The sequence below is a fragment of the Curtobacterium sp. MCSS17_006 genome (genome assembly GCF_003234215.1).
Lineage (GTDB): Bacteria > Actinomycetota > Actinomycetes > Actinomycetales > Microbacteriaceae > Curtobacterium > Curtobacterium flaccumfaciens.
Map to the genome: position 1 here is coordinate 57,672 of NZ_QKSO01000004.1, position 56,945 is coordinate 114,616.

At 72.3% G+C, this 56,945-nt stretch carries 50 protein-coding genes (2 of these 50 cut by a window edge); 29 read left to right on the forward strand and 21 right to left on the reverse strand.

Annotation, left to right across the window (positions count from 1 at the left end):
- The 3 genes in view from DEJ21_RS05525 to DEJ21_RS05535 are tightly spaced (at most 35 nt apart) and all read left to right on the forward strand, a layout consistent with a single transcriptional unit that may run on beyond the window.
- Positions 1–455, forward strand: the 3' portion of a protein-coding gene (locus DEJ21_RS05525) for an ABC transporter ATP-binding protein (protein ID WP_111223964.1). Its footprint begins 358 nt before the window's first position; only the last 455 of its 813 coding nucleotides appear in the window; its start codon lies off the left edge, out of view; the stop codon is at positions 453–455.
- The gene (locus tag DEJ21_RS05530) at positions 452–1,288 is read left to right on the forward strand and encodes an ABC transporter ATP-binding protein (RefSeq protein ID WP_258374887.1); all 837 of its coding nucleotides are present in this window, start codon (positions 452–454) and stop codon (positions 1,286–1,288) included. Before DEJ21_RS05525 ends, DEJ21_RS05530 begins: the two co-directional genes overlap by 4 nt.
- Positions 1,289–1,323: 35 nt before the next feature.
- Positions 1,324–2,802, forward strand: a complete 1,479-nt coding sequence (locus DEJ21_RS05535; protein ID WP_111223965.1) for an aminotransferase class I/II-fold pyridoxal phosphate-dependent enzyme — start codon at positions 1,324–1,326, stop codon at positions 2,800–2,802.
- 16 nt (positions 2,803–2,818) lie between these two features.
- Here the strand turns inward: DEJ21_RS05535 and DEJ21_RS05540 are convergent, their stop codons facing one another.
- Both DEJ21_RS05540 and DEJ21_RS05545 read right to left on the reverse strand, forming a co-directional pair.
- Positions 2,819–4,612, reverse strand: coding sequence for an N-acetylglutaminylglutamine amidotransferase (locus DEJ21_RS05540; RefSeq protein ID WP_111223966.1), 1,794 nt, complete (start codon positions 4,610–4,612; stop codon positions 2,819–2,821).
- 114 nt (positions 4,613–4,726) lie between these two features.
- Positions 4,727–6,172: an amidase gene (locus DEJ21_RS05545; RefSeq protein WP_111223967.1), complete on the reverse strand. Its 1,446-nt coding sequence runs from the start codon at positions 6,170–6,172 to the stop codon at positions 4,727–4,729.
- 40 nt (positions 6,173–6,212) lie between these two features.
- Here DEJ21_RS05545 and DEJ21_RS05550 point away from each other — a divergent pair, with 40 nt between their 5' ends.
- Positions 6,213–6,512: a hypothetical protein gene (locus DEJ21_RS05550; RefSeq protein ID WP_111223968.1), complete on the forward strand. Its 300-nt coding sequence runs from the start codon at positions 6,213–6,215 to the stop codon at positions 6,510–6,512.
- Positions 6,513–6,548: 36 nt separating this feature from the next.
- Here the strand turns inward: DEJ21_RS05550 and DEJ21_RS05555 are convergent, their stop codons facing one another.
- Entirely contained in the window at positions 6,549–6,965 is a 417-nt protein-coding gene (locus tag DEJ21_RS05555) for an HIT family protein (RefSeq protein WP_111223969.1), read from the reverse strand.
- A gap of 52 nt (positions 6,966–7,017) precedes the next feature.
- On the opposite strand from DEJ21_RS05555, the gene DEJ21_RS05560 reads away from it, so the two are divergent.
- Together DEJ21_RS05560 and DEJ21_RS05565 are read left to right on the forward strand one after the other, a co-directional pair.
- Positions 7,018–8,691, forward strand: a complete 1,674-nt coding sequence (locus tag DEJ21_RS05560; protein ID WP_111223970.1) for an ABC-F family ATP-binding cassette domain-containing protein — start codon at positions 7,018–7,020, stop codon at positions 8,689–8,691.
- A 24-nt stretch (positions 8,692–8,715) separates the two neighbouring features.
- Complete coding sequence (locus DEJ21_RS05565) at positions 8,716–9,639, forward strand: L,D-transpeptidase (protein ID WP_111223971.1); 924 nt, start codon at positions 8,716–8,718, stop codon at positions 9,637–9,639.
- A 22-nt stretch (positions 9,640–9,661) separates the two neighbouring features.
- Here DEJ21_RS05565 and DEJ21_RS05570 read toward each other — a convergent pair whose 3' ends face one another.
- From DEJ21_RS05570 to DEJ21_RS05580, 3 genes are read right to left on the reverse strand one after another with little or no spacing between them, the layout of a single operon-like run.
- Positions 9,662–10,987 carry a cytochrome P450 gene (locus DEJ21_RS05570; protein ID WP_111223972.1) on the reverse strand — a complete coding sequence of 442 codons (1,326 nt, stop codon included), beginning with the start codon at positions 10,985–10,987 and terminating at the stop codon, positions 9,662–9,664.
- 27 nt (positions 10,988–11,014) lie between these two features.
- Entirely contained in the window at positions 11,015–11,587 is a 573-nt protein-coding gene (locus DEJ21_RS05575) for a gluconokinase (protein WP_111223973.1), read from the reverse strand.
- Positions 11,584–13,140, reverse strand: coding sequence for a GntP family permease (locus tag DEJ21_RS05580; RefSeq protein ID WP_220036557.1), 1,557 nt, complete (start codon positions 13,138–13,140; stop codon positions 11,584–11,586). The genes DEJ21_RS05575 and DEJ21_RS05580 overlap by 4 nt, the downstream gene beginning before the upstream one ends.
- 207 nt (positions 13,141–13,347) lie before the next feature.
- Between DEJ21_RS05580 and DEJ21_RS05585 the strand changes: the two genes are divergently transcribed.
- Positions 13,348–14,046: a FadR/GntR family transcriptional regulator gene (locus DEJ21_RS05585; protein ID WP_181435792.1), complete on the forward strand. Its 699-nt coding sequence runs from the start codon at positions 13,348–13,350 to the stop codon at positions 14,044–14,046.
- A 127-nt stretch (positions 14,047–14,173) separates the two neighbouring features.
- Here the strand turns inward: DEJ21_RS05585 and DEJ21_RS05590 are convergent, their stop codons facing one another.
- The 5 genes from DEJ21_RS05590 to DEJ21_RS05610 form a co-directional block, all read right to left on the reverse strand.
- Entirely contained in the window at positions 14,174–14,779 is a 606-nt protein-coding gene (locus DEJ21_RS05590) for a GNAT family N-acetyltransferase (RefSeq protein WP_111223975.1), read from the reverse strand.
- Between the two features lie 9 nt (positions 14,780–14,788).
- Positions 14,789–15,472: a uracil-DNA glycosylase gene (locus tag DEJ21_RS05595; protein ID WP_111223976.1), complete on the reverse strand. Its 684-nt coding sequence runs from the start codon at positions 15,470–15,472 to the stop codon at positions 14,789–14,791.
- Positions 15,473–15,477: 5 nt separating this feature from the next.
- Positions 15,478–16,197: a Type 1 glutamine amidotransferase-like domain-containing protein gene (locus tag DEJ21_RS05600; RefSeq protein ID WP_111024830.1), complete on the reverse strand. Its 720-nt coding sequence runs from the start codon at positions 16,195–16,197 to the stop codon at positions 15,478–15,480.
- Entirely contained in the window at positions 16,194–16,721 is a 528-nt protein-coding gene (locus DEJ21_RS05605; protein WP_051596753.1) for a phosphoribosyltransferase, read from the reverse strand. The genes DEJ21_RS05600 and DEJ21_RS05605 overlap by 4 nt, the downstream gene beginning before the upstream one ends.
- Before the next feature lie 127 nt (positions 16,722–16,848).
- Positions 16,849–17,622, reverse strand: a complete 774-nt coding sequence (locus tag DEJ21_RS05610; RefSeq protein ID WP_111223977.1) for an SDR family oxidoreductase — start codon at positions 17,620–17,622, stop codon at positions 16,849–16,851.
- A 122-nt stretch (positions 17,623–17,744) separates the two neighbouring features.
- Between DEJ21_RS05610 and DEJ21_RS05615 the strand changes: the two genes are divergently transcribed.
- From DEJ21_RS05615 to DEJ21_RS05640, 6 genes are all read left to right on the forward strand, one after another.
- Positions 17,745–18,833: an acyltransferase family protein gene (locus tag DEJ21_RS05615; protein WP_111223978.1), complete on the forward strand. Its 1,089-nt coding sequence runs from the start codon at positions 17,745–17,747 to the stop codon at positions 18,831–18,833.
- 288 nt (positions 18,834–19,121) lie between these two features.
- Positions 19,122–20,453 (forward strand): bifunctional o-acetylhomoserine/o-acetylserine sulfhydrylase, encoded by a 1,332-nt coding sequence (locus DEJ21_RS05620; protein ID WP_071404574.1) that lies wholly within the window; start codon positions 19,122–19,124, stop codon positions 20,451–20,453.
- A 274-nt stretch (positions 20,454–20,727) separates the two neighbouring features.
- Entirely contained in the window at positions 20,728–21,930 is a 1,203-nt protein-coding gene (locus DEJ21_RS05625; protein WP_111223979.1) for a homoserine O-acetyltransferase, read from the forward strand.
- Positions 21,931–22,063: 133 nt separating this feature from the next.
- Positions 22,064–23,221, forward strand: coding sequence for an ATP-binding protein (locus tag DEJ21_RS05630; RefSeq protein WP_111223980.1), 1,158 nt, complete (start codon positions 22,064–22,066; stop codon positions 23,219–23,221).
- Positions 23,218–24,540 carry a hypothetical protein gene (locus DEJ21_RS05635; RefSeq protein ID WP_111024825.1) on the forward strand — a complete coding sequence of 441 codons (1,323 nt, stop codon included), beginning with the start codon at positions 23,218–23,220 and terminating at the stop codon, positions 24,538–24,540. The genes DEJ21_RS05630 and DEJ21_RS05635 overlap by 4 nt, the downstream gene beginning before the upstream one ends.
- Positions 24,541–24,627: 87 nt before the next feature.
- Positions 24,628–25,299, forward strand: coding sequence for a response regulator transcription factor (locus DEJ21_RS05640; RefSeq protein ID WP_017888182.1), 672 nt, complete (start codon positions 24,628–24,630; stop codon positions 25,297–25,299).
- A gap of 168 nt (positions 25,300–25,467) precedes the next feature.
- Here the strand turns inward: DEJ21_RS05640 and DEJ21_RS05645 are convergent, their stop codons facing one another.
- Both DEJ21_RS05645 and DEJ21_RS05650 read right to left on the reverse strand, forming a co-directional pair.
- Positions 25,468–26,733, reverse strand: a complete 1,266-nt coding sequence (locus DEJ21_RS05645; protein WP_111223981.1) for an MFS transporter — start codon at positions 26,731–26,733, stop codon at positions 25,468–25,470.
- Positions 26,734–26,857: 124 nt separating this feature from the next.
- Positions 26,858–27,037, reverse strand: coding sequence for a hypothetical protein (locus DEJ21_RS05650; RefSeq protein ID WP_071404570.1), 180 nt, complete (start codon positions 27,035–27,037; stop codon positions 26,858–26,860).
- 124 nt (positions 27,038–27,161) lie between these two features.
- Between DEJ21_RS05650 and DEJ21_RS05655 the strand changes: the two genes are divergently transcribed.
- The gene (locus DEJ21_RS05655) at positions 27,162–27,350 is read left to right on the forward strand and encodes a hypothetical protein (protein ID WP_146247703.1); all 189 of its coding nucleotides are present in this window, start codon (positions 27,162–27,164) and stop codon (positions 27,348–27,350) included.
- A gap of 3 nt (positions 27,351–27,353) precedes the next feature.
- On the opposite strand, the gene DEJ21_RS05660 is transcribed toward DEJ21_RS05655, so the two are convergent.
- Together DEJ21_RS05660 and DEJ21_RS05665 are read right to left on the reverse strand one after the other, a co-directional pair.
- A complete protein-coding gene (locus DEJ21_RS05660; RefSeq protein ID WP_111223982.1) occupies positions 27,354–27,662 on the reverse strand; it encodes a thiamine-binding protein in 309 nt (102 codons plus the stop codon).
- Entirely contained in the window at positions 27,659–28,972 is a 1,314-nt protein-coding gene (locus DEJ21_RS05665) for a glycosyltransferase 87 family protein (RefSeq protein WP_111223983.1), read from the reverse strand. Before DEJ21_RS05665 ends, DEJ21_RS05660 begins: the two co-directional genes overlap by 4 nt.
- An 83-nt stretch (positions 28,973–29,055) precedes the next feature.
- On the opposite strand from DEJ21_RS05665, the gene DEJ21_RS05670 reads away from it, so the two are divergent.
- On the forward strand, positions 29,056–29,766 hold the full coding sequence (locus DEJ21_RS05670) for a YceI family protein (protein WP_111223984.1): 711 nt from the start codon (positions 29,056–29,058) through the stop codon (positions 29,764–29,766).
- Between the two features lie 264 nt (positions 29,767–30,030).
- Here the strand turns inward: DEJ21_RS05670 and DEJ21_RS05675 are convergent, their stop codons facing one another.
- Positions 30,031–30,891, reverse strand: a complete 861-nt coding sequence (locus DEJ21_RS05675; RefSeq protein ID WP_111223985.1) for an ADP/ATP-dependent (S)-NAD(P)H-hydrate dehydratase — start codon at positions 30,889–30,891, stop codon at positions 30,031–30,033.
- A gap of 24 nt (positions 30,892–30,915) precedes the next feature.
- On the opposite strand from DEJ21_RS05675, the gene DEJ21_RS05680 reads away from it, so the two are divergent.
- From DEJ21_RS05680 to DEJ21_RS05695, 4 genes are all read left to right on the forward strand, one after another.
- Positions 30,916–31,548 carry an HAD family phosphatase gene (locus DEJ21_RS05680; RefSeq protein WP_111223986.1) on the forward strand — a complete coding sequence of 211 codons (633 nt, stop codon included), beginning with the start codon at positions 30,916–30,918 and terminating at the stop codon, positions 31,546–31,548.
- A 9-nt stretch (positions 31,549–31,557) separates the two neighbouring features.
- Positions 31,558–32,640 (forward strand): NADH:flavin oxidoreductase/NADH oxidase, encoded by a 1,083-nt coding sequence (locus DEJ21_RS05685; protein WP_111223987.1) that lies wholly within the window; start codon positions 31,558–31,560, stop codon positions 32,638–32,640.
- A 156-nt stretch (positions 32,641–32,796) separates the two neighbouring features.
- Positions 32,797–34,179: a hemolysin family protein gene (locus DEJ21_RS05690; protein WP_027465831.1), complete on the forward strand. Its 1,383-nt coding sequence runs from the start codon at positions 32,797–32,799 to the stop codon at positions 34,177–34,179.
- A gap of 55 nt (positions 34,180–34,234) precedes the next feature.
- On the forward strand, positions 34,235–35,272 hold the full coding sequence (locus DEJ21_RS05695; RefSeq protein WP_111223988.1) for a hemolysin family protein: 1,038 nt from the start codon (positions 34,235–34,237) through the stop codon (positions 35,270–35,272).
- Positions 35,273–35,368: 96 nt separating this feature from the next.
- Here DEJ21_RS05695 and DEJ21_RS05700 read toward each other — a convergent pair whose 3' ends face one another.
- Positions 35,369–36,808, reverse strand: a complete 1,440-nt coding sequence (locus tag DEJ21_RS05700; protein ID WP_110864009.1) for a GuaB1 family IMP dehydrogenase-related protein — start codon at positions 36,806–36,808, stop codon at positions 35,369–35,371.
- Positions 36,809–36,985: 177 nt separating this feature from the next.
- Between DEJ21_RS05700 and DEJ21_RS05705 the strand changes: the two genes are divergently transcribed.
- Positions 36,986–40,744, forward strand: a complete 3,759-nt coding sequence (locus DEJ21_RS05705) for a multifunctional oxoglutarate decarboxylase/oxoglutarate dehydrogenase thiamine pyrophosphate-binding subunit/dihydrolipoyllysine-residue succinyltransferase subunit (protein WP_181435793.1) — start codon at positions 36,986–36,988, stop codon at positions 40,742–40,744.
- A 76-nt stretch (positions 40,745–40,820) separates the two neighbouring features.
- Here DEJ21_RS05705 and DEJ21_RS05710 read toward each other — a convergent pair whose 3' ends face one another.
- Positions 40,821–41,261 (reverse strand): GNAT family N-acetyltransferase, encoded by a 441-nt coding sequence (locus DEJ21_RS05710; protein WP_181435794.1) that lies wholly within the window; start codon positions 41,259–41,261, stop codon positions 40,821–40,823.
- A 114-nt stretch (positions 41,262–41,375) separates the two neighbouring features.
- Here DEJ21_RS05710 and DEJ21_RS05715 point away from each other — a divergent pair, with 114 nt between their 5' ends.
- Together DEJ21_RS05715 and DEJ21_RS05720 are read left to right on the forward strand one after the other, a co-directional pair.
- Positions 41,376–41,957, forward strand: a complete 582-nt coding sequence (locus DEJ21_RS05715; RefSeq protein WP_111223990.1) for a hypothetical protein — start codon at positions 41,376–41,378, stop codon at positions 41,955–41,957.
- Positions 41,958–42,028: 71 nt separating this feature from the next.
- Entirely contained in the window at positions 42,029–43,447 is a 1,419-nt protein-coding gene (locus DEJ21_RS05720) for a LamG-like jellyroll fold domain-containing protein (RefSeq protein ID WP_111223991.1), read from the forward strand.
- Positions 43,448–43,496: 49 nt separating this feature from the next.
- Here the strand turns inward: DEJ21_RS05720 and DEJ21_RS05725 are convergent, their stop codons facing one another.
- Positions 43,497–43,739, reverse strand: coding sequence for a zf-HC2 domain-containing protein (locus DEJ21_RS05725; RefSeq protein WP_027465838.1), 243 nt, complete (start codon positions 43,737–43,739; stop codon positions 43,497–43,499).
- Positions 43,736–44,587 (reverse strand): sigma-70 family RNA polymerase sigma factor, encoded by an 852-nt coding sequence (locus DEJ21_RS05730; protein WP_111024012.1) that lies wholly within the window; start codon positions 44,585–44,587, stop codon positions 43,736–43,738. The genes DEJ21_RS05725 and DEJ21_RS05730 overlap by 4 nt, the downstream gene beginning before the upstream one ends.
- 81 nt (positions 44,588–44,668) lie before the next feature.
- Here DEJ21_RS05730 and aroA point away from each other — a divergent pair, with 81 nt between their 5' ends.
- From aroA to DEJ21_RS05750, 4 genes are all read left to right on the forward strand, one after another.
- Positions 44,669–46,054: a 3-phosphoshikimate 1-carboxyvinyltransferase gene (gene aroA, locus DEJ21_RS05735; RefSeq protein ID WP_111223992.1), complete on the forward strand. Its 1,386-nt coding sequence runs from the start codon at positions 44,669–44,671 to the stop codon at positions 46,052–46,054.
- A gap of 3 nt (positions 46,055–46,057) precedes the next feature.
- The gene (gene rsgA, locus DEJ21_RS05740; protein WP_111223993.1) at positions 46,058–47,104 is read left to right on the forward strand and encodes a ribosome small subunit-dependent GTPase A; all 1,047 of its coding nucleotides are present in this window, start codon (positions 46,058–46,060) and stop codon (positions 47,102–47,104) included.
- 393 nt (positions 47,105–47,497) lie between these two features.
- Positions 47,498–48,670 carry a hypothetical protein gene (locus tag DEJ21_RS05745; RefSeq protein ID WP_146247704.1) on the forward strand — a complete coding sequence of 391 codons (1,173 nt, stop codon included), beginning with the start codon at positions 47,498–47,500 and terminating at the stop codon, positions 48,668–48,670.
- A gap of 19 nt (positions 48,671–48,689) precedes the next feature.
- Positions 48,690–49,478 carry an inositol monophosphatase family protein gene (locus DEJ21_RS05750; RefSeq protein WP_111223995.1) on the forward strand — a complete coding sequence of 263 codons (789 nt, stop codon included), beginning with the start codon at positions 48,690–48,692 and terminating at the stop codon, positions 49,476–49,478.
- An 18-nt stretch (positions 49,479–49,496) separates the two neighbouring features.
- On the opposite strand, the gene DEJ21_RS05755 is transcribed toward DEJ21_RS05750, so the two are convergent.
- Complete coding sequence (locus tag DEJ21_RS05755; RefSeq protein WP_111223996.1) at positions 49,497–51,056, reverse strand: MFS transporter; 1,560 nt, start codon at positions 51,054–51,056, stop codon at positions 49,497–49,499.
- Between the two features lie 525 nt (positions 51,057–51,581).
- Between DEJ21_RS05755 and DEJ21_RS05760 the strand changes: the two genes are divergently transcribed.
- The 3 genes from DEJ21_RS05760 to DEJ21_RS05770 form a co-directional block, all read left to right on the forward strand.
- On the forward strand, positions 51,582–54,281 hold the full coding sequence (locus DEJ21_RS05760) for a LuxR family transcriptional regulator (RefSeq protein ID WP_111223997.1): 2,700 nt from the start codon (positions 51,582–51,584) through the stop codon (positions 54,279–54,281).
- A 470-nt stretch (positions 54,282–54,751) separates the two neighbouring features.
- Entirely contained in the window at positions 54,752–56,566 is a 1,815-nt protein-coding gene (glmS, locus tag DEJ21_RS05765) for a glutamine--fructose-6-phosphate transaminase (isomerizing) (protein ID WP_111223998.1), read from the forward strand.
- A gap of 163 nt (positions 56,567–56,729) precedes the next feature.
- Positions 56,730–56,945, forward strand: partial view of a M50 family metallopeptidase gene (locus tag DEJ21_RS05770; protein ID WP_071406357.1) — the start only. 498 nt of this gene lie beyond the right edge of the window; only the first 216 of its 714 coding nucleotides appear in the window; the start codon lies at positions 56,730–56,732; its stop codon lies off the right edge, out of view.

The following is a 56,945-nucleotide window of genomic DNA, read 5'->3' on the forward strand; positions in this document are numbered from 1 at the left end:
TCGCGGAGCCGCTCCGGTTGCACCGCGGGCTCGACCGACGCGCGGCACGCGCCGCAGCCGTCGACCTGGCGGCGTCCGTGGGCCTGCCCGACCCGGAGTCGCTGCTGCGGCAGTACCCGCACCAGCTGTCCGGCGGGCAGCGGCAGCGGATCTGCATCGCGATGGCGATGGCGGGTGAGCCGTCGTACCTGGTGGCCGACGAGCCGACCACGGCGCTCGACGTCACCACCGAGGCCCGCATCCTCGACCTGTTCGAGCACCTGCCGGCGGGCATGGTGTTCGTCACCCACGACCTCGCCGTGCTGGCGCGCATCGCCGACACCGCCGTGGTGCTCGACGCCGGCCGGGTGGTCGAACAGGGTCGCGTCGCGGACCTGCTCGCCGCACCGCAGCACCCCGCAACGATCGCGCTCGTCGACGCCGCCCGCGCCACCGCCAGGAGGACCGCCCCGTGACCCTCCCCGTCCTCGAGGCCACCGGTCTCCACCGCACCTACCGACTCCCCCGCCGCGGCCCGTTCGAGCCCGGGCCGGTCCGCACCGCCGTCGACGGTGTCGACCTGACGGTCGCCCCCGGCGCACGGCTCGGCATCGTCGGCGAATCGGGATCCGGCAAGTCCACGCTGGTCCGGCTGCTCGCCGGCCTGGAGGCCCCTTCCGCCGGCACCGTCGCCGCCTCCGGCCGTCCGGTGGTCGCGTCCCGGTCCGCGCGTGCGTTGCGCTGGTTCCGTCGCGAGACCGGGGTGGTGTTCCAGGACCCGTACGCGTCCCTCGACCCGCGGATGCGCGTCGGCGCGATCGTCGCCGAGCCGCTGCGGGCCCTGCAGGTCCCGGGGTCGCACGACGACCTGGTCCGTGCCGTGCTGGAGCGCGTCGACCTGCCCGCCGACACGGTCGACCGGTACCCGCACGAGTTCTCCGGCGGGCAACGGCAGCGGATCGCGATCGCCCGCGCCGTGGTGCACTCGCCCCGCATCCTGTTCGGCGACGAGCCGATGAGTGCCCTCGACGTGGTGGTCCGCGCCCGGGTGATCGAGCTGTTCCGGTCGCTCGCCGACGACCTCGGGCTGACGCTCGTGCTGGTGTCACACGACATCGGGGTCGTGCAGCGGTTGTGCGACACGGTCGCGGTGATGTCCGACGGTCGGATCGTCGAGCACGGGCCGGTGTCGCTCCTGGACGCGCCGCAGCACCCGGTGACGCGGGCGTTGGTGGCGGCGGCGCCGGGTGCAGACGTGGAACGACACCGTCGCACCTGCCCGACGCACTCGACGCGCCCGACGGCCTGAGCCGGCGGTGAACGCGGGTCGGGTACACGGGAACCATGAGCGGAGAACTCGACCAGACCGATGCACCGTTCCTCGACGCACTCCGGGACTACCACGCCCGTGACCGCTACGGGTTCTCACCGCCCGGGCACCGGCAGGGCCGCGGGGTCGACGCCGACACCCTCGCGGTGCTCGGCAAGGACCCGTTCCGGGCCGACGTGCTGGCGAGTGGCGGGCTCGACGACCGGAAGTCCTCGAACGGGTACCTGGCCACCGCCGAGGCCCTGATGGCCGAGGCCGTCGGCGCCGACACGGTGTTCTTCTCGACGTGCGGCAGCTCCCTGTCGGTGAAGGCGGCGATGCTCGCGGTGGCCGGGGTGGAGGGCGGGATCCTGGTCAGCCGCGACGCCCACAAGTCAGTGACCGCCGGCCTGGTGTTCTCCGGGTTGCAGCCGTACTGGGTGGAGCCTCGGCTCGACCGTGACCAGGGGATCTCGCACCCGCCGTCCCCCGCCGACTACGTGCGGGTCTGGGACGAGCACCCGGACGCCGCCGCCGCCCTCGTGGTCAGCCCGACGCCGTACGGCACCTGCGCGGACATCGCCGGGATCGCCGAGGTCTGCCACGAGCGGGGCAAGCCCCTCATCGTCGACGAGGCCTGGGGCGCCCACCTGCCGTTCTCGGACCGGCTGCCGTCGTGGGCGATGGACGCCGGGGCCGACGTCTGCGTCACGAGCGTCCACAAGATGGGACTCGGGTTCGAACAGGGATCCGTGCTGCACCTCCGCGGGGACCGCGTCGACCACGACCACCTGTGGGCCTGCGCCGACATGCTCATGACGACGAGCCCGAACGTCCTCGTGTACGCGGGGATGGACGGCTGGCGTCGGCACATGATGCGCGACGGCGCCGCGCTCATCGACCGGACGATCGAGCTCGCCGACCGGACCCGCGACCGCATCGAGGCGATCGCGGGCATCCACGTCCTGCACGACGAACTGCTCGGGGCCGAGGCGTCGCACCAGCTCGACCCGATGCGGATGCTCCTCGATGTCGAACCGCTGGGCATCACCGGGTACCAGGCGCACGACTGGGTCCGAGAGCACCACCGGCTCGACCTCGGGCTCTCCGACCACCGGCACCTCGGCATCGACGTCTCCCTGGCGGACGACGACTTCACGACGAGCCGCCTGCTCGACGCACTGCGCTCGCTCGCCGCGGCAGCACCGGACCTCCCGCAGACGCCGCCCGTCCGGATCCCGGACCCGTCCGGCCTGCTGCTCGAGTCGGTGATGACGCCCCGCGAGGCGTTCTTCGGCGAGGTCGAACTCGTCCCGGCCGAGGACGCAGCGGGACGAATCGCGGCCGAGCAGGTCACGCCGTACCCGCCCGGGATCCCGGCCTTTGTGCCCGGAGAGCGCCTCACCGCCGAGATGATCGACTACCTGCGCAGCGGCCTCCAGGCGGGGATGGTGATGCCCGACCCGACCGACGGCAGCCTCGACACGATCCGGGTGGTGCGCGAGACCAGCTGACCCGCATGGGCCGGCGTCAGCGGATCCCCTGGCGCTGCAGCCAGAGCTCCAGGACCGCGAGCAACCAGAGCGTCGTCCCGCCGACCCTCGTCCGGTACCGCCGCGGATCCCGGAGCAGGGCAGCGGCGGCCTCGGGTCGGACCAGGCCCCGTGCCCGTGCCTCGGGTCCGAGGAGCGCGTCGCGCGCGACCGTGAACACCTCACCGTCCAGGTTCCGGACGGCCGGCACCGGGAAGTACCCCTTCGGGCGGTCCACCACCCCGGCCGGCAGCAGGCGCCGACCGATCGCCTTCAGCACCCCCTTGCCGCCGTCGGCCGCCTTCAGCTCCGGAGGGCACGCAGCGGCCAGGGCGACGAGGTCCTGGTCGAGGAACGGGACCCGTGCCTCCAGGCCGGACGCCATCGTCATGCTGTCCACGCGCTTCACCGGGTCGTCGACCATCAGCACGTGCGTGTCGAACCGGAGTACCGCGTCGAGCGCCGTCTCGGCGCCCGCCGCTCCCAACCGGTCCTGCAGGAGCACGTGGCTGACGTCGGTCGCGGGCAGGATGCCCGGCTCGAGCAGGGCGTGCGCCGTGGCGCTCGGGTCGACGAACGCGTGGGTGAACGCGGCGAGCGCACCGGGCCGGGTCGCCCTGGCAGCGGGCCGGTGGTACTCGTACCCGGCGAACACCTCGTCGGCACCCTGCCCGGACTGCACGACCTTCCGCGACTCGGACACGTGCTGTGCGAGCAGGTGGAACGCTGCGACGTCCTGGGTCGCCATCGGCTCGGTCATCGCGTCCACGGAGTCGAGGAGTGCTGCAGGCAGGGTCGATGCGGGCACGTGGATGCGGGTGTGGTCGGTGGCGAAGTGGTCGGCGACGGCGTCGGAGTACGCGAACTCGTCGCCGGACTCGCCGCCGGCCGCGTCGAACCCGATGCTGTAGGTCCCGGTGGTTCCGGCGCCCTCCTCGGCGAGCAGCGCGACCAGCAGGCTCGAGTCGAGTCCCCCGGACAGCAGGACCCCGACGGGGACGTCCGCGACGAGGCGGCGACGGACGGCGACGCGGAGGGCCTCCTCGACGGCGTCCTCCCAGTCGCGGGCGGTCCAGCCGGTCTGCTGGGGCAGACGTTCGTAGTCGGGTGACCAGTACGTGCGGTCGGTCGTGCGGGTCCGGCCGGTCGTGCCGTCGCGCTCGATCGTCCGCACGGTCGCGGCCGGCAGCTTCTGCACGCCGCGCAGCAGGGTGCGAGGTGCCGGGACGATCGAGTGCCAGCTGAGGTAGTGGTGCAGCGCGACCGGGTCGAGCGCGGTGTCGATGCCCCCGGCCGCGAGGAGCGCGGGCAACGTCGAGGCGATCCGGACGCCACCGTCGACGTCGGCGAGGTACAGCGGCTTGATGCCGAGGCGGTCCCGCGCGAGGACCACGCGCTCGCGGGCGCGGTCCACGAGGACGATCGCGAACATGCCGACGAGGTGGTCCACGAACGCGTCACCCCAGCGGGCGTAGGCGGCGAGGATCACCTCGCTGTCGCTGGTGGTCCGGAACGGGTAGTCGGTCGCGAGGTCACGCCGGAGCTCCTCGTGGTTGTACACGCATCCGTTGAAGACCATCGTGACGTCCTGCACGGCGGATCGCATCGGCTGTGCGGCCCGATCGGACAGGTCGATGACGCTGAGCCGCCGGTGTCCGAGGACGGCCCAGCCGCCGTCCCAGACCTGGCCGCCGTCGGGGCCGCGGTCCTCCATGCACGCCGCCATCCGGTGGACGGCGTCGGCGTCCGCCCGTCCCCCGTCGAACCGCACGTCCGCGGCCAGTCCACACATCCGGTGCCTCCCGTTCCGTGCCGACGGAACTCCGCCCCGCCCTGGCGCTGGTCCAGTCCACACGAGGGCTTGCGCAGAGCGGACGGCGACCCCCGGCGCGGTGCGGGCCCGGCGTCAGGCGGTCCAGGCGGCCGGGTGCCGCCGCTGCCAGCGCAACCGGCGCTCGAGCTGCGCGCCGATCGCGAGCAGGACGCGCTCGCCGCCGGGGCGTCCGATCAGCTGCACGCCCATCGGCAGCCCGCCACCGTCGGGGTGGTCGTCGTCGGTCACGCCGACCGGCAGGGTGATCGCGGGGAGCCCGGACACGTTCGCCATCGACGTCCACGGCGAGTACGCGCACTGTCGGCGGAAGTCCTCGTCCGGGTCGTCGCCGTACCAGCCGAGGGGCCGCGGCGTCATCGCGAGGGTCGGCGTGAGCACCGCGTCGAACCGGTCGAACGCGCCGATGAGCGTCGTCGAGAAGGTGTCGAGCGTCGACATCGCGTCGAGGACCTGTGTGCCGGACAGCGCCTGTCCGCGCGCGACGAGCCACCCCACGAGCGGGGTCAGCGCCGACAGGTCGATGCCGGGCACCTGCGGCAGGCGGGCAGCGGAGCTCTCCCACGCCACCCGGAACGCGTCGGCGTACGGCACCCGGGGCATCCGGACGTCCTCGACGCCGTGCCCGACCTCGCCGAGCACCCGCACGGCGGTCTCCACGGCGGCCCGGGCTGCGGGGTCGACGACCACGTCGACGGTGTCGTCCCATGGTGAACCGTCGAGCACCCCGACGACGAACCGGCCCTCGCCGCGGACGGCGGCCGCGGTGAACGGCCCCTCGCCGACGTCGGGGGTGACGAGGGCGTACGGCGACGGTTCCGGCAGCCCGGTCGGCGCGACCAGCGCGTCGAGCAGCATGCCCGCGTCGGCGACGGAACGGGTGAGCGGCCCGGCCACGGACAGGCCGCCGACGCCGGAGCGGCCGGGCATCGACGGCACGCGGCCGCGGCTCGGCTTCAGGCCGACGAGTCCGGTCGCCGCGGCGGGGATCCGCACCGATCCGCCGCCGTCCGAACCGACCGCGGCGGGCACGAGTCCGGCGGCGACGGCGACGGCCGCACCGCTCGACGACCCGCCCGGCGCGCGCGTGGTGTCGTAGGGGTTCCGCGTCACGCCGAGCCGGGTCTCGGACGACGAGGACATGCCGAACTCCGGTGAGGCGGTCTTGCCGAGGCTGACGGTGCCGGCCGCGTCGAGCGCGGCGACGAGCGGGTGGTCGGCCGACGCGGGCCGCTCCGGCAGGCTCGCGGTGCCGTTCCGCGTGGGGACCCCGGCGCGGTCGTACAGGTCCTTGTCGGCGGACGGGAGGCCCCACAACGGTCTCGACGTCGGTACCAGGTGGCCGAGGCGATCGGCTCGGGCCCGGGCCGCGTCCGCGGTGACCGTCACGAAGGCGCCGAGTCCGGCGTCCAGGCGTTCCACGCGGGCCAGGTAGTGCTCGGTGACCTCGAGGGCGGTCGCCTCGCCCCGGCGGATCCAGTCCCAGAGTTCCTGTGCGGAGAGGTGGTGGAGTTCGAACACGGCTCCGAGCCTAGGCGGCGGTGGCCCGTATCCTTCGACGGTGGACACCACTCTCCCCTCCGGCACGACGAAGCGCCGGATCGAACTCCGGCTCGTCCGGCCCCTGTTCGCCTGGTTCGCCCGGCCGACCGTCACCGTCGACGGGGTGGGGCACCCGGCCCAGTGGGGCACCGGCACGTGGGCGGTGCGGGACGACGGCGACACGGTGATCGGTGTGTACCTGTTCAACCGCGCGTGGCGGTTCGGGGCGGCATCGGTGTCGGTCGGCGGCGCGACGGCGCTCGAGTACCGGGGTGGGCTGCTGCCGGTGGGTGCGGGTCGGTTGGTGCAGCGGGGCTGAGGGTCGCGTCGGGCCGGGCGGGGTCTGCTCGGGCGGCTACTCGAACATCTCGGCGAGGAGCGCGTGCGGGTCACCGTCGACCACGTGCGCCGATCGTCGCTCCGGCCAGTGCGTCGTGGCGTCGTCCGGCCAGCAGGGCACGACGTGGAGGTGCAGGTGCGGCACGCTCTGACCGGCGTCCGCGCCCGATGCCTGCAGCACGACGGTCCCGGTCGCACCGAGCGCCCCCTTCATCGCACGGGCGACGCGCTGCGCCAGGGCCGTGGTGGCGGTGAGTGCCGTGGGCCCGGCGGTGAGCAGGTCAGCGGTGTGCTCGACCGGCACGACCACGGTGTGGCCGGGAGCGAGTGCCGAGTCGGGCAGGGGTGCGAAGGCGACGGCGTGCTCCTCGCGTTCGACCCACGTCGCGGGTTCGTCACCGGCGATCACGGCACAGAAGACGCAGGAGTCCATCGACCCAGTCTGCTGCACCGGGGGTACCCGCTCCGCGTGGGACGATGGGCGCATGACCGCCACGCTCGTCGCCAAGGGCCTGTCCGGCGGGTACGCCGCTCGCACGCTGTTCGACTCCCTCGACCTGACGGTGGCGCCCGGCGACGTGATCGGGGTCGTCGGCGTGAACGGGGCCGGCAAGTCCACGCTGCTCCGGCTGCTGGCCGGGGTCGACGAGCCGCTGGCCGGCACGGTGTCCCTGGCGCCGACGGACGCGTTCGTGGGGTGGCTCCCCCAGGAGCACGAGCGCATCGTCGGCGAGACCGTCGCGGCGTACCTCGGGCGGCGGACCGGCTGCACCGAGGCGACCGTGACGATGGACGCAGCCGCGGCGGCGCTCGGGGACCCCGACGCCGGCGACGCAGCGGCCGACCGGTACTCGGCGGCGCTCGACCGCTGGCTCGCCGCGGGGGCCGCGGATCTGGAGGACCGGATCCCGGCGGTGCTCGCCGACCTCGGCCTGGAGCCCGGCACCGGCGACTCCCGAGCGGACGGCGTCGGCCCGGACTCCCTGATGACCGCGCTCTCCGGCGGGCAGGTCGCCCGCGTCGGGCTCGCCGCGCTGCTGCTGTCGCGGTTCGACATCGTCCTGCTCGACGAGCCGACCAACGACCTCGACCTGGACGGCCTCGACCGGCTCGAGGCGTTCGTGCGCGGACTGCGCGGCGGAGTGGTGCTCGTCAGCCACGACCGTGAGTTCCTGGCGCGCTCGGTGACCTCGGTGCTCGAGCTCGACCTGGCGCAGTCGTCGAACCGGCTGTTCGGCGGCGGGTACGACTCGTTCCTCGAGGAGCGCGAGATCGCCCGGCAGCACAAGCGTGACGCGTACGACGAGTTCGCGTCGACGAAGGCCGACCTGGTCTCGCGGGCACGGACGCAGCGCGAGTGGTCGAGCCAGGGTGTGCGGAACGCCATGAAGAAGAGCCCGGACAACGACAAGATCCGCCGTCGTGCCGCCTCGGAGTCGAGCGAGAAGCAGGCGCAGAAGGTCCGGCAGATGGAGTCCCGCATCGCCCGGCTCGACGAGGTCGAGGAGCCGCGCAAGGAGTGGCAGCTCGAGTTCACGATCGGCAGCGCACCCCGGTCGTCGGCCGTCGTCGCGACGTTGTCGAACGCCACGTTCACCCAGGGCGACTTCACCCTCGGCCCGGTCTCGCTGCAGGTCGACGGCGGTGACCGGATCGGCATCACCGGCCCGAACGGCGCCGGCAAGTCCACCCTGCTGCGGGCGCTGCTCGGCAAGCAGGCGCCGACGACGGGCACGGCCTCGCTCGGGTCCAGCGTCGCGGTCGGCGAGGTCGACCAGGCGCGTGCGGCGTTCACCGGTGACCAGCCCCTGGCAGCGGCGTTCGAGGCGATCGTCCCCGAGTACACGACCGCCGACGTCCGGACGCTGCTCGCGAAGTTCGGGCTGAAGGCGGACCACGTCGGCCGACCTGCCTCGGCGCTCTCCCCCGGCGAGCGCACCCGGGCCGGACTCGCGCTGCTGCAGGCCCGCGGGGTGAACGTGCTCGTCCTCGACGAACCGACCAACCACCTCGACCTCACCGCGATCGAGCAGCTCGAGCAGGCGCTGGAGTCCTACGACGGGACCCTGCTGCTCGTCACACACGACCGGCGCATGCTGGAGACCGTCCGACTCGACCGGCAGTGGCGGGTCGAGGGCGGCACCGTCACCGAACGCTGACGGGTCTACCGAGGGGGAAGCACCATGCGACGCAACACCTGGATCGCGACGACCGCCGGGGTGGTGGTGCTCGCCGTCGCCGCCGTCGTGGTGGGCGTGACCCTCGGGGCGCCGGCACCGGAGCCGACCCGTGCGGCCCGGGCCACGACGACACCGACCCCGAGCGCCACACCGACCGCGTCCCCGAAGCCGACGCTCGCGGCCGTCCCCGCTGCACCGTCCGACGCGACCCTGGCCGCGCTGCCGTTGGCGTTCCACGACGCCGTCGTGCCGCAGTTGCTCGACGGCGGGGACGTGGAGCCCGAGGACACGTGGCAGATCGCGACCCCGCGCACGCAGCTCGTCGCCCTGTACGCGAGCCCGTCGAGCCGCGCCCGGCCGGTGGCGACCCTGTCCCACCTGGTGTCGACGATCAACCGACCCGCGGCGACCGCGGTGTGGGGTCGTTCCCCCGGCCGGGACGGCGGGATGCTCCTGGTGTCGACGCCGTCCCGCAACCGCACCCCCGGAGACGGCGGCGACCCGGACGCGCCGAGCGCGACGTTCGCCTGGGCCCGGGCCGCCGACTTCACCGTGACGCGCACCGACCGGATGATCACGGTCGACGTCGCCGCCAGCACGGTGTCCGTCGTCACCCGGAAGGGCAAGATCACCGCCACCGAGACCGCGCGGCTCGGGACGCCGGAGGACCCCACACCGACCGACACCGCCACCTACGTCGAGGCGGCGTACGTCGACACCCGCGTCGCGTACACGCAGGGCAACCCGATCATCCTGACCGGGGCGCACTCGTCCCGGATCCCGTCGTACGGCGGCAACGCGGCGCTGACCGCGTTGCACTACTACCCGGACCCGACCGGCAGCTCGCACGGCTGCGTCCGGATCTCGGCGGAGATGACGAAGACGCTCGCGGCGCTGCCCGTCGGCACCCCGATCCGGTTCAGCTGAGCCCGGGTCCGCTGAGACTGGGTCAGTGGAACGGGCAGCGGCCCCGGACCTCGCCACCCGAGGCCGGCTTCGTCGGCAGCCGGCGACGGTCGACCTGCAGCCCGTCGTCGAGGATCGTCAGCCGCGGGTCGCTCAGCACCGAGACCGCGGCCGCGAGTGCGGCGACGGCGACCTTCTCGCCGGGGCACCGGTGTCCCGTGGCGACGTCGGCGCCGCCGTGCGGGACGAACGTCGTGATGGACTCGTAGTCGTCCGCGCCGAGGAACCGCGACGGGTCGAACTCGCCGGCGCGGTCCCACGAGCGCTCGTCGGTGTCGGTCCCGGTGATGTCGAGCACCACGCGCCCGCCGGCGGGCAGGTGTTCGCCGTCGAGCTCGACGTCCGTGGTGGCCCAGGCGGGCAGCATCGGCACGAACGGCGCCGTCCGGCGAATCTCCTGCGCGAAGGCGACGGAGAGCGGGCCGTCGACGCGCGGACCGACGGCGAGCGGACCGTCGACGCGCGGGCCGTCGACGCGCGGCCCGTCAGCGATGTCGGCCGCCGCGCTCTCGGCGGCGATCCGTTCCCGCCACTCCGGCCGGTCGTGCAACTCCTTCGCCGCGAACGCCACGAACCGGGCCACCGCGATGGCCGGCCGGATGCTGTTCTGCAGTTCGATGCCGGCCAGCCGCGCCGGCAGCAGCGCCCCGGAGGGGTCCCGGTGCCACGCCCACTCGTGCAGGGCGGTGTGCGGCTCGGGGGTCAACCGGCCACCGCGCACGGCCTCGACCAGCCGCCGGGCATGCCGGTCCGACCAGTGCCGGTTCAGGACGGCCTGCAGGTACTCCGGTGAGTACGGCACCCCGAAGCCGTCGACGACCTGGGCGAGCCGCGCCGCCCAGCGGGTCTTCGCCGCCGGCGTCCCCGGCAGCCCGGCCCACCGCATGACGGCGCGGCCGATCGCACCGACGGCCGCGTCGTACGCCGACCGGGTGCCACCGGTCAGCCACGCGTCGCGTTCGGTCGCCCAGTCGTGGGTCAGCAGGGGTGCGAGGCGCCGGACCTGCTCGTCCTCGTACGCGACGTCGACGAACGTCGCCTTGCGGTGGTGGTGCTCCGCCCCGTCGAGACTGTGCACCGAGCCGACGCCGAAGAGCGTCCGCTGCACGATCGCCGGCATCGCGCCGTGGCGTGCCGTGCGGTCGCCGTCGTAGAACAGCCCGACGCCCTCGGCACCACGCACGAGCAGCGCCGGACGTCCGAGCAGTCGGAAGCCCACCGCCCGCGCCCCCGGACGGGTCCGGCGCCACAGGTGGGCGCCGAACCCGTAGCCGCGGGTCAGGAGCGAGAGGGAGTCGTCGATCGCCATGCGGCCATGCTGCCGAGCGCCGCCCGATCAGGCTCTCGGGATCCGGACCAGCCCGAGCCGCGCCACGACCTCGGCGCTCTCCTCTTCCGGGGTGCGGTCGGCAGCGATCGTCAGGTGGGCCTCGTCGGACTGCGGCGGCTCGAGCGTGGCGAGCTGCGACTGCAGCAGCGACGTCGGCATGAAGTGCCCGGAACGCTGCGACATCCGCTCCTCGATGAGGGCACCGTCACCGGCCACGTGCACGAACACCACCCCGGGGGCCCGCAGCACGTCGCGGTACGAGCGCTTCAGGGCCGAGCAGGTCACGACGCCGTTCGTGCCGGCGTCCAGGTGTCCGCGGATCCAGCCGGTGACGACGTCGAGCCACGGCCAGCGGTCCTCGTCGGTGAGCGGGGTGCCGGCGTGCATCTTGTCGACGTTCGCCGGCGGGTGCATCGCGTCGCCCTCGGCGAACTCCCACCCGACCTGCTCCGCCACCATGGCGGCGACGGTCGACTTGCCGGACCCGGAGACCCCCATCACCACGAGGACGCGGGCGTCCAGCCCGGCGTCGGCCGCCCCGGCAGCTGCGGCCGCACCGAGGTCTGCTGCGCCGCTCATCGGATGAACACCCCGGCCAGCAGGACCCCGAGCAGACCGAACACCGAGATGAGGCACTCGAGCACCGTCCACGTCTTGAACGTCTGCCCCACCGTGGTGCCGAGGTACCCCTTCACCAGCCAGAACCCGGCGTCGTTCACGTGCGACAGGAACACCGACCCGGCTCCGATCGCGAGCACGAGCAGCGACGTCATCGGCGTCGACAGGTCGGCGGCGATCGGCGCCATGATGCCGGCGGCGGTCACGGTGGCGACCGTGGCCGACCCGGTCGCCACGCGGACCAGTGCCGAGACGACCCAGGCGACGAGCAGCACCGAGACGCCGGAGTCCTTGACGGCGTCGGCGATCACGCCGCCGATGCCGGTGTCGATGAGCACCTGCTTGAAGCCACCGCCGGCACCGACGATGAGCAGCACCCCGGCGATCGGGGGCAGCGCGCTCTCGAGCGACTTCGACACCGCCGATCGGTCCATGCCACCGCCGATCGCGAAGAAGACCATCGCGTAGACGGCCGCGATGCCGATGGCGATCATCGGCGAACCGAGGAAGTCGAGCAGGCTCACCCACGAGCCGGCGGCGTCGGGGGCGGTGGCCTCTCGAATCGCCTGGGCGAGCATGAGCACGACCGGCAGCAGGATGCCGATCAGGGCGACGGTGAACGACGGGCTGCGCGGCTCGCTGATGACGCGCGTGAAGTCGCTCTTGCCGTTGGGCAGGGATGCGGTGTCCTGCGTGGCGGGGCCGCGCCGGGCCTCCCGACCGGGGTGCGCCGGGTCGTCGGCGAAGGCGGCGGACCCGGAACCCGACCCCGAGGCGGGGCCGGCGGTGGCGACCGCGCCACGCGACCCGAACATGTCGGGGACGGGGATGTCGACCCAGCGGGCCGCGAACCGGGCGAAGAGCGGCCCGGCCAGGACGATCACCGGGATCGCCAACACGATGCCGAAGGCGAGCGTGGTGCCGAGATTCGCACCGACGGTGGAGATCGCGACGAGCGGGCCGGGGTGGGGCGGGACGAACGCGTGCATCGTCGACAGGCCGACCAGGGCGGGGACGGCGATCTTCATGATCGGCACCTCGCTCCGCTTGGCGACCAGCACGATGATCGGGATGAGCAGGACGAGCCCGACCTCGAAGAACATCGGCAGCCCGATGAGCGCCCCGATCAGGGCCATCGTCCACGGCAGGGCAGCCTTCGACGACCTCCGCACCAGGGTGTCCACCACGCGGTCCGCCGCGCCGGAGTCGACGAGCATCTTGCCGAACATCGCCCCGAGCCCGACCAGGATGCCGACGCTCGTCATGGTCGCGCCGAAGCCGTCGCCGAAGCTCGTGACCGCCTTGTCGGGCGCCAGGCCCGCGCCGATGCCGACGCCGAGCGCGCCGATCGTGAGCGCGATGAAGGGGTGCACCTTGAGCCAGGTGATGAGCGCGATGATCACCACGATGCCGGCGAGCGCCGCGATGATCAGCTGCGGGATCGAACCGGACGGGTCGACCGTCTCGGTGGTGCCACCCGCGGCGAACAGGTGGTCCGGGAGAGCGTGAGGCATCAGCGCCCCTTCCTGGAGTCGCTGCTGCGCGGCTCCGTCGCCTTCGTGTCGAGGGTGGACTGGCGCGAAGAACGCCGACCCTCAATAATCTGATTAATCAGACTATACGACGTCGCCCCGCGCGCCAACCGCCCGTCCCCGGAGTCTGCCGCTTCGATGGGACCGGCGTCACGACGACCGCGTGACCCGTACTGCACGGAGGAAACGATGCCCACCGCACGCGGACTGCACGCCCACGTGCTCGACACCCTGGGCCAGCGGATCGTCGACGGCGACCTGCCCACGGGTTCCGTCGTGCGACCCGAGCTGGTCGCCGACGAGTTCGGGGTGTCCCGCTCGGTCGTCCGCGAGGCCCTGCGCGTCCTGCAGTCCCTCGGCCTGGTCGAGCCCCGGCAGCGGGTCGGCACGCTCGTCCGCGACATCACCGCGTGGGAGCTGCTCGCCCCCACCGTGATCCGGTGGCGCGGTACCTCACCGGCGTACTTCGTGCAGCAGCGCGAGCTCGTCGAGCTCCGACTCGGCGTCGAACCGGTCGCGGCGTCCCTGACCGCCGGCTCCGATGGTGCTGACGCCGTGCTCGCCGCCGCCGAGGACATGCTCGACGCCTGCGGACGCGAGGACAGTCGCGCCTACCTGGAGGCCGACGTCCGCTTCCACCGCGCCCTGCTCACCGGGTCGGGGAACGCCGTGTTCGCACACTTCGCCGGCACGGTCGAGGCGCTGCTCCGCACCCGCACGTCGGAGTCGCGCGACCCCATCACGCGCTGGACGCGCGAGGCGGCGCTCCGGCACCAGGCGGTCGGGCGCGCAGCGGTCGAGGGTGACGCGGACGCCGCCGCTGCGGCGGCCACCGCGCTGCTCCGTGTGACGCGCGACGAGTTCATCACCGAGGCGCCGGCAGGCTGACGCGACCGGGCGACGGCCTGGAGGCGCGTGCCGGGGCCGCCACGGGCCTCCCGTCCGCCCCGCGGCCGCGTCTCGAGCGTGAGGGACGTCCGTCAGGTCCGGCGCGTCGGTATCGGTGCAGGCTCCGTCAGCGTCGTCGCGCGAACAGCCGCGGGCCGCGCAGGCGGAGCCGCATCGTGACGGTGCCGAGCCAGCGGTCGTACTTGTAGCCGACCTTGCCCATCCGGCCCACTTCCTCGAAGCCGAGCCGCTCGTGCAGCCGGATCGACGCCTCGGCCTGGCGGTCCGCGATGACGGCGACGACCTCGCGCACGCCGGCCGACCGGCACTCGTCGAGCAGCGCCTCCATCAGCGCGCGGCCGAGCCCCTTGCCACCGGACGCGGCGCCGAGGTAGATCGAGTCCTCGACGACGTGGTTCGAGCGGTCCCGCGGGTTCCACGCGTCGACCAGGGCGTACCCGAGGATCTGCCCGGCGGGGTTCTCCGCCACCAGGAACGGCAGGCGGCGCTTCCGGATGTCGTCGTAGCGCTTCTTCCACGCGGCGTACGTGAACGCCGCCGGGTCGAAGGTCACCGACGAGTTGCGGACGTAGTGCGTGTGGATCTCGCGCACGTGGGGCAGGTCCCCCACCTCGGCCGCACGGATGCGGTACTCGAAGGCCGTCTCGGCCGCCGCCGGGGCACGCAGGTGTCGCGGCAGGACCCGCCGTCGCTGGTATTCCTCCTCGAGCACGTGCCGAGCCTACTGAGCGGGCAGCGTCCAGTCGACGGGCGGTGCGCCCTGCGACTCGAGCAGCGCGTTCACCTGCGAGAACGGGCGGCTGCCGAAGAACCCGCGCGACGCGCTGAGCGGGCTCGGGTGGGCCGACGCGACGACCGGGGTGTCGCCGAGGAGCGGTCGCATCGAACCGGCCTGGGCGCCCCAGAGCACGGCGACGAGCGGGGTGCCACGGGCGACCAGGGCGCGGACGGCCTGGTCCGTCACCGATTCCCAGCCCTTGCCGCGGTGGCTGCCGGCCTCGCCCGCCTGCACGGTGAGCACCCGGTTGAGCAGCAGGACGCCCTGGTCGGACCACGCCCGCAGGTCACCGTGTTGCGGGGGCGTCACCCCGAGGTCGTCGGCGAGCTCGCGGTAGATGTTCGCCAGGCTCCGCGGCACCGGACGGACGGCCGGGTCGACGGCGAAGGACAGCCCGATCGGGTGGCCCGGCGTCGGGTACGGGTCCTGCCCGACGACCAGCACCTTGACGGCGTCGAACGGGCTCGTGAACGCGCGGAGCACGTCGCCGCCGGCGGGCAGGTAGTGGCGACCGGCTGCGGTCTCGTCGCGGAGCCACTCGCCGATCCGGTGCACGTCGGGCTCGACCGGCGCGAGGGCATCCGCCCAGCCGGGGTCGACCAGGTCGGCCAGTGGCCGTGGTTCCACGTCGGCTAGGCGCCCATGGTGGCGACGGCCACCGACTCCTCGCCGGCCATCACACGCCAGACGCTGCCGGTCCCGCGGACCTCGAGCGCGCCCTCGCCGACGACGAGCGTGGTGTCCTCGTCGATCGCGAGTCCGGCGGTGACGAACTCGGCCTCGGCGCTGGCGATGAGCCGCGCGAGCGTGCCGGCCTGCACCGCGTGCACGTCGATGGTCAGGTCGACCAGGCCGAGACCCTCGCGGAGCTCGACCTCGTCCAGCCCCTCGGACGCCGCCTCGGGGCAGATCTCGACGCCGCCGATGCGCCAGCCGCCCACCAGGGCGCGGTCGGCGGCGATCATCGCACCGGCCGAGTAGCCGAGGTAGGGCAGCCCGTCGGAGACGAGCAGCCGGAGCTGGTCGACGAGCGGGGCGATCGCCGCCAGGTAGTCGGGGGTGACACCGCCGCCGATCACCAGGGCGTCGACGTCGCTCAGGACGGTGGTGTCGAAGACCTGACCGGCCGCGACCTCGGTGACGAGCACCTCGGCTGTGCGCGGGCCGCCGAGGACCTCGGCGATGTCGGCGGTCGACGACGGGCTGCCGCCGTCCGGGCCCGCCACGGAGAGCAGGGCGATGCGCGGGACGCTCCGGCCCACCGCTGCCGAACGGGCGGTGGCCTCGGCGAGGAACGGTGCTGCGGCGTCCGAGGCGGCGAAGAGACCGCCCCCGACCAGGTGGATGCTCACGACTCGGCCGTCACGGGGGCGAGGGCGCTCCACGGGAACGTGATCCAGCCGTCGACCCGGCGCCACACGTGGTCGGGCTCGAGGACCGTGCCGGGCTTCGAGTACAGGCAGGCGCTCCGGACGTCGGCACCGGCGTTCCGGATGATGTCGACCACCAGGCGCAGGGTGCGGCCGGAGTCCGACACGTCGTCGACGACGAGGACCCGCTTGCCGGCCAGGCTCGGGGCGTCGAGGGCGGGGGCGAGCACGACCGGCTCCTCCAGCCGCTGCTCGACGTCGGTGTAGAACTCGACGTTGATCGAGCCGCACTCCTTGGTGCCGAGGGCGTACGCGACGGCGCCGGCGATGATCAGTCCGCCGCGGGCGACGGCGACGACGACCTCGGGCTCGAAGCCGCTGGACAGGACGTCCTTGGCGAGCAGGCGTGCGGCGTCACCGAACTCGAGCCAGCCGAGTACCTCGGGCCCGCTCGTCACGGTCACGGTGGACGGAGCCGCGGGCTCGGGTTCGCTGCTGATCGGCATCCGACCACGGTACCGGCAGGGAGCCCGCGCCCGCGACCCGCGCCCGCCGCCCGGGCGCTGCGCGGGTCCGGCGCGGGGGCAGTACGGGGGCGGTGCGGGGTCGGGCGCGAGTCCGGCGCGAGTCGGCTCAGCGGGGCGTCAGCGGGCCGCGCGCCAGCTTGTGCTGCGCCGACTGCGCCACCGGACGGATCGTCACGAGGTCGAGGTTCACGTGTGCCGGCAGCTCCACCGCGTGCACGATCGCCTCGGCGACGTCGTCGGCCACGAGCGGCTCCGGCACGTCGTCGTACACCGCGGCGGCCTTCTGCTCGTCGCCACGGAACCGGGTGAGTGCGAACTCGTCGGTCTTCACCATGCCCGGCGCGATCTCGACGACCCGGATCGGCTCGCCGTTCAGCTCGAGCCGGAGCGCGCCGACCAGGGCGTGCTCGGCGAACTTCGCGGCGTTGTAGCCGCCACCGTTCTCGTACGCGACGAACCCGGCGGTGCTGGTCACCGTGACGATGTCGGCGCTCCCGGACTCCCGAGCCCGGTCGCGCAGGTGCGGCAGCAGCGCGGAGACGACCCGCTTCGTGCCGATCACGTTGACCTCGAACATGGCGCGCCAGTCGTCGACGTCGGACTCCTCGACGCTCGCCGAACCGAACGCCCCACCCGCGTTGTTCACGAGCACGTCGGCACCGCCGAGGTGCGCGACCCGCGCGGCGAGCGCCGCGACGTCGTCGGCGTCCGTGATGTCGGCGACCAGGGTGTCGGCCCCGGTCTCCGCGGCGAGCGCCTCCAGCTTCGCGGCGCGGCGGGCCACGGCGAGCACGTCCCAGCCCCGCGACCGGAACAGCCGGACGGTGGCCGCCCCGATGCCCGAGCTCGCTCCGGTGACGACTGCGCGCCGTGCTGCCATGTGATCTGCCTCCTGCGTCGGTGACCGGGCGTGTGGTTGCCCGGTCCGCCCACCGTACCGAGCGGGACGGTTCCGGCACCGCACCGGGCCGTCCAGATCACGATCCGGTAACGTGACCGACGATGACGACGGATGCCGCCCCTCCCGCCCCCTCGGCCCCGGCGACGCAGCTCGAGCCCGGCCGAGCCCCGCGCCGGATCCCGATGTGGGACACCGCGCGGTTCGTCGCGGTCACGCTCGTGGTCATCGGGCACGCGATCCAGCGGCAGACGCCGGCGAGCGAGCACGCCCTGGCGCTCTACACGTTCATCTACGCGTTCCACATGCCGGCGTTCGGTGTGATCAGCGGCTACTTCTCGTCGGCGGACACCCCGACGGCGAAGCGGATGCGGCGGACGATCACGGACATCGTCGTGCCGTACATCATCATGCAGACGATCTGGACCGTGGTGCAGGGCATCGTCGAGGGCGGCAAGGACTTCAACCCGACGAAGCCGACGTGGACCCTGTGGTTCCTGCTGGCCCTGGGCATCTTCAAGCTGATCCTGCCGTACCTGGCGCAGCTGCGGTGGCCGCTGTTCTGGGCGGTCGTGTTCAGCATCGGCGTCGGCTACTTCGACAACGTCGACTCCACGCTCTCGCTGTCCCGCGCGATCAGCCTGCTGCCGTTCTTCCTGCTCGGGTGGCAGGTCAAGCAGTGGGGCGTCTTCGACCGCTGGTACGAGGCGACCCGTCGCGCGGTCGTCCGGGTGCGGATCGCCGCCGTCGTGGTGTTCGCCGCGTGGGCGGTGTCGTGCGCGGTCTGGATCCCGCAGTTCAAGGAGTTCGACCTGCACCACTGGTTCTTCTACGACGACTCCTACTCGGGGCTCGGCGAGGACGCCTGGTGGGCGGGTGCGGTGCGCTTCGGCCTGATGCTGCTCGCGACCCTGCTGACGGCGTCGTTCCTGGTGCTCATCCCCCGTCGGAACGTCTGGATCACCCGGTTCGGCGCGGCGACGATGTACGTCTACCTGCTCCACACGTTCGTGCTCTACCCGATCCGGGAGTCCGGCGTCCTGGCCGGCGAGCACTCGGCATGGCCGTTCGTGCTCCTCATGGTCGTCATCGCGTGCGCCGTCAGCCTCTTCCTGGCGCAGCCCTTCGTGCGGCGCGGGATGCGGTGGCTGCTCGAGCCGAAGGTCGACTGGCTGTTCCGCCGCGACGGGTGAGGGCCGTCCACGAACGGTGCGAGGTTCCGTCCGTGGTGCAGGGGGCGCAGGCTCGCACCGAGTCCGCAACCTCGCACCACAGGTGACCTCGCACGGTGCGACCCGGCGTCGCGCTCCGCGGACGGGAGGCCCGGGGCGCGTCGGGCGCGCGCGTTACGTCCCGAGGCGGGTGCGGTGGTGCGGGCCCGGCCACCTGCGTACCGTGACACCCGACGCACAGCCGCGCCGCGCCTCCAGGCCGAGCGCAGGGCGACCCGACGACCAGCCGCACCGGACAGGAGCACCAAGATGACCGAGCACGACGCCGCGCAGTGGCAGTTCGAGACCACCCAGGTCCACGCCGGCGCGCAGCCGGACCCGACCACCGGGGCCCGAGCGACGCCGATCTACAAGACGACCTCGTACGTCTTCGCGAACTCGGACGAAGCGCGCGACCTGTTCGCGCTCGCCAAGCCGGGCAACATCTACTCCCGGATCATGAACCCGACGAACGACGTCGTCGAGCAGCGGATCGCCGCGCTCGAGGGCGGCTCCGGGGCCCTGCTCGTCGCGTCCGGCCAGGCTGCCGAGACCTACGCGGTGCTGAACATCGCCGGGGCGGGTGACCACATCGTCTCGTCGTCGTCGATCTACGGCGGCACGTACAACCTGTTCAAGTACACGCTGGCGAAGCTCGGCATCGAGACGACGTTCGTCGAGGACCAGGACGACCTCGAGGAGTGGCGCCGCGCCGTCCGCCCGAACACGAAGCTGTTCTTCGCCGAGACCATCGGCAACCCGAAGATCAACGTCCTCGACATCACGGGCGTCAGCGACGTCGCCCACGAGTCCGGCGTCCCGCTGATCGTCGACAACACGATCGCGACGCCGTACCTGATCCGTCCGTTCGAGCACGGCGCCGACATCGTGGTGCACTCGGCCACGAAGTTCCTCGGTGGCCACGGCACGGTCATCGGCGGGATCATCGTCGACGGTGGGAAGTTCGCCTGGTCGCAGCACGCCGACCGGTTCCCGGAGTTCAACACGCCCGACCCGTCGTACCACGGCGCGGTCTTCGCCGAGGCGGTCGGCAACGAGCTCGCCTACATCGTGAAGGCCCGGGTCCAGCTGCTCCGCGACCTCGGTGCGTCGAACTCGGCGGACACGGCGTTCGCGCTGCTGCAGGGCATCGAGACCCTGTCGCTCCGCATCGAGCGGCACGTGTCCAACGCGCAGGAGATCGCGGAGTGGCTCGACCAGCACCCGGACGTCGCCACGGTCGCCTACGCCGGGCTGCCGACGTCGCCCTGGTACGCGGCCGCGAACCGGTACGCGCCGAAGGGCGTCGGCGCCGTGCTGTCGTTCGAGCTCAAGGGCGGGGTCACCGCGGGCAAGGCGTTCGTCGACAACCTGCAGCTGTTCTCGCACCTGGCGAACATCGGCGACGTCCGCTCGCTCGTCATCCACCCGGCGTCGACCACGCACTCGCAGCTCACCCCCGAGCAGCAGCTCACCACCGGGGTGACGCCCGGCCTGGTGCGCCTGTCGGTCGGCATCGAGAACATCGCCGACCTGAAGGCCGACCTCGAGGCCGGGCTCGCCGCGGCCCGGGCGATCGCGCAGGAGAGCCAGCGCGCGTAGGGCCCGCGCGGCCTGCCTGCCTGCCCGCGTGCGTGCCTGCCGATGCGCGTGCATGTTGCGACGTCCCACGTGTCGACCGACGCGTGGGACGTCGTTCGTTGCACACGCATCCGGTACGTGCGCATGGTGCGACGATCCACGAGTCGAACAACGCGCACGATGTCGGAACATGCGCGCGCACGGAACGGCGAGCACGGCCGGAAGGCCGGCCACGCGCCGGGCGTGACGTAACACGGCGGCGGCGACCCGCGCCTCCCGGCAGACTGGACGCACGATGGACTGGCAGACGACCCCCGAGGACTCCGTGCCGTCCACCCTGGTGCCCGGCACCGAACTCGGCACCCTCGGCAAGCCGCCCGTGACCGGTGCCTGGCGTCCCGGTGACCACCCGGGTGCACGCCACTTCGAGTCGCTCGGCGAGCAGTGGGTGCGCGGCGGTCGCCTGCCGTCCGTGCGCGTGGCGTACGAGACGTGGGGCACGCTCAACGCCGCCCGTGACAACGCGGTGCTCGTCCTGCACGCACTGACCGGGGACTCGCACGTGACGGGTGCCGCCGGCCCGGGCCACCGCACCGCCGGCTGGTGGGGCGACGTCGTCGGCCCCGGCCGGGCGATCGACACCGACCGGTGGTTCGTGATCGCGCCGAACATGCTCGGCGGCTGCCAGGGCACCACCGGGCCGTCGTCGGTGTCGCCGTCGGGCGCGGAGTGGGGCTCGCGGTTCCCGTTCGTCACGGTGCGCGACCAGGTCGAGGTGCAGGCGCAGCTCGCCGACCGGCTCGGCATCGAGACCTTCGCGGCCGTCGTCGGCGGGTCGATGGGCGGCATGCACGCCCTCGAGTTCGCGGTCTCGCACCCGGCGCGCGTGCAGCGGCTGGCGGTCCTCGCGTCGACGGCACAGACCACCGCCGACCAGATCGCGGCGAACTCGCTGCAGCGGGCGGCGATCCAGATGGACCCGGCGTTCGCGGGCGGCGACTACTACGAGGCCGACACCGGCGAGGGGCCGCACCGCGGACTGTCGTTGGCACGGCGGATGGCGCTCATGACTTACCGGGCCTCGGACGAGCTGAACAGCCGCTTTGCGCGGTCCTGGCAGAGCGACGTCTCACCGCTCGGCGACGACGGACGGTTCTCGGTGGAGAGCTACCTCGACTTCCACGGCAACAAGTTCACCCGGCGGTTCGACGCCTCGAGCTACGTGACGCTGACGTACGCGATGGACTCGCACGACGTCGGTGCCGGGCGCGGCGGGGTCTCCGCGGCACTCGGGCTGGTGACCGCGCGGACCCTGGTCGTGGGCATCTCGAGCGACCGGCTCTTCCCCGTCGAGGACCAGCACCGGATCGCCGCGTGCGTGCCGGACGCGCTCGACGGGGACTCCGCCGCGGTGATCGAGAGCGAGTTCGGACACGACGGGTTCCTCATCGAGCACGAGCAGGTCGGGGCGCACCTGCGGCGGTTGCTCGACTCCTGAGCGGGCCCGCCTGCCACCACGGCGCGCCGAAGACCCCCCAACGGGTGGCGCGCGTGGAATGATGGCGTGGAGCTCGGCACTGACCGACGCTCGGTTTCCCGCACCGCCCAGATCGTCACCAACCAGGACATCGATGGACTTCATCGCACAGGAACGCGACCGCTTGCTGCGGTCGGCGACCCGTGTCGTGGGCATCGTCTGCGCGCTCGTCAGCGTCGTGGGCATCCTCTCCGCCGCCGCCGTGCCCGCGCCGTCTCTCATCGGCGCACTCCTCTGCATCGCCGCGATGATCACCGCGCTCGTGTGCTTCGGCCGCGGCGGCGAAGTGTGGTGGACCGCCGCCATCGTCGTCGCCGGGCTCGCCACGATGGTGCTGCTCTTCTCCGGCGTCGACGACTCGGCCAGGCCCCTCGTCGCCAGCGCGGTCATGCCCCTGGCCGCCGGCGGGCTCTCGGCACCGCTGATGGCACAGCGCGGGCACCCGGTCGGTCTCGCCATCACCATCGCCGGGGGCGGCGCCGTGGTGGTGCTCATGGTGTGGGGATCGGGCTCGCTCCTGTCGACCCCGGTCAGCGGCGCACTGCTCGGGTGGATCCTGATGGCCGTCGTGGCGATCTGGATCTCGCGCAGCATCCCCCGCGTCGCCCGCCGCATCTACAGCATCGGCACCGCCCACCGCGCCGAACGGCAGGCCAGCGAGACCGAGGCGCAGCGCCGCCAGGGTGCCCGCCTGCTGCACGACACGGTGCTCGCGACCCTGACGCTGCTGGCGCACTCAGGCGTCGGCGTCTCCGAGCAGGCGATGCGTGAGCAGGCCGCCGAGGACGCCCGACTGCTCCGGCACCTGCGCCTCGGTGCGACCCCGCAGCCCTCGCAGTCCGGTGACTACTCGCTCACCCGCGAAGAGGAATCACCGCTCGGCCAGACGCTCGAGTCGGTCAAGCAGCGCTTCGGCCGGATGGGGCTCGAGGTCAGCTGGCACGGCACCGGGCAGGTCCTGCTGCCGTCGAACGTGCTCGACGCGTTCCTGCTCGCGCTCGGCGAGTGCCTCGAGAACGTCCGTCGGCACGCCGGCGTCGGCGAGGCGCACGTCACGATCGTCCACGACAACGAGGTCGTCCGTGCGATGGTCACCGACTCCGGCGTCGGCTTCGACCTCACCACCGTCAGTGCCGAGCGACTCGGCTTCAAGGAGAGCGTCGTGAACCGCCTGCGCGAGGTCGGCGGCGACGCGAAGCTCTTCTCCGCGCCGGGCTCCGGCACCACCGTCGTCCTGGAGGCACCGCGATGACCCGGGTCCCCGAGGACACCATCGGCCGCAGCCTGCCCGGCGAGACCGCTCCGCCAGCACCCCGCACCCGCCGCGAGGCGCGCGAGCGGTACCGCACGAGCGAACGGCGCCAGGCCCGAGGGCTCCCGTCGACGTCCACCGGTGCCCGGTCCCTGCGCCAGGCCGCCAAGCCCGGCGCGTCGCTCGGTGCCGGGTACCTCGGCCTCGGCGCCGCGGTCCTCACCGCGATCGAGGCCGTCGCCGGCATCGCGTTCTTCCTGGTGCGCTGGAACGAGTACTCCGACCCGTGGTTGCCCGCGGTCGCCTGGGGGCTCTACGTCGTCGCCGCCGTCGGGGTCGGACTCAGCGTCCTGACCTACGGCGAACGGCTGACGGGTCCGGCCTTCGCGTTGATCTGCGTCGTGCTGGCGTGCGTGGTCACGCTCGACTTCATCGGCATCTGGCCCGAGCACGACATCGCGCACACCGCGACCGCGTCGATGGCCGCCGGGTTCGCCCTGCTGCCGATCGCCACGCTCCGACCCGCCCGCGAGGTCGCAGCCGCCATCGGTGCGCTCGGCATCGCGTTCATCGTGATGGCCGTCGTGTCGACGCCGATCACGCACGACACCATGCCCGGCATCGTGTCCCTGCTGTCGCTCGTCGTGGTGCCGCCGTCGCTCGCGCTGTACGTCGTGCAGCGGTTCCGCCAGCTCGTGCAGCGCGAACTCGACCGGGTGCTCGTGCAGAGCAACGTGCAGGCGCCGCAGTTCGCCGTCGGCATGCTCGCCTCGGACGAGCTCGCCCGGCTCGACCTGGCCGCCGAGAAGCTGCTCGACGCCGTCGCCAACGGCACCGACCCGCTGCCGCTGTCCGACGCCTCGAGCTCCGTCGCCGCGTCGCTCGCCACCGAGCTCCGCCTGCACCTGATCGAGGGCCGTCGCGAGACCTGGCTCTACCACGCGATCACCGAGTCCGACCACCTCGGTCGCTCGGTGAGCGTCGCCGACCCGACCGCCCTGGCGGGGCACCTCTCCCCCACCCAGCGCGACGGGCTGCTGCAGGCGATCTGGCAGATGGTCGGCGACGGCCGCACCGCGCAGCCCGGCATGCCCGTCGTCTCCGTCACCCTCGGTCCGATCGGCTCCGACGGTCACCCGGTCAGCGACGACACGATGGACGTCCCCGTCGTCATCGAGTCCCGCGGGGTGCCCCGTCGCAGCCTCGGCCCGACGGCCTGGAGCGCCCTGCAGCGCATCGGCCCGTACACCGAGACCGTCCGCGACGGCGCGCTGCACATCGTCGCGCACTGCGTCGTGAACCGACATCCGTCGATGTAGCTGCCGGACACCCGCACGCCTGACCGACTTCCGGCCCGCATCCTCCTAGGATCGGCCGAGCAATCCGCACCGAGAAAGGACGCCAGCATGGCGACTCCAGAGGAACCGATCCGACTCGCACTGGTCGACGACCACAGGATGCTCCTCGGCGCGCTCACGGAGTGGATCCGGAACGCGGCCGACGACATCACCCTGGTCGCCGCCGTCACGACCTGGCCCGAGCTCCTGACGAGCCCGGCGTTCCCGGTCGACGTGGTGCTGCTGGACCTGGACCTCAAGGACTCCATCCCGGTGTCGCTGAAGATCTCGACGCTCAAGACCGCGGGCGTCAAGACCGTCGTGATGAGCACGTACTCGGAGCCGAACGTCGTGCGCGAGGCCCTCGGCGCCGGTGCCCTCGGGTACCTCGTCAAGAGCGAGGACGCCGACATGATCGTCGAGGCGATCCGCTCCGCCCAGCGCGGCGAGCAGTACGTCTCGGCCGAGCTCGACCTCGCCATCAACAGCGGCGACGTCGGCGGTGTCCCGAAGCTCAGCGCCCAGGAGCGTCGCGTGATGGCCCTGTACGGCGGTGGCGAGCCCGTCAAGAGCGTCGCCTACCAGCTCGGCATCTCCGAGGAGACCGCGAAGAGCTACCTCAAGCGCATCCGCGAGAAGTACCGCGTCGCCGGCTTCGACGTGGGCACGAAGGTCGCGCTGCGGAAGCGTGCGATCACCGACGGCATCATCGTGCAGGACGGCAGCCCCCTGGGCCTGTAGCGCGCGTGCGTCGCGCATCGAGTGAGCAGAAGACGTCGGGTCCCGTCACGGAACCCGACGTCTTCTGCCCACTCGGGGCGGTCTTCCGCGCCACGTGACGGACGGGAGGCCCGTGGCGGCGTCGCCACGGGCCTCCCGTCCGGTGGGTGCGTGCGCGCACCCCGCGTGTCAGGCCGTCGGGACCGGTGCGGTGATCGGACCGGTGGACGGTGACGAGGAGCGGACCGCGGCACGACGCGTGCTCCGCCGCTCGACCGCGTAGCTGACCATCGTCACCAGGACGCCGAGCAGCGCGAGGCCGATGCCGAGCCAGCCTGGTGCGAGGAACCCGAAGCCGGCCGCGATGACCGCGCCACCCAGGGCCGCACCGATCGAGTTGCCGATGTTGAACGCCGAGTGGTTCAGCGCCGCCGCGATCGTGCGGGCATCCCCGGCGACGTCCATCAGGCGCGACTGCACCGCCGGCGGGATCGCCGACGAGGTCGCACCGAGCAGGAACGCGCCGAGCAGCATGCCCCAGAGCCACTGTGCGGTCAGGACGGTGACGAGCAGGGCGCCGATGAGCGCGAACATGCCGACGTAGATCGTGCGCTTCACGCTGTGGTCGGCCAGGTGTCCGCCGAGCACCCCGCCGACGACCATGCCGATGCCCACGACGACGAGCACGATCGGCACGAACGACTCGGGCATGCCGGTGACGTTCTGCACGAGCGGGGAGATGTACGAGTACACCGCGAAGAACCCGCCGAACCCGACGGCGCCGAGGCCCATCACGATCCACACCTGCGGCACGCGGAACGCCCGGAGCTCACGGCCGATCGTGGCGTGCTCGTCGCGGGCGCTCTTCGGCACGAAGGCCGCGACGGCCAGGAACGTCAGGGCGAACAGCGCGGCGACGACACCGTAGGCGACCCGCCACCCGGCCACCTGTCCGACCCACGTGATCACCGGGACGCCGACGACGTTCGCGACCGACAGGCCGAGCAGCACCATGGCGATGCCCTTGCCGCGCTTGCCCGGGCCCATCATGTCGCCGGCCACGATCGACGCGATGCCGAAGTAGGCGCCGTGCGGCAGGCCCGCGACGAAGCGGGCGACGAGCACCAGACCGAACGAGGGCAGCAGCGCGCTCGCGATCGTCGCGACGACGAACCCGACGAGCAGCACGAGGATCAGGCCCTTGCGCGGGAACCGGGCGGACATCGCCGCGATGGTCGGCGCACCGACGACGACCCCGAGGGCGTAGGCGCTGACGAGCCAGCCGGCGTGGGCGATCCCGGCGTCGGGGTCGATGCCGTACTGCTCGGGGAGCAGGGCCTGCGCGATGTTCGGCAGCAGCCCCATCGCGACGAACTCGGTCGAGCCGATGGCGAACCCGCCGAGGGCGAGCGAGATGAGCGCGAGGGTGCGACGCGCAGGCGTGAGCTGTGACATGGGGCCTGTTCTCGTGCGGGCGGAGCGGGACGACGGTGCAGCACCCCACCGGACGGGGCGGCCGTGATGTCCTGGTCCGTCGAGTGTAGACCGCTCCAACGGACCAACGAAAGCCCGCGGGAGCTCAGGCCGCCTGGCGCTCCGGGGTGCGGGTCCGTGCCGGGGCCTGCTCGGGCAGCTCGTCGCGGTGCACCCATCCGGTGCCGCACTCCGCGCAGGTCGCCCAGGCGTTCTCGCCCTGTTCGTCCGTGTCGATGACGACCGTTCGCAGGTCGCAGTCGGGGCACCAGCCGTCGTGCATCATCACGCGCTCCTCGTCGTCTCGGGGCCACCGGAAGTGGCTCGATGCAGACCATGAGACACCCGGCCACCGACATCCGAGGGACCGCTCCGGCGTGTCGGGCCACGCTGCGGTGCAGGATGACGACGTGCCCACCGTCACGACCGTCCTGGCCTCCTGCGCCGCCGGCGCGCCCGCGAACTGCGAGGACGCCACCGACCCGATCGGGATCGTCATCGTGGTGGTGTTCGCGGTCGCCGGCCTCGTCCTGCTGACGGTCGCCGCGGTCCTCGGCACCGACCCCCGTCGCCGCAGGCGTCCGCGTCGGCGCCGCTGACCACTACTCGCCGAGCGCGGCCTCGAGCCGTTCGAGCTTGCCGTCGATCTCGCCGGTGTGCCCGGGTCGGATGTCGGCCTTGAGCACGAGCGACACCCGCGTGCCGTGCGCACCGACGGCCTCGGTGGCGCGCTTGACGACGTCCATGACGTCGTCCCACTCCCCCTCGATCTCGGTGAACATCGACGAGGTGCGGTTCGGCAACCCGCTCTCGCGCACCACGCGGACAGCGGCCGCGACGGCGTCGTGCACGGACCCGTCGGACGTTGCAGCGGGACCACCGGACGGAGCGACGGAGAAGGCGACGATCATGCGTCCATCCTGCCCGGCTCGGGCTGGTCGCGCACGGACGACGACGAGCGCGCCGACACCCGTCCGGACCCCGCAGCCCGCCCCATCCGCACCAGCACGACGACGCTCCACACCAGGATCGCCACCTCGAGCACGTTCCGCACCGTGAGCACCACGAGGATCCACGGCTGCACGCCGAGCAACTGGTCGTAGTAGCCCGGGTAGATCACCTGCGTGAGCAGGGCCATCGGCAGCGCGGTCACGGCGATCGGCACGAACCGGCGCGCACTCGGGGTGCCGGCGGCGAGCCCCCAGACGATCGGCACCGCGAACCAGCCGATGTACTGCGGCGACCCCACCTTGTTCGTCGCGATGAGCGCCGCGACGAACAGCAGCGCGAGGACCGGCGCGAGCTCGGCCCGACGGGCACCCCGGCGCGCGGCCCAGAGCGCGAGCACGACCCCGGCCACCACGACGACGGCCATCAGCGGCGTCGACACCGCGGCGGCGGCGGACGTGCCGGCACCGGACACCTCGAAGGTCAGGATCTCCTGGTCGTAGAACACCGCTGCGCCCGGGACGCCGAAGGCTGCGGCCCACATGAACGGCGTCGCGAGCGGTGACTCGATCTGCAGCCCACGGCCGGTCTGCTCACCGACGAAGGACAGCAGGTACGGCGCACCGCCCCACAGCACGTCGACGAGCACGATCAGGGCGCTCAGCACCAGGGCCCCGGCGAGCACACCCCGGCGGTGTCCGCGACGCAGGAGCAACAGCACCGCGACGAGCGCCGCGGGCCACACCTTCGTCCACGCGCCGGCGGTGAAGAGTGCGGAGGCGACGGCCGGTCTCGAGGCCACGAACGCCACGCCCACCAGCGCGAACACCGTCGCGACGGTGTCGATCCGACCGAGCGCGATCGGCCCGAGCGCGAGCAGGAACAGCAGCCACCACCAGACGACCCGAACGCCGTGCACACCGAAGCGGTCAGACGACCCCACACGCGCCCGGAACCGCCACAGGAACGCGCTCGCCACGGCGTCGAGCAGCACCATCAGCAGCAACCAGCCGGTGCCGATCGATGCGACTCCCCCGAGGGCCGCTGCCGCCATCGGCACGATCGCCAGGATCGGGTACACCCACTCGCCGTCGATGCCGACCCAGAAGTCCGCGGTCCGCCCGGTCTCGATCCAGCGGCTGTAGGTGATGGTCACGTCACCGAGCGGCAGGTTCGCCGAGACGATGGTCAGCCACCACAGGAACCCGTGCACGGCGACGAACGCCAGGACGAAGCCGGCGAGTTCGAGCCACCGGGTCGAGGTCCTCTGCACCGGACGAGCGTAGCGGCCGGACCGGGGACGGTCGCTGCCACGGACTCAGGGTCTCCCGAGCATGACGTGTCACCGTTCTGCTCGTGACCACCGACACCCCGCGCAAGCGCCGCAAGGCCGTCATCTGGATCTCCGTCATCGCCGCCGTCGTCGTCCTCGGCGTCGTGGGCGCGGTGGTCTTCACGAACGTCTACACGAGCAACGAGAACGCGAAGGCCTCGGCCGCGCCGTCCGTCGCCGCCACCCGCGAGGCCTCCACCCTCGACGACACGGACCTGTCCGGCGAGTGGACGGTCGGCGGCGACTCCGAGGCCGGGTACCGGGTCCACGAGGTCCTGAACGGCTCCGACGTCACCGTCACCGGCCGCACCGACAGCGTCGCCGGCACCGCGACCGTCGACGGAACGAGCATCACCGCCGCCAAGATCGCGGTGCAGGTCGCCGACATCACCACCGACTCCGACCAGCGCGACGCCTACTTCCGCGACTCCGCGATGGACGCCGCGGCCTTCCCCGAGGCCACCTTCGAACTCACCGGACCGATCGCCGACGCGGTCCCGAGCGGCTCGGACACGACGACCGTGACGGCCCCGGGGAAGCTCACCCTGCACGGCGTCACGAAGGACGTCACCGCGAAGCTGCAGGTCGGCCTGAACGGCGACGGCGTCGACATCTCCGGTTCGGTCCCGATCACCTTCTCGGACTACGGCGTGCAGGCCCCGAGCCTGGGGTTCGTCAAGGTCGACGACGCCGGTTCCGTCGAGTTCCTGGTGCACGCGACCCCCGCGAGCTGACGTCCACGACGCGCGTCACGCCCGTGACGTGACCGCCGACGGACGGGAGGCGCGGTGCCAGCTGGCACCGCGCCTCCCGTCCGTCGGCCGCTTGCGACACCGGCCGTGCCCGCTCGCTCATGCGTGCGCATGTTGCGACCTTGCACCTGTCGAACCCGTGGTGTCCCGTCGGAACATGCGCACGAACCCATTGCGTGCGCATCCTTCGACAGAACACGCGTCGATCCCCTCGTGGATCGTCGGAAGGTGCACGCGCACCGACCGCTAGCCGCGCGCGTCCCCGTCCACGACCAGGTCCCGCACGACCCCCGGCAGCTCGGCGATGAGCGTCGTCATCGGGAACGGTCCGCCACCGGACGCCCGCCGCGCCGCGAGTCCGTGCACCACCGCGGCCGACGCGGCCAGGTGGGCGAGGTCCGACGGCGTGAGCGACGATCCGGCCGTCTCGACAGAGCCCTGCCGCGCGGCGACGAGCGCTCCGAGCACCCCGCCCAGCACGTCCCCGGCACCGGCCGCCGCGAGCCACGGCGTCGCCGAGGACGCCACGAGCCGCACCGACCCGTCCGGGGTGACCACGTGGGTCCGCTCGCCCTTGAGCAGCACGACGCTGCCGGTCTGCTCGGCCGCTCGGAGCGCCGCGGCGGCCGGGTCCTGCTCGATCTCGGCGCGGTCGGCCCCCAGGAACGAGGCGAGTTCACCGGCGTGCGGGGTGAGCACGGCGAGCGGCCCGAGGTCGACGAGCGGGATCGCCCCGGCGTCGACGACGACCGGGACGCCGTCGTCGGAGGCGTGCGAGAAGCCCGACGCCGTCGTCTCGTCCAGGTCGCCGAGCGACGGCGCCGAGATGCCGGAGCCGACGAGCCAGGCCTGCACGCGGCCGACGCCGGACACGACCTCGGGGCGGCGGGTGAGCACGTGGTCGGTGGCGCGCGCGGGTCCGACGTACCGGACCATGCCGACGCCGGTGTGCACGGCGGCGTCGACCCCGAGCACCGCGGCGCCGGGGTACTGGTCGGAGCCGGTGGCCACGCCGAGCACCCCGCGACGGTACTTGGTGGACTCCCCCGTCGGCGCGGTGACCCACGCGGCGGCATCGGACGGTCGGACGGGCACGAAGTCGTTCACCGGCCCCACGTTACGGTGGAGCACATGAGCCTGTTCCTGCCTGGTCGCGTGGTGGTCTTCGACTACGGCGAGGTGATCAGCCGGACGCCGCACGCCTCGCGGGACGCCCTCGTGGCCGCCACCGGGGTCCCGGCGGACGAGTTGTTCCCGGTGTACCAGGAGCTCCGGCACGACCTGGACCGCGGCGACCTGTCCGTCGTGGCGTACTGGCGTGCCATCGCGGAACGGACCGGACGGACCTGGAGCATCTCCGAGATCCACCGGTTCTGGGCGATCGACTTCACCGGGTGGTTCGAGGTCGAGCCGGAGACGCTCGAGATCGTCGAGGAGCTGCACGATGCCGGTACCCGTTTGGCCCTGCTCTCGAACGCGGGCTTCGACTTCGGTGACCCGTACCGCCGCTCCCCGATGGGCTCGCTGTTCGAGACCGTCGTGGTGAGCGCCGAGGAGCACGTCCTGAAGCCCGCGGCATCCATCTACCGCGACACCTGTGCGCGCTTGGGAATCGACCCGGGTCAGATGGTGTTCGTGGACAACAGGGCCGAGAACGCCACCGGTGCGGAAGCGATCGGGGCGGTCGGCCACCACTACACGTCGCCGGCGTCGCTGCGGTCGTTCCTGACGGGACTGGCCGAGGCGCCGGCACCCGTCCTCTGAGGAGCCCGCGTGACGCACGCCCTGTTCGACCCGATCACCGTCCGTGACCTGACCGTCCGCAACCGCATCTGGGTCTCCCCGATGTGCCAGTACTCGGTGGACCAGCAGGACGGCGTCCCGACGCCGTGGCACCTCGTGCACCTGGGCGGCTTCGCCAAGGGCGGCGCCGGCGCGGTCGTCGTCGAGGCGACGGGCGTCGTGCCCGAGGGACGGATCACCCCGCAGGACCTCGGGCTGTGGAACGACCAGCAGCGCGACGCGTTCAAGCCGATCGTCGACTTCCTGCACGAGCAGGGCGCCGCGGCGGGCATCCAGCTCGCGCACGCCGGGCGCAAGGCGTCGACCTACCGCCCCTGGGACACCACGCACGGCACCGTCCCCGCCGACCAGGGCGGCTGGACCACGGTCGCGCCGTCGGCCGTGGCCTTCGACGGCTACGACGTCCCGCGCGAGCTCGCGGTCGAGGACATCCGGGTCGTCGCCCTCGCCTTCGCGCAGTCCGCCCGCCGCGCCGTCGAGGCCGGGTTCGACCTGGTGGAGATCCACGCGGCCCACGGCTACCTGCTGCACCAGTTCCTCTCGCCGCTGAGCAACCAGCGCACCGACCAGTACGGCGGCTCGCTCGAGAACCGGGCCCGCGCGCTGCTCGAGGTCGTCGACGCCGTGCGCGCCGAGGTCGGCGAGGGCTTCCCGATCGTCGTCCGCTTCTCGGCCACCGACTGGGTCGACGGCGGGCTCACGCTCGACGAGACCACGGTCGTCGCCCGCTGGGCCGCGGAGCACGGTGCCGACCTGGCCGACGTGTCGACCGGCGGCAACGTCGCGAGCGCGCCGATCCCGGTCGGCCCCGGCTACCAGGTGCCGCACGCCGCGGCGATCAAGCGTGACGCCGGCATCCCGACGATCGCGGTGGGCATGATCTCCGAGGCGTTCCAGGCCGAGCAGATCGTCGCGACCGGCCTGGCCGACGTCGTGATGATCGGTCGCGAGATGCTGCGCGACCCGTCGTTCGCGCTCCGTGCCGCCGTCGAACTCCACGTGCCGGTCGACTACGAGCCGCAGCAGTACCACCGCGCGCGGATCACGGCCTGAGCGCGGTCGGTTCTGTACGGATTCACGGTTCAGCGACCGCGCAGGCAGTACGATTGGCAGCACTGTGGACGATCCCCCGAATAGTTCTTCGCCTCACTCATCCGCCGCTCACTCGGTGAGCTGCACGTCATCCCTGTGCGCGAACGGGGGTGAATCATGAGTCCGATCGACATCGTCATGCTGATCGGCGGCATCCTGCTGACCCTCGGCACGGGTGTCTTCGTCGCGTCCGAGTTCGCGCTGGTCAACCTCGACCGCGCCGACGTCGAAGCACGGCGCGACCGCGGTGAAGCCGGCCTCGCACCGGTCATCGGCGCGCTGAAGGTCACCTCGACGCACCTGTCCAGCGCGCAGCTCGGCATCACGCTGACCACGCTGCTGACCGGCTACCTGCTCGAACCCTCGATCGCGAAGCTGCTCGAGGCGCCGTTCCTGGCGATGAACCTGCCAGAGGGCATCGTCGAGACCGTCGGCTCGATCGTCGCGCTCGTCATCGCGACCCTGCTGTCGATGATCCTCGGCGAGCTCGTGCCGAAGAACTTCGCGCTCGCGCTGCCCCTGCAGACCGCCAGGCTCGTGGTCCCGCTGCAGATCGCGTTCACCACGGTCTTCAAGCCCGCCGTCGCGCTGCTGAACGGCACCGCGAACGCCGTGCTCCGGTCGCTGGGCATCGAGCCGCAGGAGGAACTCTCCGGTGCCCGCAGCGCCGAGGAACTCACCTCGCTGCTGCGCCGCTCGGCCTCCGAGGGCTCGCTCGAACAGGACACCGCGACGCTCCTCGAGCGCACCATCTCGTTCTCCGAGCTGAGCGCCAGCGACGTGATGACCCCGCGCCCGCGGCTCTCCACGATTCGCGTGTCCGAGTCCGCCGAGGACGTCATCGCCCTCGCCCGCAAGACCGGCTTCAGCCGCTTCCCCGTCATCGAGGAGGACGCGGACGACGTCGTCGGCATCGTGCACGTCAAGCAGGCCGTCGCCGTGCCGCGCGAGAAGCGTCCGGAGGTCCCCGTCGGGGCCCTCATGACCGACGCCGAACGCGTGCCGGAGACCATGCCCGGCGACACCCTGCTCGCCGAGGTCCGCGGTCGCGGCTACCAGATGGTCATCGTCGTCGACGAGTACGGCGGCACTGCCGGGGTCGTCACGCTCGAGGACCTGATCGAGGAGATCGTCGGCGAGGTCTCCGACGAGCACGACCGTGCCCGCATCGACGTGGTCCGCTCCCGCGACTGGCTGACCTTCCCCGGTCTGCTGCGTCCCGACGAGCTCGAGGACCGCGCCGGCGTGAAGGTGCCCGAGGAGGGCCCGTACGAGACCGTCGGCGGGTTCGTCATGTCGACGCTGGGCCGCCTGCCCGTCGTCGGTGACGAGGTGCCCCTGGACGGCGGCGTGTTCCGGGTCGAGCGGCTGGACGGCCGTCGGATCGACCGCATCCGCTGGACCCCGACGCGCCCGTCGACCGACACGGCGGCGACCGCGATCATCATCCCGTCCACCAAGAGCACCCCGACCACCACGACGAAGGGCAGCACCCGATGAGCTCCGACTCGATGATGGGCGCAGCGGGATCTTCTGGCTGCAAGGAGGGACTGCGATGAGCTCCGACTGGTGGGGCATCTTCTGGCTCGTCGTCCTCTTGATGGGCAACGCGTACTTCGTCGCGGCCGAGTTCGCGGTCATCTCCGCACGCCGCTCGCAGATCGAGCCCCGCGCGGAGGAGGGCTCCAAGGCCGCGCATATGACCCTGTGGGCCATGGAGCACGCCACCCGCATGCTCGCGACGACCCAGCTCGGCATCACGGTCTGCTCGCTGCTCATCCTGAACGTGTCCGAGCCGGCGATCCACCACCTGCTCGAGGTCCCGCTGCACCTGACCGGCTGGAGCGCCGAGGTGATCGGCACCGTGGCCTTCGTGTTCACGCTGCTGCTCGTGTCGTTCCTGCACGTCGTGTTCGGCGAGATGGTGCCGAAGAACATCTCGTTCTCGATGCCGGACCGCGCCGCACTGCTGCTCGTGCCGACGCTCTGGTACATCGGTCACGGCCTGCACTGGGTCATCGTCGGCCTGAACGAGGTCGCGAACGCCGTGCTGCGGCTGTTCCGCGTCGAGCCCAAGGACGAAGCGGTGAGCGCCTTCACGGTGGAGGAGGTGCAGACCATCGTGGAGCAGTCCCGCCGCGAGGGCACCCTGACCGACGACGGCAAGCTCGCCCTGGCGTTCGAGTTCACCGAGAAGAAGGTCCGTGACGTCGCCGTGCCGATGGCCGAGCTCGTCACGCTGCCCGACGACGCTACCCCCGCCGACGTCGAGCACGCCGTGGCGCAGCGCGGGTTCTCGCGGTACGTGCTCGTCGGCGAGGACGGCTCCCCCACGGGCTACGTGCACGTGAAGGACGTCATCGACCTGCGCCCGGACGAGTTCGACGACCCGGTGCCGCCGAAGCGCATCCGCCAGCTCATCTCGCTGTACACCGAGATGGACCTCGAGGACGCGCTCGCAACCATGCGGGCTGCGGGGCGCCACGTGGCGCGCGCCTTCGACGCGGACGGCCGCACGATCGGCGTGCTGTTCCTCGAGGACATCCTCGAAGAACTGGTGGGCGAGGTCGAGGACGCGACCCGACGCCGGTAGACGCACCGGCAGACGGACGGGAGGCCCGTGGCGACACCGCCACGGGCCTCCCGTCCGTTCGTGGTCGCGACCAGGGCGACGCGCGCCCCGTCCGCGCTACCAGCTGACGGGCAGGGGCTTGCCTTCCTCGTACCCGGCGGCGGACTGGATGCCGACCAGCGCCCGCTCGGAGAACTCGGCGAGGGACGACGCGCCCGCGTAGGTGGCGGAGCTGCGGACGCCGGTGGTGATCATGTCGAGCAGGTCCTCGACGCTCGGGCGCTCCGGGTCGAGGTAGATCGTCGACGACGAGATCCCCTCGGCGAAGAGCGCCTTGCGGGCCCGCTCGTACGGGTCGAGCCGCTCGAACCGCTCACGCACGGCCTTGGCCGAGGCCATGCCCCAGCTCTCCTTGTACGCCTTGCCGGCGGCGTCACGACGCAGGACGCCGGGGGCCTCGAGCGTGCCGGCGAACCACGAGCCGATCATGACGGCGGACGCCCCGGCTGCCAGCGCGAGGGCGACGTCGCGCGGGTAGCGCACCCCGCCGTCCGCCCACACGTGTGCGCCGAGCGAGCGGGCCGCCGCGGCGGTCTCGAGCACGGCGGAGAACTGCGGACGACCGACGGCGGTCATCATGCGGGTGGTGCACATGGCACCAGGGCCGACGCCGACCTTGATGATGTCCGCTCCGGCCCCGACCAGGTGCGCGACGGCGTCGGCGGTGACGACGTTGCCGGCGACGAGCGGGATGCCGAGCTGCAGCGACGCGACCGTGCGGAGTGCGCGGAGCATGCCGTCCTGGTGGCCGTGCGCGGTGTCGAGGACCAGGACGTCCACGCCCGCGGCCGCCAGCGCCTTCGCCTTGGCCGCGACGTCGCCGTTGATGCCGAGCGCGGCGGCGACCCGGAGCCGTCCGGAACCGTCGACGGCGGGCGTGTAGATGTCCGAGCGGATCGCGCTCGTCTGGCTCGTGGTGCCGACGACCCGGCCGTGCCGCATCACCGGCGCGAAGTCGACCTCGGCGGCCGAGAGCACGTCGTACACGTGGCGGGGGGTGCCGGCGTCCTCGGCGTCGATCGCTGTCGAGGCGCCGTGCAGCAGGTCACCGAGGACGGCGTCGGGGCCGGCGGTGCCGAGGCGGGTCGCGGGCACGCAGCCCAGGTACTCCCCGTCGGCGTCGCGAACGACCACACCACGGCCGGCCACCGGCAGGAGCTGCTCGAGGGCCTCGGCGACGGTGGTCTGCGCGCCCATGTCGTAGGCTGTGTCGAAGTCGACCGGCTGGTCCTTCACCCAGCGGATCGCGGCGTCGAGGTCCTGCAGGTGCATGTCCTGCGGCAGCACGCCCAGACCACCGCGGCGGGCCAGGGTGGCGGCGAGCCGGGGGCCGGTGACGGAGTTCATGTTGGCGCTGACGATCGGGATCGTGGCACCGCTGCCGTCGTTCGCCGCCAGGTCGACGTCGAAGCGGCTCGTCACGCCGGAACGGCTCGGGACGAGGAAGACGTCGGAGTAGGTCAGGTCGTGCGTCGGCCGCGTCTCGTAGAACCTCATGCGCTCCACTGTACGGCTCTCGTCAGGGCCCCGACCGGGTGCTCGTGGGCTGCCGACTCGCGCCGCGGCTGACACGGAACGGACATGTCGGAGCGGCTAGGCTTGGCACCTGTGCGGCGCAGGGTTGCTCCGCACGACACACACGAGCATCTATCGACGGAGAGTGGGCGATCGGCTGTGTCGAGCCATCTGACCGGAACGGACGAGACCGCGGGCGAATTCGGGGCGAACGAGTGGCTCGTCGACGAGCTCTACGAGCAGTTCGTCGCGGACAAGGAGTCGGTCGACAAGTCCTGGTGGCCGGTCCTCGAGAGCTACCACCGCACGCAGGTCGGTGACGCTCCGGCGGGGGCCCCCGCGCAGCAGACGCCGGCTGCACAGCAGGCACCGACCCAGCAGCAGTCGTCGACGCAGCAGCCCGCGACCGGTGACACCCCGGGCGAGGCGAAGTCGGGCCCGATCCAGGCGAAGACCACCTCGCGCCAGCCGGCACCGCAGCCGATCCCGGCCGAGGCGAACGACGCCGCCGACGACCACGAGGAGACCCACGAGGACGTGGCGACCCCGCTCCGGGGCATGGCGAAGACCCTGGCGTCGAACATGGACGCCTCGCTGACGGTCCCGACCGCCACGAGCGTCCGCACCATCCCCGCGAAGCTGATGATCGACAACCGGATCGTCATCAACAACCACCTGCGACGCGCCCGCGGCGGCAAGATCTCCTTCACGCACCTGATCGGGTGGGCGATGGTGCAGGCGATCAAGGACTTCCCGAGCCAGAACGTCTTCTACGAGGAGCGCGACGGCAAGCCGTTCGTCGTCACCCCGGCGCACGTCAACCTCGGCATCGCGATCGACGTCCCGAAGAAGGACGGCACCCGCTCGCTCCTGGTGCCGAGCATCAAGCGCGCGGAGACCCTGACGTTCGGCCAGTTCCTCTCCGCCTACGAGGACCTCGTCAAGCGCGCCCGTGACAACAAGCTCACCCCGGCGGACTTCCAGGGCACGACGATCTCGCTCACCAACCCGGGCGGCATCGGCACCGTGCACTCGGTCCCCCGTCTGACGAAGGGGCAGGGCTCGATCATCGGCGCCGGTGCCCTGGAGTACCCGGCGCAGTTCCAGGGATCGGCGTCGAAGACCCTGGTCGAGTTGGGCATCGGCAAGACCATCACGCTGACGAGCACCTACGACCACCGCGTCATCCAGGGCGCCGGTTCGGGCGAGTACCTCAAGCACGTGCACGAGCGCCTGATCGGCGAGCACGGCTTCTACGACGGCATCTTCGCGGCGCTCCGGATCCCGTACAAGCCGATCCAGTGGGCCAACGACATCAACGTCGACCTGGCGCACCGGGTGAACAAGACCGCCCGCGTGCAGGAGCTCATCAACAGCTTCCGCGTCCGTGGGCACCTGATGGCCGACATCGACCCGCTCGAGTACCGCCAGCGCACGCACCCCGACCTCGAGATCGAGAGCCACGGGCTGACCTTCTGGGACCTCGACCGCGAGTTCGTCACCGGCGGGCTGGCCGGCACCACCTCGGCACCGCTGCGCGACGTCCTCGGGATCCTGCGCGACGCCTACTGCCGCACGGTCGGCATCGAGTACATGCACATCCAGGACCCGGAACAGCGTCGCTGGGTGCAGGAGCGTATCGAGGTGCCGTACTCGAAGCCCTCGAAGGAAGAGCAGCTCCGCGTCCTCGGCAAGCTCAACGAGGCCGAGGCGTTCGAGACCTTCCTGCAGACGAAGTACGTCGGCCAGAAGCGCTTCTCGCTCGAGGGCGGCGAGTCCACCATCGCCTTCCTCGACACCCTGATCCAGCACGCCGCCGGAGCCGGACTGGCCGAGGTCGCGATCGGCATGGCCCACCGCGGCCGCCTGAACGTGCTGACGAACATCGCCGGCAAGACCTACGGGCAGATCTTCCGTGAGTTCGAGGGGTCCTCGCTGCCGGGAACGGTTTCCGGTCAGGGCTCCGGCGACGTGAAGTACCACGTCGGCACCGAGGGCGTGTTCCGCACGTCCGACGGCTCGAGCATCCCGGTGACGATCGCCGCGAACCCGTCCCACCTCGAAGCCGTCGACGGCGTGCTCGAGGGGATCGTCCGCGCCAAGCAGGACCGCGAGGCCCCCGGCAGCTTCGGTGTGCTCCCCGTGCTCGTGCACGGTGACGCGGCGATGGCCGGCCAGGGCGTGGTCGTCGAGACGCTGCAGATGTCGCAGCTCCGCGGCTACCGCACCGGCGGCACGGTCCACCTCGTCATCAACAACCAGGTCGGGTTCACCACCCCGCCCGAGTCCGCGCGCAGCTCGGTGTACTCCACCGACGTCGCGAAGACGATCCAGGCACCGATCTTCCACGTGAACGGTGATGACCCCGAGGCCGTCGCCCGCGTCGCCGAACTCGCCTTCGCGTACCGCGAGGAGTTCCACCGCGACGTCGTGATCGACCTGATCTGCTACCGCCGTCGTGGGCACAACGAGGGCGACGACCCCTCGATGACGCAGCCGCTGATGTACAACCTCATCGAGGCGAAGCGCTCCGTCCGCACGCTGTACACCGAGGCCCTCGTCGGCCGCGGTGACATCACGCAAGAGGAGTACGACGAAGCGCACCGCGACTTCCAGGACCGCCTGGAACGCGCCTTCGCCGAGACGCACGAGGCACAGACCGGCACCATCCCGGTCATCGAGGTCGACGACGACGGTGCGGTGCAGGGGCTCGAACGCCCGGCCGCGCAGCGCGACGACTCCGAGGTCGAGGTGCACGAGACCGCCGTGTCCGAGGAGCTCGTCCGGGCGATCGGCGACGCGCACAGCAACCCGCCCGCCGGGTTCTCGATCCACCCGAAGCTGCAGCAGTTGCTGACCAAGCGCACCGAGATGACGCGCAACGGCGGCATCGACTGGGCGATGGCCGAGCTCATGGCGATCGGCTCGATCCTGGTCGAGGGCAAGCCCGTCCGCCTCGCCGGACAGGACGCCCGACGCGGCACCTTCGTCCAGCGCCAGTCGGTGTTCCACGACCGGGTGAACGGCCAGGAGTGGCTGCCGCTGTCGAACCTCACCGAGGACCAGGCCCGGTTCTACGTGTACGACTCGCTGCTGAGCGAGTACGCGGCGATGGCCTTCGAGTACGGCTACTCGGTGGAGCGTCCCGAGTCCCTCGTGCTCTGGGAGGCGCAGTTCGGCGACTTCGCGAACGGCGCCCAGATCGTCATCGACGAGTTCATCTCGTCCGCCGAGCAGAAGTGGGGACAGCGCTCCGGCCTCGTCCTGCTGCTGCCGCACGGGTACGAGGGCCAGGGGCCGGACCACTCGTCGGCGCGCATCGAGCGTTACCTGCAGCTGTGCGCCGAGGACAACATGATCGTCGCGCGCCCGTCGACCCCGGCGTCGTACTTCCACCTGCTCCGCCGGCAGGCCTGGGCCCGTCCGCAGAAGCCGCTCATCGTGTTCTCCCCGAAGGCGATGCTCCGGCTCCGCCAGGCGACGAGCGCGGTCGAGGACTTCACGACCGGAACCTTCGAGCCCGTGCTGGACGACGCGCGGATCACCGACAAGCGCGCCGTGCGTCGCGTGGTGCTGCACTCCGGCAAGGTGCACCACGACCTGCGTGCCGAGGTCGACAAGCGCGGGGTCACCGACGTCGCACTCGTCCGCCTCGAGCAGCTCGCACCGCTCCCCCTCGACCGCATCCTCGAGGTCCTGGCGGGCTACCCGGACGCCGACGTGGTGTGGGCGCAGGAGGAGCCGGAGAACCAGGGCGCCTGGCCGTTCGTCTGCATGAACCTGTCGCCGCACCTGGGCGGCCGACCGTTGTCCGTCGCGGCCCGCTCGGCGAGTGCCGCACCGGCCACGGGATCCTCGAAGCGCTCCGCGCAGGAGGCCGCCGACGTCATCGACACGGCGCTGAGCGCGTCGGCCTAGTCACGAGCAAGCGCCCCGTGCGGGAGTCCGAGGGACTCCTGCACGGGGCGCTTCGACGTTCGCCAGGGAGGCGGCGCTACGCGATCTTCGTGTACCGCACCCCGGCGTCGTGGTACCCGCGCTTCTGGTAGAACCGGTGCGCGCTGTCCGTCGCGGCCGCGCTGACGGCGCTGAGGCGACGAGCGCCCTGCTCGACCGCCCATGCTTCGAACGTGCCGATGAGCGCGGAACCGGTGCCGAGCCTCCTAACCGTGTCGTCGACGACCAGCAGCAGCAGCTGCGCCGTCGGCTCGTCGCTGGCGTACGCCCACGTGACCTGCGCGCCGGCGACCGCGACGACCCGGTCGTCGTCACCGCGGACCACCCACGTGCGGTGGCCGGCTTCGGGGGTGAGCCGTTCGAGGCGGGCGCGCATCGACGCGTCGTCGACGTCGTGACCGAGCAGGCGGACGAGGGCGGCGACGTCGGCGACGTCCGTGTCGGACCAGGTGGTGGTCGACTCGACGGAGAGGGTCATGTCGGCCAACCTACCCGGGCCGTCGGTCGTGTTGCGACGGGGTTCCATAACAACTGATATTCATATACGCTGCTGTCATATCACCCGCCGGGTGAACCGACCGACAGGACAGCCATGCACATCACCTCCCGCCACGGCCGCACCGCCGCCTGGATCGCCTTCCCGCTCGCCGTCGTCGCGAGCGGTGCCCTCATCGCCACGGCCTCGTACGCCGCCTTCTCGAGCAGCACCGACAACGGCGTGAACAACTGGCGCACCGGCGCCGTCGCGCTCACCGACGACGACAAGGGCGTCGCGATGTTCGACGAGGACGACCTGGTCCCCGGGTCCTCCGGCTCGAACTGCATCACCGTCACGGCCGAGACCACCAACCCGTCGACCGTGAAGGTCTACACCGACCAGCAGGCCGACGCCGACGAACTGGCGCAGTACGTCGGCATGACCGTCGAGCGCGGCACCCTCGGCACCGCCGGGGACTGCAGCACGTTCACCGCCGGGACGACCATCCACGAGGGAACACTGGCCGACCTGATGGACGCCGACTCCTTCGGCACCGGACTCGGCGCGTGGACTCCCGCCATCGACAACGACAGCACGACCTACCGCTTCAGCTACGACCTCTCGCAGGCCGCGCCGAACACCGTGCAGTCGTCCGAGGCGGCCACGACGTTCGTCTGGGAAGCCCAGACGGACTGACCGCGACCACGCCGAGCGCGACGAAGACCACGACCACGATCCCGATCCTGACCCGCCGCGAGGAGCAGCCCATGTCGACCACCGTCACCCACCGGATGCCCCGGTGCGTCGGCGACGTCCCTCGGCTGCTCCTCGCGGTCTCGGCTCGCATCGTGCTCTGGTCCGTCCTGCTCCTCGCGCTGTGGTCGTCGCTCCCGACGGCGCTCGGGTGGCACGTCACGACGGTCGTCTCCGACTCGATGGCCCCGGGCATCCGGACCGGGGACGTCGTCGCCGCCGTGCCCGTCGGTGCCGACGCGTTCGAGGTCGGACGCGTCCTGCTCGTCTCCGATCCCGACCACGATGACCGGCTCCGGCTGCACCGCCTCGAGCGCATCGAACAGGACGGGGCGCTCCGCCTGCGCGGGGATGCGAACCCCACCGCGGACCGGACCGCCGTCTCGCCGGACGCCGTCCTCGGGGTGGGGCTGCTGCGGTTCCCGGGCGTCGGGCTGCCCGGAGTCTGGGTCCGCGAGCAGTCCTGGACCACCCTCCTGCTCGCCGCCGCTGCCACTGCGGTGCTCGTCGTCGCCGCTCGCGCGGACCGGGGGGTCATGGCCGGGCTGCCGTGCCCGCGGTGCGGTGCACCCCGATGGGACACCACCAGCCCGGCGGTCACCCGCGGTGCCCCCGGGGTCGCGTCCGGACGGTGCTCCTCGTGGGCGCTGCCGACCATGGCCGCGGTCGCGGTGACGGCGGTCGCCCTGACCGTGGTCGCCGGAGCCGGGTTCAGCGGCACGACCGCCACAGCGTCGTCACTCCGGACGCAGTCGTTCCCGTGTTTCGCACGACCGCTCGACGCGCCCGTCCTGGCGTGGGACTTCGACGAGAAGGGCGGCACCGCCGTCCGCGACAGGAGCGGACACGGCGCGGACGGCACCAGCCGGCTCGGACCCACCCGGAACGACGACCCGTGCTCCGGGAACCCATCGATGCACCTGGAGGCGGACGACAGCCGCATCGCCACGAACGCGGCGGTGCCGGCACCCCAGGTCTTCTCGATCGAGGCCTGGTTCCGGACCGAGCGCGCCGGTGGCCGGATCCTCGGGTTCAGCTCGAGTCAGAACGCTGCATCCCCCAACAAGGACCGTCACCTCTACGTCGGAGCCTCTGGCCAGCTCATGTACGGCGTCCAGGGGGCGAACGGCGGGTTCCGGTTCACGACGGGTTCGGCGACGCGGGTGGACGACGGGCAGTGGCACCACGCGGTCGGGACCTTCCGTGCCGGCCGCGCCGAGGTGTGGCTCGACGGCACCCTGGTCGGCACGCGGACCGACGTCGCCGGCGCGAACCAGTACAACGGCTACTGGCGCGTCGGCCGTGAGTCACTCGACCCGTGGGGCGGGCAGCCGTCGGACTACACGTTCCGCGGCGACGTCGACACCGTGCGCGTGTACGACCGGGTCCTCGACGGGGCGTCGATCGCGGCCCACCACCAGGCAGGACGCTGAACCGCCCCGCCGTCCGAGCACCCGGGTGCCCGATCGCCGGACGATGCGGTCAGTGTGTCGCCTGCTCCACCCGGATCCGCGCGAGGATCTCGCTGCGCAGCTGGTCGGGAGCGGTCTCCTTGCAGGCACGACGGACGGTCTCCATGAGCACGACGCCGACGCGGTGCTCGGTCTGGCAGTCCTCGCAGCCATCCATGTGCTCACGGATGTCCGCAGCGTCCTCGTGCCGGAGCTCGTCGTGCAGGAACTCCTCGAGCTCGGCCTTCGCCTTCGAGCAGTCGCAGCCGCTCATCGTGCGTCCTTCCGTCCGGTGCGACCCGTGGCCGCGGTTGCCTTCGTCGTCTGTGCCGCGCCTCGTCCCCGTCCACGCATCGTCGCCGTCGACGCTGCGTCCGGGACGATGCCGGTCTCACGGGCGTGGTCCGCCAGGAGCCCACGGAGGAGCCGGCGGCCACGGTGGAGGCGGCTCATGACCGTCCCCACGGGGGTCTTCATGATGTCCGCGATCTCCTGGTACGAGAAGCCTTCGACGTCGGCGAAGTACACGGCCATCCGGAAGTCCTCCGGGATGGCCTGCAGGGCGTCCTTCACGGCGGAGGACGGCAGGTGGTCGATCGCGTCGGCCTCGGCGGACCGGGCGGAGATCGACTGGGTGACGCTCTCCGCGCCGCCCAGCTGCCAGTCCTCGAGCTCGTCGATGGTGCCCTGGTACGGGTTCCGCTGGTTCTTGCGGTACGTGTTGATGAACGTGTTCGTGAGGATCCGGTACAGCCAGGCCTTCAGGTTCGTGCCCTGCTTGAACTGGCGGAACGCGGCGAAGGCCTTGACGAACGTCTCCTGCACCAGGTCCGACGCGTCGGCCGGGTTGCGGGTCATCCGCATGGCCGCGCCGTAGAGCTGGTCCATGAAGGGCAGGGCCTGGTCCTCGAACAGGGACCGCAGCTCCGCCTCGGAGACGGTCTTCGCGTCCACCGGCTCGTCTGCGGCGTCGTCGAGGGCTTCGTGCTCCTCTTCGACGGCGTCGAGCTGCACCTCGGTCTCGTCGACCAGGTGGTGCGGAGCTGCCTGCGGTTCGTCGGTCGTCATCGCCGCCAAGTCTAGGCCGAGCGTGCCGAGCGTCGTCGGCACCGCGGTCAGCACGGTTGCCGTGCCGGTCCGCTCTCGTGCGAGTGTTGCTGTCGCCACTGATCCTCCCGGTGCGTTCAGTACCCTGGTGAACCGATGGCAGACACGACGCATTCCCACAGCGGGGCCCAGCCCGCCGACCCCTGGATCGCCCCGGTCGCAGGGGGTCCGCTGCGCGGCGACGTCGCGCTGCCCGGGTCGAAGTCGCTGACGAACCGGGAGCTCGTGCTCGCGGCCCTCGCGGACGGCCCCTCGACGATCCGGCTCCCGCTGCACTCCCGTGACTCGGCGCTGATGACCGCGGGCCTCCGTGCGCTCGGCGTCGGCATCGAGGAGCTCGAGCCAGCGGCCGGCACCGCCCCGAACCCCTACGGCCCGGACCTCCGGATCACGCCCGCCCCGATGCACGGCGACGTCCGCCTGGACTGCGGGCTGGCCGGCACCGTGATGCGCTTCCTGCCGCCGCTCGCCGCCCTGGCCGTCGGTCCCGTCACGGTCGACGGCGACCCCTACGCCCGCAAGCGACCGATGCGCGCCATCGTGCAGGGACTCGTGGACCTCGGTGTCGACGTCACGGACGACGGCGGCGGTTCGATGCCGTTCTCGTTCACCGGCACCGGCTCGGTTCGCGGTGGTGCCCTGACGATCGACGCGTCGGCGTCCTCGCAGTTCGTCTCCGGCCTGCTGCTGTCGGCCCCCCGCTTCGACGAGGGCCTGCACCTCACCCACGTCGGCGAACGCCTGCCGAGCATGCCGCACATCGAGATGACCGTCGCGGCGCTCCGTGCCCGCGGCATCCGGGTCGACGAGCCGTCGGTCGGCGAGTGGGTCGTGCACCCCGGCCCGATCGGCGCGCGTGACGTCACGATCGAGCCCGACCTGTCCAACGCCGCGCCGTTCGCGGTCGCCGCGCTCGTCGCCGGCGGCACGGTCCGCATCCGCACCTGGCCCACCGACACGACGCAGGTCGGTGCCGACCTCGAGACGCTCCTGCCCCTGTGGGGGGCGAGCGTGGCCCGTGACGGTGACGACCTGGTCGTCGACGGCGGCGTCGGGATCCGGGGTGGGGCCTCCTTGCCGGGTCTCGAACTCGACCTGAGCCGCGGCGGCGAACTCGCCCCGGCGCTCGTCGCGCTGGCCGCGCTGGCGGACGCACCGAGCGAGATCACCGGCATCGGCCACCTGCGGGGCCACGAGACGGACCGCCTGGCCGCGCTGGCGGCGGACCTCAACCGGTCTGGAGGCGCGGTGCACGAACTCGACGACGGCCTGCGGATCGAGCCGGCGCCGCTCCACGGCAGCGCCTGGGGCGCGTACGACGACCACCGGATGGCGACCGCGGGGGCGATCGTGGGCCTCGTCGTCGACGGCGTCGCCGTCGACGACATCGGGTCGACCGCGAAGACGCTGCCGCAGTTCCCGGAGCTGTGGGCCGCGCTCGTGGCGTCCTCGGTGACCGCCGCACCGGTGAGTGGGGACTGACGCATGAGCTGGTGGGACGACGCCGACGGTGACGACTCCGACGCGGACGAGCCGTACGGGCAGTACGACGAGTCGAGCGTCCGGGTGCGTCCGAACCCGAAGGGCAACCGGCCGCGCACGAAGACCCGGCCGACGTACGACGACGCCCCCGTCGGGTGGGTGACGAACGTCGACCGCGGGCGGTTCGGCGTGCTGATCGACGACCACGTCATCACCGCGACGAAGGCCCGCGAGCTCGGCAAGAAGTCCGTCGTCACGGGCGACCACGTGTCGCTCGTCGGCGACGTCTCCGGCGACCCCGGGTCGCTCGCACGCATCGTGAAGGTCGCCGAGCGCACCACACTGCTGCGACGGAGTGCCGACGACTCCGACGAGGTCGAGCGCGTCATCGTGGCGAACGCCGACCAGATGCTCATCGTGGTGGCCGCCGCCGACCCCGAGCCGCGCACCCGCCTGATCGACCGGTACCTGGTGGCCGCGTTCGACGCCGGCCTCGACCCGATCCTCTGCATCACGAAGACCGACCTCGCCGACCCCGCTGCGTTCCTGGCGCACTTCGCCTGCCTGGACCTGCGGATCGTGACGAGCCGATCGGACGACGTCCCGTTCGAGGCGCTGCACGAGCTCCTGGACGACAAGGTGACCGTGACCGTCGGGCACTCCGGTGTCGGCAAGTCGACGCTGGTGAACGCCCTGACCGGGTCGACGCGGGCGATCGGGGTCGTGAACTCCGTGACCGGTCGGGGGCGGCACACGTCGTCGTCGTCGATCGCGCTGCAGGTCCGTGACGGCGGGTGGATCATCGACACGCCGGGTGTGCGGTCCTTCGGCCTGGGGCACGTCGACCCCGCGAACGTCTTCCGGGCGTTCGCGTCGCACGCCGTGCCGGTGCTGCCCGCGCGGGACGGCATCCCGTTGGCGCAGGCGCACGACTGGGAGATCGTCGACCGGGTGCAGGACGGGGAGCTCGGGCCGACCGGCGTGGAGCGGCTCGACTCGTTCAGGGCGCTGCTGACCGGGATGGGCGCGTCCGACCCCGGTTCCGAGTAGCGCGTCGGGGGTGCTGGCCGGGTGGTTGGCAGCTGGTCGTGCCGGCCGGGCAGTCGGCGCTGGTCAGTGCCGGCCGGGCGGGCGGGCGGCGGCTGGTCACGACACCCCGCGGTGTGTGCGTCGAGGGGTCGCGAACTGTCGGCTGGAGGGGGCGGCACCCGACACTTCGTGACCACTCGAGCGCCGGCGCGCGGTGAGTCGTGACCACTCCGGTTGCCGCGCCCCTCGCACGGTGCAGACCTCGCACCGTGCAAGGGGCGCTTGAACGGTGCGAGGTTGGGCACTCCGTGCGGGCTCGCGGGCCTCGCACGGAGTGGGCAACCTCGCACCGGACAGTGCCTCGGCACCGGGCCGGCGTCGACAAGCGCGCATCGGGGTTGTACAGTTGCGGTCGTGTCTGAAGTTGCAAAGTACAACTTTGCGCCGACCCCCGCTGTCGACGCCCCGTCCCCGAGCACGACGACGACGTCGCACGCGCACCACTCCCCCACCCACAAGTCCCCACGAGGCCCGAAGCCGCAGCGGTCCGACAGCGTCCTGCGCCCCGCCGGCCTCGGTCGCGTGCTGCGGACGTTCGCCTCGCACATCCTCGTGCCGCTGTTCCTGGCCGCCGGCATGGGCCTGGCCTACCTCGGTGCCTTCCACGCCCCGGCCCCGCAGGAACTGCCGGTCGGCATCGTCGGCCAGGGCGCGGCCACCCAGGTGTTCGCCCAGACCGTGACCGACCAGTCCGACGGCGCCCTCGTGGCCCACGTCGTCGCCTCGACGAAGGCTGCCGAGCAGCAGGTGCGCGACCGCGACCTCGCCGCCGTGTACGCACCGACGGCGACGGGTGCCACGCTCTACGTCTCGACCGCCGCGTCGGAGACCACCGCGAGCGCCGCGCAGAAGGTGTTCCTGCCGATCGCCTACGACCAGCACGTGCCGTTCCGGGTCGTCGACGTCGTGCCCACGGGCGACCAGGACACCACAGGCCAGGGGCTGTTCTTCCTGCTCGTGGCCCTGAGCGTCGGCGGGTACGCGTCCGCGATCGCCGTGGCCTCGGTCGCGACGAAGCTCCGTGCCGTGTGGACCGCGGTCATCGGGCTCGCCACCGCGGGGGTCGTCGCCGGCATCGGTGTGATCGTCGCCGGACCGATCTACGGCGTCATCACCACCCACCACTGGCAGGTGTTCCTGTTCGCCTGGCTCTACGACGCGATCATCGTCGCGCTCGGCGTCGGGCTGCACCCCGTGCTCGGCCGGTGGACCACCCCGATCCTCACGATGCTGTTCGTGATGCTGAACTTCACGTCGTCCGGCGGGATCTTCCAGCCGGCGTTCCAGCCCGGGTTCTTCGCCGCCCTGCACACCTTCTGGAGCGGTGCCGCGTGGCTGCAGGCCGCACAGGACCTGCAGTACTTCCCGGACGCCTCGCTCGGCCGGTCGTCGCTCGTGCTCGCCCTCTGGCTGGCCGCCGCGCTCCTGCTCTGCGTCGTGGTGCACGGGCTCGTCGCCCGCCGGACCCGCATCGCCCGCGAGCGCGAGGTCACCCGACTCGAGGAAGAAGAGGTCGTCGCCGTGTAGCGACGGTAGGTTGGGCGACGTGGACCTCAGCGCCGACCTGGACTTCGCCCGCTCCCTCGCCGACACCGCCGACGCGATCAGCCTCGAGCGCTTCCGTGCCGCCGACCTGCACGTGACGAAGAAGGCCGACAGCACGCACGTCACCGACGCCGACCAGGCCGTCGAACGAGCCCTGCGCGAGCGACTCGCCGCCGAGCGACCGGACGACGCGTTCCTCGGCGAGGAGACGACGGCGGACACCGGGGCCGAGGCCATCAGCGAAGGACACCGCCAGTGGGTGGTCGACCCGATCGACGGCACCGCCAACTACCTGCGCGGCGTGCCGGTGTGGGCGACCCTCATCGCGCTCGCGGTCGATGGCCGCCCGGTGCTCGGCGTCGTCAGTGCGCCCGCCCTCGGCAAGCGCTGGTGGGCGGCCGAGGGGTCCGGCGCGTTCTCACTGGACGGACCGCTCCGGGTCTCCGGGGTGTCCGAGCTCGCCGACGTGAGCCTGAGCTACAACAGCATCCAGCAGTGGGACGACGACGACCGCCTCGAGCCGCTCGTCGACCTGTCGCGCCGGGTCTGGCGCACCCGGGCCTACGGCGACATGTGGTCGTACATGATGGTGGCCGAGGGCGTCCTCGACGTCGCCGGCGAACCGGACCTGAAGCCGTGGGACATCGCAGCTCTCGTCCCCATCGTCGAAGAGGCCGGTGGCCGCTTCACCTCGCTCGACGGCGATCCCGGGCCGTGGCACGGCAGCGCCCTCGCCTCGAACGGCCTGGTGCACAACGCCGTCGTCGAGGTCATCCGCCGCGACTCCTAGGCACGGTCGGCGGGCCGGTCAGCCCCGCTCGGCGGATCCGGACGCCCCGGTGCGCTCGGCGGACCCCGCAGCCGAGTCCGAGTGCCCGGAGTCCCCGTCCGACCGCCGCGCCGCCCGACGTCGCGCCACCAGGTCCGCACCGGCAAGCACCAGTGCGAGCGCCATCAGCGACACCGTGAACGTCGTGCCACTGCGGAACGCGTCGTGGTACGCGTCGAGCCGAGCGCCGGACCCACCGGAACCCGAGCCCGCCGCCTCGCTCCGCACGATCCCGTAGAAGATGCTCGTCGCGACCGCGGTGCCGATCGCGGTGCCGACACGCTGCCCGAGCTGTTGCATCGACCCCGCCACCCCGGACTGCTCGACGGGGATCTCGGCCAGGGTCAGGGTCTGGTTCGGCGACACCACGAACCCGCCACCGAGTCCGCCGACCAGGAACGCGCCCGCCATCGCCCACGGGGTGACCTCCGGCGGGGTGGCGACGGCGGCCACCATGAGCAGCAGGAAACCGACGACGACCATCCCGAGCCCGGCGACGACCAGCGCCCGCCCGACCCGGTCGACGATCCGTCCGCCGATGTAGGAGCCCACGGCGCTCGTCGCGGCGAAGGGGATGCTCACCATGCCGGCGAACAGCGGCGAGAGCCCGAGGCCCTCCTGCAGGTACAGCGTGACCATGAGGAACGACGCCGGCAGCGCCGCGAAGTAGACGGCGACGATCGACAGCCCGTTGCGGTACGACGACAGCCGGAAGAGCTCGAAGTGCACCACGGGCGACTTGCCCTGCCGCTTGAACCGCTGCTCCCAGAGCACGAACAGCACGAGGAACACCGCGAAGCCCACCAGCCAGAACCAGCGGGTCGCGGAACCACCACCGCCGCTGGTCAGCACGAACGGCAGCATCAGGGTGATGATCGCCGCGCCGAGCAGCAGGATGCCGACGATGTCCAGTTCACGGTCCTGCGCCTTCCCCTGGGCACCCTTCGGCAGCAGGCGGACGGCGAAGAGCAGTGCGGCGATCCCGAGGGGCACGTTCATCCAGAACAGCAGCCGCCAGCCGGACTCCTCGCCGCCGATCGCGATGAGGCCACCGCCGATGGTCGGCCCGAGGGCGGTGGAGATGCCGATCATCGCCCCGAAGAGCCCGAACGCGCGGCCCCGCTCCGGCCCGCGGAACAGCTGCTGCACGAGTCCGATGACCTGGGGCATCTGGATCCCGGCGGCGAAGCCCTGCAGGATCCGCGTGACGATCAGGACCTCGATGTTCGGTGCGACGGCGCACAGCAGGCTCGATCCGGTGAACGCGCTGAGCCCCACGATGAACATGACCCGTCGGCTCTTCAGGTCTCCGAGCCGACCAGCGGGCACGAGGGCGAGGCCGAACGCCAGCGCGTACCCCGCCACGATGAGCTGGAGCGACGAACTGGTGGCCCCGAGGGACTGCTCGATCGAGGGCAGCCCGACGTTCACCTTGGACAGGTCGAGGATCGTCAGGGCCGCGACGGCGACGCACACGGCGAAGGCCCGCCACCGGGTGCGGTCATCGAGGCGGGCGTCGGTCGGTTCGGCGTTGGACATCCCGTCCTGGCTACACCTGCGACGACGAACGAGGTCCGGACAGACCTGTACCCCGGTTCCGTCCGGAGGACCCGGATCGGGGTCAGGAGGGCGGGTGCCACTCCCCCGTCGTGGCCCCCCGTACTGGGGGCACAGTTCTGGACATCTGGTCGCGGGAGTCCGCCTCGCGGACCGGTACCTGAGTTATCGTGCTCCAGACGGCAGGTCACGTGATGCTCTCGGATTCCCTAGATCCGGACGGCGGAACAGACCGGTCGTGTTCGTCCGAAGACCCTAACCCGAGGGGTGATACAGACGATGACATCATCGTTCCCGAGCGGAACCGAGTGCACCCACACTCGTCGACCGCATCCAATCCACGACAGTTCCGGCGCGCGCTCAGTCGCCGCCGCTCGTCCGCACTCCGCCACGGTCACCCGCCGTGCAGCAGTCCGGTCCGCCTCAGTGCGCCCCGTCGCAGCGACCCCCGTGTTCGCCGACGCCCTCCTCGCAGCATCCGCCTCCGGACCCGGAGGCCGGTGAGTCATGGCACTCACCGGTCGACGTCTCGAGGTCGACCGGATCGCGACCCTCGCAGTGCTCCCACGGGAGTCCGCGATGGTCGTGGTCGGCGACCCTGGTTCCGGACGCAGCAGCGTCCTCGACGCGGTCTCGAACCGCGTTTCCCTCCCCGTCGTCCGGGTCGGTGTCAACGGGAGTGAATCCCGCTGGCCACTGGCCGGGGTGACCTCCCTGTTCACCGCGCTCGACGACCCCCGAGCGACCGCGCACATCGCCCACCTGCTGCAGGCCGGCGGGACCGCGGCCGCCGTGACGGCCGGGCTGGCGGCGGCGCACGACTTCCTCGACGCCGTGCACGCCCTGACCCTCCCGCCGACGCTCGTCCTCATCGACGACCTCGACCGGATGGACGCAGAGAGCCAGGAACTCATCGCGTTCCTCGCCGGACGACTCGCGGGCACCGCCCTGCGCGTCGTGGCGACGGTCCGCTCGGTGCCGTCGGACGGTCCGCTCGCGGCCCTGCCGACCCTGCGCATCGAACCGCTGGCCTCGGACGAGGCACTGATCCTCGCCCGGGCCATGGCACCGGCCGAGGCGAACGACGGCGTCCTCGCCGTCCTCGCCGAGGAGACCGGTGGCAACCCCGGCGCGCTCCGCGAACAGCTCGCGGTGCTCACCCGGGAGCAGCTCACCGGCGCGGAGCCGATCGTGCTCCCGCTCCGACCCACTCCGACGACCGAGGCCATCGCGGCACTCGCACTCGGGCCCGCCGCGGGACGCGATCTGGACGTCCTCGCGAAGCTCGCCCTGGTGCCCGTCGCGAAGACCACGGCGTGGGACCGCGACGAGCTGGACGACCTGGTCGGGGCCGGTCTCGCGACCGTCCGCGGCCAGAGCGTCACCGTCCGGCACCCGCTGGTCCGTTCCGCGCTCTACTGGCGGATGCCCGCTCGTGACCGTCGTGCGGCACACGCCGAGCTGGCGACGGCGAGCGCGGAGACCGACCCGCGGTCGGCCGCGTGGCACCGGAGCTTCGTCGACGACGTCCCCGACGTGGTGGCGCTGCTCCAGGCCGCACGGTCGTACGTCGTGGACGGCAACGTGCACGCCGCGATCGCCCTGACCGAGCGTGCACTGCACGTCGGTGGCGGGACCGAGGACGAGCACGTCGCGCTCCTCGGGGTCGCGGAGGCCATGCTCGGCAAGCGCCTGCTCGGCTTCGCCGCGCGGTACCTCGCGGCGCTCCGTCCGTTCCGGACGACGCCGAACGAGGTCCGCCGGCTCCGCCTGCAGTACTCGGCCGAGTACCTCAGCGGTGACGCCGTGCACGCGGACGAGCTGCTCGTCCCCGTCGACGCGACCGACCCGGCCGAGGTGGACGCCGTCGCCGGGCTGATGGCCATGGTGGCGTGCTTCCGTGCCGAGGCGTGGGAGCTCGACCAGGCCAAGGACCTGCTGCACCGGATCGAACCGCTCGAGGGGTCGGCGTCCGCGCACACCCTCGAGATCGCGACGACCGCGCGGGAGCTCATCGCCGCCGTGGACGGCGTGCTGCCGCCCGACACCGAGCTGCACGACGGGCTCGCGACGTCGGAGCTCGTGGCGATGTCCGACCCGGCCCTGCTGCTCCTCGCCCACGCGCTGAGCATCGGCGAGCGCTACCGGAGCGCGCGACGGGTGTTCGCACTCGTGCTCGCCCGGGGGCAGGAGACCGCGGCGGTGTGGACCGAGGCGGCGCGCTACCTGACGGCCGAGAACGAGGTGCGCTCCGGGAACTTCCGGCAGGCTCTCCGCGCGATCGACGTGTGGGAGTCCGGTTCGTCCGTCGCCGAGCGGTTGCGTGAGCCCTCCCGGGCGATCGCCGTCGCGTGGCGGCACTTCGCCGAGGGCCGTTCCGCCGAGGCGCTCGACGTCGTGGACCGGTGCCTCGCGCACCGTTCGACGAGTCGGCTCTGGGGTGCGACGGCGAAGCTGCACGCGCTCCGCGGCAAGGTCCTGCTGCTCGACGGCCGCCTCGACGAGGCAGCCACCGCGCTCGAGGCAGCCGACGCCATCGGTCGGTCGCTCCGGAACCCCGCGGTGCTCCGGCACCTCGGCGACCTGGTCGAGGCGTACGTGCGGCTCGGACGGATCGACGACGCCCGGACGATCACGGCCCGCCTGGCGGCGGACCACCACGCCCGGCCCGGACGCTGGGGTGCCCTGGTGCTGGCGCGGAGCCTCGCGCTCGTCGCCGACGACACCACCCGCGAGCCGGCCCGTCGCCGTGCGCTGGAGCTGTTCCAGCCGCACGACTCGCAGTACGAACGGGCTCGCACGTTCGCGGCGTTGGCCGCGGTCGGCAACCCGGCGGAACGGCCGCGTCTCGGCGCGGCGGCCGCAGCGGCGTACGAGGCGGCCGGCCTGCGTCGACCGCTCGTGACGCCGGCGCCGGCTCCGGCGATGCCGCAGTTCGGCACGGGCTCGTCGTCGATCCGGTCCGCACCGGTGCTCTCGCCGGCGTTCCCCGGGACGCCGCGCAGCGCCCCCGACGCATCGGCGGTGCTCACGTCGCTGACCGCCGAGGAGCGTGCGGTGGTGCAGAAGGTCACCGAGGGCTACCGCAACCGCGAGATCGCCTCGTCGCTGTTCATGTCGCAGCGCACGGTGGAGCTGCGGCTCACGCAGATCTACCGCAAGGTCGGCGCGCGGTCGCGATCGCACCTGGTCGCGCTCCTCACGTAGGAGAGGCACATCCAACCGGGCTCGCAGGCTCGCCCGGCGCTGGGTCCGCGCGCCGCTGGCGCGTCGCTCAGAGCGAAGACCGCGCGGACGGGAGGCCCGGTACCAGCTGGTACCGGGCCTCCTGTCTGCGCGCGGTTGCGGGAGTCCGCACGCGACCGCAGCGCGGTGTGCCCCCGCACGCGGGGAACCGCAAGAGCGTCCGACGGGTGTTGCCGTGTGGTCGGCGGCGGGTGAGGCTTCTCCTGCACCGACCGCCGTGCCCCTCCCCCGGGGGCCAGCCCGCGGTACCCCGTCCGGTACCCGAACCCCTCGGCCCAACGACACCGACGTCCGTCCTCGCCTGATCCGAGGACGGGCGTCGGTTCCCGGGCCGGGAGGCCCTGGACGCGCGGCAGACCCGACGGCGGTCGGTGCCGCACCACTTCCACCTCCCCGTTCCACCCACCCTCGTTCCCCCGAAGGGACAGCCGATGTGCGGCATCATCGCGGCCCGCGTGTCTGACGACGCGACCCCCTACCTGCTCGACGGACTCGAACGACTCGAGTACCGCGGGTACGACTCCGCCGGCATCGCCGTCCGGACGGCCGTCGGCCGCACCGAGACGATCCGCTCGGTCTCCCGCGTCGGCGACCTGCGCACGCTCGTCGCTGCGCGCTCCGGTGACGCGCTCACCGGCGTCGGCATCGGTCACACCCGCTGGGCCACGCACGGTGCCGTGCGCGAGGCGAACGCACACCCGCACGCCGACTGCACCGGCCGGATCTCGATCGTGCACAACGGCATCATCGAGAACGCGGAGCGACTGCGGCAGACGCTCGAGGCGCAGGGCCACCGCTTCCGGTCCGACGTCGACTCCGAGGTCATCGCGCACCTGGTCGAGCGCGCCCTGGCGGTCGACCCGGACCTGATGCTCGCGGTGCAGATCGCGACGGCGCAGCTCGAGGGCTCGTGGGCGATCGTGGTCCTGGACGCCCGGGACGGCCGCATGGTCGTGGCGGCGGACCGTTCGCCGCTCGTCGTCGCCCGCTCCGGCCGCGGTGACTTCGTGGCGAGCGACATCGGCGCGATCGCCGAGTGGTGCGAGACCTTCGTGGCGCTGCGCGACGGCGACGTCGTCGAGCTCGGCGAGGCCTGGACCTGGTCGTCCGACGGCATCACGGTGCCCGTGCCGTTCCCCACGCCGTCCCCGTTCGCCGCCGCCGCGCTCGACCTCGGCGACCACACCGACCACATGGCGAAGGAGATCGACGAGCAGGCCGACGTCGTCGCCACGATCCTGGACCGGGTGACCCGCCGCACCGCCGACGGCAGCATGTGGGTGGGCCTCGGCCTGGCCGGCTTCCACCGGCTGGCGATCGTCGCCTGCGGCACGTCGCTGAACGCCGGCCAGGTGATCGCGACCGCACTGCGCGGGATCGGTGGTGTGCCGACCGACATCGTCGTCGCGAGCGAGGCCGACCAGGCCGTGCTCGGCCCGGGCACCCTGGTCGTCGCGATCAGCCAGTCCGGCGAGACGGCCGACGTGCTCCGCGCCCTCGACCGGTTCGAGGACCGCCATCCGGTGCTCGCGCTGACGAACAACATGCACTCCTCGCTCGCCCGACGGGCCGACGCCGTGCTGGACTGCCACGCCGGCCCGGAGATCGGGGTCGCCGCCACGAAGACGTTCACGGCGCAGGTCGTCGTCGGGGTCGCGGCGATGATCTCCGCGATGGTGGCCTCCGGTCGCATCGAACCGTCGCACGCGCAGGTGCTCGTCGATGAGCTGCTCGACCTGCCGGCCCGGATCGAGCACGCCGCGCGCGTGTCCGCCGAGCGGATGCCGCTGCTGGTGTCGAGCGTCAAGGAGGCGACCGGGTTCCTGTTCCTCGGCCGCGGTGCCGGGCTGCCGTACGCCGCCGAGGGAGCCCTGAAGCTCAAGGAGCTCAGCTACCGCTGGGCCGAGGCGTACCCCGCCGGTGAACTCAAGCACGGGCCGCTCGCGCTGGTGGACGACGGCACCCCGGTGGTCGTCATCGACCACGGTGAGCCGAAGATCCAGTCGGCGATCGCCGAGGTCCGGGCCCGCGGCGGCTTCGTCATCACGATCGGCGGCGAGTCCGCGGACATCCCCGCCCTTGGCCGCCGTGGCACCGGTGACCTGGCCTGGGGCGCGATGACCGCGCCGTGGGGTCCGCTCGAGGCCGTCGTGCCGCTGCAGATGCTGGCCCGCGAGCTCGCCCTGCAGCTCGGGTGCGACGTCGACAAACCCCGGAACCTGGCGAAGTCGGTGACGGTCGAATAGCCGGGCGCCGACGCGTGAACCGCCTGACGGTCTTCCTCGCCGTCCTCACCGCCCTGGCGATCGCCGGCACCGTGGTCCTGGTCACGGTGGTGCTGACGACGCCCGTGCTCCCCTGACGCCGATCCCGCAGGGTCTTCCTGGGCGGGGCTGCGATGCTGGTCACTTGACCACCGCAGCCCCGCCCCTCGTCTTCGTCGCGCTCCTCGTCGGCGCCGTCCTGCCGTTCGTGCCGTTCGTCGGCCGGGTGGCCCGCATCGCCGCGACCATCGCGCACGAGGTCGGGCACGCGATCGTCGTCGTGCCGTTCGGCGGGCGGATCCAGCGGATCGAGCTGCACCCGGACGGGTCCGGCGAGGCCTGGGTCCAGCTCGGCCGGGTG

What these genes read in the sequence shown, in the direction of transcription:
- DEJ21_RS05535 (WP_111223965.1), top strand. Translation starts at nt 1,324, where the DNA reads ATGAGCGGAGAACTCGACCAGACCGATGCACCGTTCCTCGACGCACTC.
- DEJ21_RS05540 (WP_111223966.1), bottom strand. Translation starts at nt 4,612, where the DNA reads ATGTGTGGACTGGCCGCGGACGTGCGGTTCGACGGGGGACGGGCGGAC.
- DEJ21_RS05555 (WP_111223969.1), bottom strand. Translation starts at nt 6,965, where the DNA reads ATGGACTCCTGCGTCTTCTGTGCCGTGATCGCCGGTGACGAACCCGCG.
- DEJ21_RS05560 (WP_111223970.1), top strand. Translation starts at nt 7,018, where the DNA reads ATGACCGCCACGCTCGTCGCCAAGGGCCTGTCCGGCGGGTACGCCGCT.
- DEJ21_RS05565 (WP_111223971.1), top strand. Translation starts at nt 8,716, where the DNA reads ATGCGACGCAACACCTGGATCGCGACGACCGCCGGGGTGGTGGTGCTC.
- DEJ21_RS05570 (WP_111223972.1), bottom strand. Translation starts at nt 10,987, where the DNA reads ATGGCGATCGACGACTCCCTCTCGCTCCTGACCCGCGGCTACGGGTTC.
- DEJ21_RS05575 (WP_111223973.1), bottom strand. Translation starts at nt 11,587, where the DNA reads ATGAGCGGCGCAGCAGACCTCGGTGCGGCCGCAGCTGCCGGGGCGGCC.
- DEJ21_RS05580 (WP_220036557.1), bottom strand. Translation starts at nt 13,140, where the DNA reads ATGCCTCACGCTCTCCCGGACCACCTGTTCGCCGCGGGTGGCACCACC.
- DEJ21_RS05585 (WP_181435792.1), top strand. Translation starts at nt 13,348, where the DNA reads ATGCCCACCGCACGCGGACTGCACGCCCACGTGCTCGACACCCTGGGC.
- DEJ21_RS05605 (WP_051596753.1), bottom strand. Translation starts at nt 16,721, where the DNA reads ATGCCGATCAGCAGCGAACCCGAGCCCGCGGCTCCGTCCACCGTGACC.
- DEJ21_RS05610 (WP_111223977.1), bottom strand. Translation starts at nt 17,622, where the DNA reads ATGGCAGCACGGCGCGCAGTCGTCACCGGAGCGAGCTCGGGCATCGGG.
- DEJ21_RS05615 (WP_111223978.1), top strand. Translation starts at nt 17,745, where the DNA reads ATGACGACGGATGCCGCCCCTCCCGCCCCCTCGGCCCCGGCGACGCAG.
- DEJ21_RS05620 (WP_071404574.1), top strand. Translation starts at nt 19,122, where the DNA reads ATGACCGAGCACGACGCCGCGCAGTGGCAGTTCGAGACCACCCAGGTC.
- DEJ21_RS05625 (WP_111223979.1), top strand. Translation starts at nt 20,728, where the DNA reads ATGGACTGGCAGACGACCCCCGAGGACTCCGTGCCGTCCACCCTGGTG.
- DEJ21_RS05630 (WP_111223980.1), top strand. Translation starts at nt 22,064, where the DNA reads ATGGACTTCATCGCACAGGAACGCGACCGCTTGCTGCGGTCGGCGACC.
- DEJ21_RS05635 (WP_111024825.1), top strand. Translation starts at nt 23,218, where the DNA reads ATGACCCGGGTCCCCGAGGACACCATCGGCCGCAGCCTGCCCGGCGAG.
- DEJ21_RS05640 (WP_017888182.1), top strand. Translation starts at nt 24,628, where the DNA reads ATGGCGACTCCAGAGGAACCGATCCGACTCGCACTGGTCGACGACCAC.
- DEJ21_RS05645 (WP_111223981.1), bottom strand. Translation starts at nt 26,733, where the DNA reads ATGTCACAGCTCACGCCTGCGCGTCGCACCCTCGCGCTCATCTCGCTC.
- DEJ21_RS05650 (WP_071404570.1), bottom strand. Translation starts at nt 27,037, where the DNA reads ATGATGCACGACGGCTGGTGCCCCGACTGCGACCTGCGAACGGTCGTC.
- DEJ21_RS05660 (WP_111223982.1), bottom strand. Translation starts at nt 27,662, where the DNA reads ATGATCGTCGCCTTCTCCGTCGCTCCGTCCGGTGGTCCCGCTGCAACG.
- DEJ21_RS05680 (WP_111223986.1), top strand. Translation starts at nt 30,916, where the DNA reads ATGAGCCTGTTCCTGCCTGGTCGCGTGGTGGTCTTCGACTACGGCGAG.
- DEJ21_RS05690 (WP_027465831.1), top strand. Translation starts at nt 32,797, where the DNA reads ATGAGTCCGATCGACATCGTCATGCTGATCGGCGGCATCCTGCTGACC.
- DEJ21_RS05695 (WP_111223988.1), top strand. Translation starts at nt 34,235, where the DNA reads ATGAGCTCCGACTGGTGGGGCATCTTCTGGCTCGTCGTCCTCTTGATG.
- DEJ21_RS05700 (WP_110864009.1), bottom strand. Translation starts at nt 36,808, where the DNA reads ATGAGGTTCTACGAGACGCGGCCGACGCACGACCTGACCTACTCCGAC.
- DEJ21_RS05710 (WP_181435794.1), bottom strand. Translation starts at nt 41,261, where the DNA reads ATGACCCTCTCCGTCGAGTCGACCACCACCTGGTCCGACACGGACGTC.
- DEJ21_RS05715 (WP_111223990.1), top strand. Translation starts at nt 41,376, where the DNA reads ATGCACATCACCTCCCGCCACGGCCGCACCGCCGCCTGGATCGCCTTC.
- DEJ21_RS05720 (WP_111223991.1), top strand. Translation starts at nt 42,029, where the DNA reads ATGTCGACCACCGTCACCCACCGGATGCCCCGGTGCGTCGGCGACGTC.
- DEJ21_RS05725 (WP_027465838.1), bottom strand. Translation starts at nt 43,739, where the DNA reads ATGAGCGGCTGCGACTGCTCGAAGGCGAAGGCCGAGCTCGAGGAGTTC.
- aroA (WP_111223992.1), top strand. Translation starts at nt 44,669, where the DNA reads ATGGCAGACACGACGCATTCCCACAGCGGGGCCCAGCCCGCCGACCCC.
- rsgA (WP_111223993.1), top strand. Translation starts at nt 46,058, where the DNA reads ATGAGCTGGTGGGACGACGCCGACGGTGACGACTCCGACGCGGACGAG.
- DEJ21_RS05755 (WP_111223996.1), bottom strand. Translation starts at nt 51,056, where the DNA reads ATGTCCAACGCCGAACCGACCGACGCCCGCCTCGATGACCGCACCCGG.
- DEJ21_RS05760 (WP_111223997.1), top strand. Translation starts at nt 51,582, where the DNA reads ATGGCACTCACCGGTCGACGTCTCGAGGTCGACCGGATCGCGACCCTC.
- glmS (WP_111223998.1), top strand. Translation starts at nt 54,752, where the DNA reads ATGTGCGGCATCATCGCGGCCCGCGTGTCTGACGACGCGACCCCCTAC.